Below are 57,671 nucleotides of genomic sequence, written 5' to 3'. Positions count from 1 at the left end.
AATAAAAAAGATTAAATATATCTTATTTAGTTATTTTCTTGTAAGTTAAAAATAAGTTCATTATAAGTCATTTTATAAGAACTTACAATATCCATTAAAGCTGAAACTCCAGCATTAATGCCTGATTTTTGCTCTTTTTCAAGTAAAATTTTATAAACTTCTTCAATTATAGAAAGAGATTTTCTATTGGGTGCACGACGAACAGAATAATAATTGATGATATCTCCATTAGCATCAAATGAAGCACTTACATTTGCAAAAACCCAGTAAAAATTACCATCTTTGGATTTATTTTTCACAAATGCAAAAATTTCATCTCCTTTTTGAATATAATCCCAAAGACATTTAAATACAGTGCGTGGCATATCTTCATGTCTTACTATATTATGAGATTTATATAAAAGCTCATCGACTTTATAACCTGCGTATTTTAAAAAGTCATTATTGGCATAAATGATATTCCCCTTAAGATCTGTTTTGGAAGTAATTAAAGCATTTTCAGACAAAACTATTTCTTTCATAATTTAAAACATCCCAATAAAACAAATAAATCAAAAATAGAATTATTACCAATAATAAATAACAAAAAGCAAACTGAATTACAAAATTATAAAATTTTCAAAAATATTTTAAATTTTATAATGCAAATAATGAGAAATTTTGTAACGTTTATATAAAAAATTATCATATCATATAAAAGAAAGTATTTCTAGATTTGTTTTTTTGTTAAAATTTACGATACACATTGTTAAAATTATATTTTACAAAGATCAAAAGGAGTGAATAAACTTGGAAACTTTAAGTCAAACTTTAGCTGAAAGAAAACCGCCTTTATATAAACGTATTATAAAAAGTCTTGGATTTTGGGTGATTATAGGCATTATTACAGGTATTGTACTTGGCTATACAGATAAAGAATTAGCCATTGCTAGCAAACCAGGAGTTGATTATTTTATAGGTGCTTTAAAGGTTCTTATAGGCCCTATTATTTTTGTTACTTTGGTTTTGGGCATCATTAGTCTTGAAAGTTTAAAAAAAGTAGGTAGCATTGGTGCTAAAGCGGTTATTTACTTTGAAGTTGTAAGTACTTTAGCACTTGCTATAGGTATTTTTATGGCAAATGTTATGCAACCAGGCCATGGAATGAATCTTGATCCAAGTCAACTTGATACAAAAAGCGTTCAAAAATACATTTCTCAAACCACAGAAGTAAGTGCGAGCTCTGAGATTATGCATATTTTAAAAGATGCTATGCCTACTGATATTATCACACCTTTTACAGAAGGAAAAACCATACAAGTTTTAGTTATTGCTATAATTACTGCTTTGATTATTTCTTTAATGAGAATAGAAGACAAACAGGCAATTCAAAGAGTTTTTGAAGTGGTACAAAATTTTGTTTTTAAAATTCTACAAATCATTATGTATTTTAGTCCTATTGCCGCCTTTTCAGCAATGGCTGTACTCATAGCTCAATACGGAATTGGCTCTTTGATCAACTTAGCATATTTACTTTTAGTAATGCTGATTTCATGTCTTGTTTTTATATTTGGAATCTTAGGTCTGATTTGTTATTTTGCAAAAGTAAATATCTTCAAATTTATGAGATTTATCTCAAAAGAAGTATTGATCGTTTTTGCAACCAGTTCAAGCGAGTCTGCACTTGCTCCTTTAATAAGAAAACTAGAAAAAGCAGGACTTTCTAAAGCAACAGTCGGACTTGTTTTACCAACGGGATATAGTTTTAATCTTGATTGTACAAATATTTATCTAGCTATGAGCTTAATCTTTCTAGCACAAGCTTTCAATGTAAATTTAAGTTTAGCACACGAAATCAGTATTTTAATAGTATTAATGATAGCCTCAAAAGGTGCAGTAGGTGTAACTGGATCAGGTTTTATAGTGCTTGGAAGTACGCTTGCGGCTCTAGGAAATATGGAAATTTCAGAAGCAAATGCAACCTTAGCACAAGTTCTACCAGTAGCTGCTATAGGTGTTCTTTTAGGTGTTGATAAATTTATGTCTGAAATGAGAGCGGTTGGAAATCTTTGCGGAAATTCAGTAGCAGCTTTAATCGTTGCTATCTGGGATAAACAAATTGATTGGGAAAAATTCCGCTACGCTATGGACAATCCAGAAAAATTTCATAATGCTGGAATGAACTAATGAGTTCTTTGGAGGAAATCATATCGATTAACCTCCTCTAAAGTATTATCTTTTTTTCTAAATTGCTTTAAAAAACTTTCATTGAAATTAAAACTAAATCCAACTTGAACAACAGTATCATCAACAGTCTCTCTTGCACTATAATCACGACGCAATAAATTTAAACTAAATACACTATAAGGAGAGTAAGATACTTGATAATTAGTTTTATCATTATCCTTGCTTATATCAAAAGTAAAAGCGGTATAAGTTGGAATTACAAAACTCATTCCAAGCTGTAATTTTTTTTCTGCTTCATTGGGTATATAATAATTACTATAAGCCTTTATAAATTTACTATAACCAAACTCTGTACCAAAGCTTTTAGTATCTTTTTGTTCTTTTTGTTTATCAATAAAACCATTAACTCCAAATAAAAAATCATCTTTTTCATAACGATTGATTAAACCCCCTGAGTAATTATAATTATCTTGAGCCACAAAAAGTTCTTTTTGAAAAAGCAAAGAATTATTCTCCCCCTCATAAAGAGAACTTAAATTTTTAACCTGCGCGTTTTCATTTTGAAAATCTAAATTCCCATCTGTTTTATCTATACCATTATTATTTTCTAAAGTTTTTGAAAGTAAGCTATCAAAAGTGCTTTTAAAATCCACATTCTCTTCTTGAATTTTTGGAGCTTCTTTGGTATTTTTATAATCAAAGTGCTCCCAAGAATTTTGATTATTATTTTTTGCTAAAGCCTCTGTAAGTTCATCGCCATTGAGTAAAGAAAACAATGCTATTATATAAAAAATACCCCTCATTATTCTTATATTCCTTATTATTTCTTGTTTAAGTATTTATTATAAAAAAATAATATAAATAAAAATTCCACAAAGACTAAAAAATAAAATTAGCAAATTTAAAGTAAATAAGTGTATAATTAAAATAAAAAAGGGTTATTAATGCAAAAAGACAACCTCATAGCTTTTGTTATTTTTATTATCAGTACTATCGCATTTGTTATTTGGGGATTTGGTTATATTTCGCAACATCAATTGATTCTTTTTATTCTTGCTTCTATATTTGGCATTTTTATGGCATTTAATATAGGTGGAAATGATGTAGCCAATTCTTTTGGAACAAGCGTTGGCGCAAAAACAGTAACCATTAAACAAGCTTTAATTATAGCAGCTGTTTTTGAGCTAAGCGGGGCAATCTTCGCAGGCGCAGAAGTTACTAAGACCATACGCAGCGGTATTGTTATTTTTCCAAATTCTTTAGATCCTATGCTTTTTGTTATCATTATGCTTGCTGCACTTTTAAGCTCTGGGGTTTGGATTTTTATTGCAACCAAGAAAGGCTTACCTGTATCAACCACACACAGTATAGTTGGTGGGATTGTAGGTGCTAGTATTATGATGGGGCTTTTAAAATTTGATGGAATCCAAACACTCTCTATGGTTAAATGGAGTGAAATTTTAAGAATAGCTATTTCTTGGGTAGCTTCGCCTCTTTTAGGGGGTATTGTAGCTTATATTATTTATTCATATATTGATAAGAAAATTTTAAAACCATCAGAAAAACTAAATGATGATTTGAAAAATATCAAAAAAGAAAGAAAAAAATTCAAAGAAGAATATTTTTTAAATTTAAAAACAAAATCCCAAGAAGAACAAATCAAAGAACTTTCCGCTATAGCTTTGGATGAAGAAGAACAAGAAAATAATTTCTATAGAAATAAAATGAAGGAATTTAAAGAACAAGAAAAAGATATAGATATTTACTCTATTTTAAAAACTCATATGCCAATCATTGCTTGTATTGCTGCTGCTATCATTTCGGCAATGTTTTTATTTAAAGGTTTAAATAATGTTAGCACTTTGGATATTTTACAAAACTTTTGGATTATCGGAATTATAGGAACTATAAGTTATGTTGTAACATTTGCTATAGTCAAAATCGTTAAAAAAACAGAACTTAATAAAACTACTGATAGAATTTTCTCATGGTTTCAAATATTTACAGCCTCTAGTTTTGCATTTTCACACGGAGCCAATGATATAGCCAATGCTATAGGTCCTTTTGCAGCGATTTTAGATGTCTTAAAAAACGGCACAATTAACGCGACTTCTCCTGTACCTTTTGCTGCTTTAGCTATGTTTGGAGTTGCTCTAGTTGTAGGACTTTGGTTTTTAGGTAAAGAAGTGATTACTACAGTGGGTTCAAAACTTGCAACCATACGGCCTACTACTGGATTTTCTGCAGAACTTGGTGCAAGCATAGTTATACTCTTAGCTACACAATTTGGAATTCCTGTTAGCTCCACCCATATACTCATAGGTGCTATCTTGGGTATAGGAGTGTATAATAAAAACGCAAATTGGATTATGATGAAGCCTATAGGATTGGCTTGGATTATCACTTTACCAGCCGCTGGTATTATGGCAGCACTTGTATTTTTAGGATTTAAACTATCTTTAGGAATTTAAGTAAAGCTTATTTTTCTAAAATATTTTTTCCTTTAATTATATGCATTTTAATCTTTCCAAAAAGTTTATCCTCAGAATAAAGAGAACTTTTTGGAGCAACAATTTCTTCATTCTCATCAAAAAGAACTAGATTAGCTTCTTTTCCGACTTCTATAACTCCACTATTTAAACCTAAAAATTCACTAGGATTTTTACTTGTAAATCGACAAAGCTCTTGCCAATTTAAAAATCCTTCTTTGATTAAAAAAGTATAACAAAGACTTATAAATTCGCATACGCTATGAATTCCAAAAGCCGCTTCATCAAAAGCTAAATCTTTTAAAGAAATTGATTTTGCACTATGCAGGGAAGTTAAAAAGCTAATCTTTCCTTCTTTTAAAGCCTCTCTTAAAGCCAAAACATCTTCTTTGCTTCTTAAAGGTGGCATAAGTTTCGCAGCCGTATTAAAATCTTCACAAGCACTATCATCTTTGATAAGATGATGAATGCTTACAAGTTTTAAATCCTTTTCATCTAATAATACTAAAGAATCTTTCAAACTTAAAAGATCAAAAATAACTTTATTTTTATAAAATTTAGCCAATTCTTTCATTTTAGCTATCTGGCTAGTTTCAGCGATTTTACTCATGCCTATAAGCCCTAGCTCAAAACTCATTTCACAATCATTCATCACTCCATTATCATCAAAATCCTTATCATAACAACGCACAAAAATTGGAGAGTCTTTCATAAAAGCATATTGTGAACTTACTTTTAAAGTATTTGCATCTAAAGAGCTGTCAAGTTCTAGAGCACAAGCACCTTTATTTAAAAGAGTGGCTAAATTTTTAAGCTTGCCGTTTGTATCCTTAACCCGCACACTTGAAAAAAATTGCATCTTTCTTTGAGCTAAATTTTGTAAAAATAAAGCAAAACTTTCTTCATCAAAATCCATGCAATCACGCAAAACTATACTAGAAATTCCTCCTTTTAGACACTCATTTTCTAAAAGCTCTAAATTAGCTAAAGAAAATTTATCGTTTTTTAAACTCACACACAAATCCACAAAAGATGGAAGTAAAGTCATACCTTTAGCATCTAAAATTTCTTCGCCTTGTAAATTAGAACCAATATTGGTAATTTTTCCTTCTTTAATCTCTATATCTTGTAAAGAATCTCCATAAATTTTTGCATTTTTAATTATCATGATTTTTCCTTAATCATTTTGCTTTAATAAATTCTGCGTTGCTTCTTGCACGCTTTTACCCTTAAAAATTGCCACTACTTCATTTACAATAGGTGTATAAATTCCTTTCATTTTTGCTAGTTTTTCTATAGCATAAGCAGTTTTTACACCTTCTGCTACTTCATTAAGTTCGGCTAAAATACTATCTAATTTTTGATTTTGCGCCAGTTTTAAACCCACTCTATAATTTCTTGATAAAACACTCGTTGCAGTTAAAAACAAATCCCCTGCCCCACTCAATCCTAAAAAAGTTTCTTCTTTAGTGCCAAAAAATTTACCAAAACGATGCATTTCTATAAGTCCTCTTGAAATCAGTGCTGCTCTTGCATTATTACCAAGTTTTAACCCATCACTAATCCCACTTGCAATTGCTAAAACATTCTTATAAGCACCACAAATTTCAGCACCACGAACATCATTATCAATATAAGTTTTAATAAAATCAGGGAAAAAACTTGCAAATTTTTTACAAAGCTCTTGATTTATCCCACTAATCATCAAAGCAGTAGGAAGTTTTTGCATCACTTCAGCAGCAAAAGAAGGACCGCTTAAAACACAAAAATTTTCTTTTGGTACAAAATCTAAAAAAATTTCATCTAAAAATTGACAACTTTGATCTTCTATGCCTTTTGAAGCAATTAAAATTTTTTGTCCCTTGTTGATGAAATTTTCTTTAAGCCAAGCACGCATCCCTTGAGAACTTAAAGCAAAAACAAGATATTCACATTCTAAAGCTTCTTTTATGCTAACAAAATCTTCTAAATCACGCTGATGCAAAGAACTGATAAAACAATTGTGATTTTCTTTTAAGGCTAGATGTAAAGCACTGCCCCATTTTCCCGCACCAATAACCGCTATACGCATCAACCAAGCTTTGTTTTTAAAATTTCATTTACTTTTGCAGGATTAAAAGCTCCTTTGCCTTCTTTCATGGTTTGACCTACAAAGAATCCAAAAAGCTTCTCTTTACCACTTTTATACTCTGCAACCTTATCGGCATTTGCATTTAAAATTTGTTCAATCACCGCTTCTATGGCTGAGTCATCACTTACTTGTTTAAGTCCTAGCTTTTCTATAGCTTCATCAATTTCCACGCTAGTATTTTCAAATACAAAAGCCAAAACATCTTTAGCCGCTTTTGCACTGATAGTGCCATCTTCTATGCGTTTAATTAAAACTCCAAGCTTTTGAGCATCTACGGGAGAATTTTCTATAGTCAATTCTCCTTTTAAAAGTCCCATAAGTTCAGTATTTAACCAATTTACACAAAGTTTAGGATTTAAATTTTGAGAAATAAGACTTTCAAAAAAACGACTCATTTCTAAAGAACTGATTAAAACCTCAGCATCACTTTCTTTTATACCAAGCTCGTCTATAAAGCGTGCTTTCTTCTCATCAGGAAGTTCAGGGATTTTAATATCCAAAAACTCATCTTTTAATAAAACAGGCAATAAATCAGGATCAGGAAAATAGCGATATTCTGCCGCTTCTTCTTTGCCACGCATACTTCTTGTAACTAAATTTGTCGTATCAAAAAGTCTAGTTTCTTGAACTACTTCTTGTTCGTAAGTTCCATCTTCCCAAGCCTCACTTTGTCTTTTTACCTCATATTCTATAGCTTTTTGGATAAAACGAAAAGAATTAAGATTTTTAATCTCTACTCTAGTATAAAGTTTTGTATCGCCCTTAGGTCTTATACTAACATTTGCATCGCATCTAAAACTTCCTTCTTGCATATTTGCATCTGAAATGTCTAAAAAGCGTATAATAGAATGAAGTTTTTTAAGATAAGCTACTGCCTCATCGCTACTTCTAAGCTCAGGTTCGCTGACAATCTCAAGCAAAGGAGTTCCTGCACGATTTAAGTCCACTTTAGAAAAATTATTTTCGTGGATATTTTTACCTGCATCTTCTTCTAAGTGTGCTCTTGTAATACCTATGCGTTTATTTTCACCCTTTACATTGATAAAAAGCTCACCCTTTTCTACTATAGGGATATCAAATTGTGAAATTTGATAGGCTTTAGGTAAATCTGGATAAAAATAATTCTTACGATTAAAAACACTTTTTTTATTAATTGTTGCATTGACAGCTTTTCCAAAAGCTATAGCTTTTTTTACAGCCTCTTCATTTAAAACAGGCAAAGCTCCTGGTAAGGCCAAACAAGTGGGACAAACATTGGTATTTGGAGCTTCTCCAAAAGAAGTTGCACATGAGCAAAAGATTTTTGTTTTTGTATTTAACTGAGTATGAACTTCAAGACCTATAACTACTTCAAACATAAAATTTCCTTGAATTTTTAAATGTTTTATTTTATCTTTTTTTCTTTTAGAAAGGCTTTAAATATTAACTTTAAATGCTATAATTCTTAGACAATTTATATTTAAGGAGTTAAAATGCCATTATTAGACAGCTTTAAAGTTGACCATACTAAAATGCCAGCTCCTGCTGTGCGTTTAGCTAAAGTTATGAAAACACCTAAGGGTGATGATATTAGCGTGTTTGATTTGCGTTTTTGCATACCAAATAAAGACATTATGAGCGAAAAAGGTACTCATACCTTAGAACATTTATTTGCAGGATTTATGAGAGATCATCTTAATTCAAATTCAGTTGAAATTATTGATATTTCACCTATGGGTTGTCGCACGGGTTTTTATATGAGTTTAATTGGAACACCAGATGAAAAAAGTGTTGCAAAAGCTTGGGAAGAAGCTATGAAAGATGTTTTAAGCGTAAGCGATCAAAGCAAAATTCCTGAACTTAATATCTATCAATGCGGAACTTGCGCAATGCATTCTTTAGATGAAGCCAAACAAATTGCCCAAAAGGTTTTAAATCTAGGTATTAGCATAATGAATAACAAAGAATTAAAACTCGAGAATGCTTAAAAAGAATCTTTATTTTTTAAACGATTAAGCTTTAATTAATATATTTTTATATATGATTTTGAAATTTTATTATTTTAAAAGGAGAAAAAATGAAACTGATGTGCGAGATGTGTAGTATCTAGTGCGTCCTTTGGCTTAACATTATGTTTCCAAAGGTCCAAAAAGTGGATAAGGAGATATAATGTGTAAGAAAGTCAAAAAAGTTTATTTTTTCAAAATACTCATTTAAAATCTTAACTTACAAAAATTTCTCTAATAAAATTTAATTCAAAATATCTTCTTATCCTTAATTTTAATTTAAGGAGCAAAAATGAATTTACCTATACTTGATTTACAAGCTTATGAAAAAGATAAAAGCACTTTTCTTAAAAATTTAAGAGAAATTGCTTCTAAAATAGGTTTTTTTTATCTTATCAATACCAGTATAGATAAAAATTTAAACGAGAAATTATTCAAACTTGGCAAAGAATTTTTTAATCTTTCTAGAAGTTCGAAAGAGCTTATTTCTATGGTACATTCTCCTCAATTTAGAGGTTATACTAGCGAAGGTTTTGAATACACAGCAGGAACTAAGGATTATAGAGAACAACTGGATATAGGCACAGAAAGAGATGCTTTAAACTGGAATTTAAACTCACCCTTATGGCAAAGACTAGAAGGTCCTAATCTTTGGCCTAGTGAAATTCCAGAACTTAAAAAAACTTTCTTAACTTGGCACAAACAAACCAAAAAAGCTTGTTTAAAGCTTTTAAAAACCTTTGCTCAAGCTCTTGATCTACCTAGCAATGCTTTTGATAAACTTTATGGAGAAAATTCTTACGAACATTGTAAAATCATACATTATCCAAAAAGCTCAAAAAATATCACTCAAGGCGTAGGTTCACATAAAGATGGTGGGCTTATCACTTTTGTTTTTCAAGAAAAACAAAGTGGACTTGAAGCTTTTATAGATGGTAAATGGCTTAGTATACCCCCACTTGAAAATAGCGTTGTAGTTAATATAGGAGAATTTTTAGAACTAGCTACCAATGGCTATTTAAAAGCTACTATTCACCGCGTGAATTTAAGCCCAAAAGAACGCTTTAGCATAGCTTATTTTCTTGGGGTGCAACTTGATAAGGATATACCTATTTTTAAGTTAAATCCAGAGCTTGCCAAAGAAAGCAAAGGTGTGGATACTGATCCTAAAAATCCACTTTTAAGAAATGTTGCAAGTAATTATTTTAAAAGAATGATACGCTCTCATCCTGATGTAGCAAATATTTATCATAGTGACTTGATAGAAAAATTTAGTTTTGCATAAAGGAGAAAAAATGACTTTATTTACTAAAGCTTTTTGCGTCGCTACTCTTTTTACCGGTTTTGCATGGGCAAATGAAGAACTTAAAGTTGGCTCTTCTATAACACCTCATGCAGATATTTTAAGATTTATAAAATCAGCACTTCAAAAACAAGGTTATGATTTAAAAATTTATGAATTTAATGATGGGGTAATCCCTAATGTAATGGTTGAAAATGGTGAGTTAGATGCTAATTATTTTCAGCATGAACCTTATTTAAAAGAATTCAATCAAAGGCAAGGCACCCATCTTGTAAAAGTTGCCAGTATCCATATAGAACCTATGGCAGTGTATTCAAAAAAATATAAAGAATTTAACCCAGAGGAAGGACAAAGCATTTCTATACCCAATAATCCTACAAATGAAAGCCGTGCTTTACGCATTGTAGCAAGCAAAGGACTTATAGAAGTTAAGGATAATGAGCTCATCACTCCTTTAGATATCACTAAAAATCCTAAGAAGCTTAAATTTGTAGAGTTAAAAGACGCTCAACTTACAAGGAATTTAAATGATGTAGATTATTCTCTTATTAATAGCAATTTTGCTATTTTAGCAGGTTTAAACCCTATAAAAGATGGGCTTTATACAGAAAGTAAATATAGTGAATATGGCAATATCATCGCCGTTAAAGAAGGTAATGAAAACCTTCCTAAAATCAAAGCCCTAGTAAAGGCCTTGCAAAGCGATGAAGTTAAAAAATTTATAGAAGAAAAATATCAGGGTGCTTTAATCCCTACATTTTAAGGAGAACAAATATGAAAAATTCAATCATTTCTTATCCAAGAATAGGTGCAAATAGAGAATTAAAATTTGCTATTGAAAAATACTTTAAAAACCAAAGTTCAAAAGAGGAGCTTTTAAAGAGTGCTAAGGATTTAAGGATTAGACACTGGCAAGAAATTCAAAAAGCTGGCATTGATTTTATCCCTAGTAATGATTTTTCACTTTATGATAATGTCTTAGATGCAGCTGTGCTTTTTAACATTGTTCATACAAAGTATAAAAATTTAAATTTAGATGCTTTAGATGAATACTTTGCTCAAAGTCGAGGTTATCAAGGAGAAAATGGAGATGTTACAGCCTTAGCAATGAAAAAATGGTTCAATACAAATTATCATTATTTGGTGCCTGAGTGCGATAATGCTGATATTATAGCTTTAACAGGGGATAAAATTTTTAAAGAATATCTCGAAGCTAAAGAGCTTGGCATAGAAAGCAAGCCTGTTTTAATAGGCATTTTCACACTTTTTAAGCTCATTGCCTTTAAAGATGAAAAAACTCAAAAACTCGCCAAAGAAAAGCTTTTAAACGCTTACATAGAGCTTTTTGATAAACTAAATGAACTTAAAGTGACATGGCTTGAACTTGATGAGCCTTATTTGGTTTATGATTTAAGCAAGGAAGATATCGCTTTGTTTGAAGAATTTTACCAAGAACTTTTAAATCACAAAAAAGATCTTAAAATTTTACTTCAAAGCTATTTTGGAGACTTAAGAGATATTTATCCTAAACTTTTAGAAAGCAAATTTGATGCTTTGGGTCTTGATTTTATCGAAGGTAAACAAAGCTTAGCCTTAGTTCAAAAATACGGCTTTGCTAAAGATAAAATCCTTTTTGCAGGTCTTATTAATGGCAAAAATATCTATACTAATGATTATGCTAAAAGCCTAAAGCTTATTAAAGAGCTTCAAAAATATACACAAAATATCATCTTAAACACTTCTTGCTCACTTTTACATGTGCCTTATAGCACTGAATTTGAAAGCAAATTAGATTCAAACTATCTTAAACTTTTTTCCTTTGCCAAAGAAAAACTTCAAGAACTTAAAGATTTAAAAGAAATCTTAAATTCTAGCGAAGAAAATCCGCTCTTTAGAGCCAATCAAGAGCTTTTTAAAAATATCCCAGAGCGTTTAGATGAAAAAGTCAAAGCAAGGCTTAAGGCTTTAAAAAAAGAAGATTTTACCAGAACGCCTAGTTTTAAAGAACGCGCCTTAATCCAAAAAGAATTTTTAAAACTCCCTCTTTTACCAACCACAACCATAGGTTCCTTTCCTCAAAGTGCTGATGTAAGATCTAATCGCCTTGCCTTTAAGCAAGAAAAAATTTCAGCTCAAAACTACACTGAATTTAACCAACAAAAAATCAAAGAATGCATACAAATTCAAGAAGAAATAGGACTTGATGTTTTAGTGCATGGAGAATTTGAAAGAAATGATATGGTGGAGTATTTTGGAGAGAATCTAAAGGGCTTTTTATTTACTCAAAATGGTTGGGTGCAAAGCTATGGCACAAGGTGCGTTAAACCTCCTGTGATTTGGGGTGATGTATCGCGCATAAAGCCTATTACCTTAGCTTGGTCTAAATTTGCACAAAATTTAAGTCAAAAAATCGTAAAAGGCATGCTAACTGGGCCTGTAACTATACTTAATTGGTCCTTTCCAAGAGAAGACATTAGTCTAAAAGAAAGTACTGAGCAAATTGCCTTAGCTATAAGAGATGAAGTATTAGATCTTGAAAATGCAGGTATAAAAATCATACAAATTGATGAAGCGGCTTTGCGTGAAAAACTACCTTTAAGAAAAAGTGATTGGCATAGTGAGTATTTAGATTGGGCTATTCCTGCTTTTAATCTTGTGCATAGCGGGGTAAAAGCTAAAACTCAAATTCACACTCATATGTGTTATAGTGAATTTAGTGATATCTTAAAAGAAATTGACGCTATGGATGCTGATGTGATTTCTTTTGAAGCTTCAAGATCAAACTTAAGTCTTTTAGATACCCTAAAAGCTATTCATTTTAAAACTGAAGTAGGACCAGGAGTTTATGATATACATAGCCCTAGAGTTCCAAGCATAGAAGAGCTAAGCTTAACCATAGAAAAAATTTTAAACAAATTACCTAAGGAGCAAATTTGGATCAATCCAGACTGCGGACTTAAAACAAGGGCTTATGAAGAAGTTATAGCCTCTCTTAAAAATTTAGTTATGGCTACGCAAAAAATACGAGAACAATTATAAGGAGTTTTTATGTGTAATTTTTCTTTTGAAGTTTTTCCACCAAGAAAGGATGAAAATATCAAAAATCTTCATGCTATCTTAGATGATTTAGGGCAATTAAGCCCTAATTTTATCAGCGTAACCTTTGGAGCTGGAGGCTCTATTAACTCACAAAATACTTTAGAAGTTGCAAGCTTAATCCAGGAAGAATATCAAATTCCTAGCATAGTACATTTACCTTGCATCCATTCTAGTAAAGAAAAAATCACTCAGATACTTCAAAAATGCAAAGAAAAAAATCTTAATCAAATTCTTGCTCTAAGAGGCGATATATGTGAAAATTTAGAAAAAAGCAAAGATTTTTCTTATGCTAGTGATTTAATTTCTTTCATAAAAAAACAAGAATACTTTGAAATTTATGCCGCATGCTATCCTGAAAAACATAATGAATCTAAAAATTTCATCGAGGATATACACCATCTTAAAACTAAAGTAAATGCAGGAACAGACAAGCTCATTACTCAACTTTTTTACGATAATGAAGATTTTTATACTTTTAAACAAAATTGTGCTTTAGCAGGTATTGACATACCTATTTACGCAGGTATTATGCCTATTACTAACAAAAGACAGGTTTTAAAAATTTCTCAACTTTGCGGAGCTAAAATCCCTCCTAAATTTGTTAAAATTTTAGAAAAATATGAAAATAATGCTTTGGCTTTAGAAGATGCAGGTATCGCGTATGCTTGCGATCAAATTGTCGATTTAATCACAAGTGGTGTAGATGGAATTCATCTTTATACTATGAATAAATCCAAAGCGGCTATTAAAATTTATGAAGCTGTAAAGCATTTGCTTAAAGAAGAGCTTCATGTTTAGAAAATAAACTATTTTTTGCTTTTATCTTAACTTATTTTCATTTTTTAGCTTATGGTTTTCTATAAGTAAAACAAAAATTAAAGATAAAAGCAAACCTGGTATAATACCCAAGCAAAGATAGAAAAAAGAATTATATTTAAAAAAGAAGAAAAGTGCACCAAAAAGCATTAAAGCTAAAGATGCACCTTTGAAAAATTCTAAAATATAGATCAATGACCTTCCTCAACAACAGTTGCACCCGCTAAATATACATAAGTTAAAATCATAAAAATAAAAGCTTGTAAAAATGCCATAAAAGTTAAAAGCACATAAGCAGGAAGTGGAGCTATATAAGGAACTAAAGCTAAAATTACCATTAAAAATAAATCGTCGCCTTTAATATTTCCAAACAAACGGAAGGACAAAGAAACCACGCGAGAAAGATGAGAGACTATCTCTATAGGAAACATCAAAGGAGCTAAAAGTTTAATAGGTCCCATGAAATGAGCAAAATACTTTACAAAACCTTGTGCCCTAATACCCTCAAAATGATAATATACAAAAACTATAATAGCTAAGGACAAAGTCAAATTTAAACTTGCAGTTGGAGCGTGAAAACCAGGTATTATACCTATAATATTACTAAAAAACACTATAATCCCCAAAGTTGCAACCAAAGGAAGATATTTTCTTGCACCTTTTTCACTTCCCATGGTATCTCTACCCATAGATAAAACTCCCTCTAAAAAAGCCTCACCTAAATTTTGCATACCGCGTGGAACAAGTTGCATAGAACGAGTAGCCATCATAGCCACTATAACAGCAATTAAAGCTACCAAACCTATGTGAAAAAAATAAGAAAAAGTATGACTTGTATCAAGCAAAGAGCTAAATAAAAATAAATCTTTCATGGTTTCCTCAAAAATTTTATTCTAAACTCGGAATTCTAGCAAAATCTTACTTATATTTTAATGAAAATTTACATCCATTCTAAAACTTGTGAAAGTTCTTTAGCAACAAAACACTTAAGTCCTATATCTTCCAAAGGCTTAGAAGGAACAATAGCATTTTTAAATTTTTGCATTTTAGCTTCTTTTAAACGCGTATCAAGGCTAAAAACCTCTCTAATTTCTCCATTTAAACTAAGCTCTCCTATAAAAATACTATCTTTGCTCAAAGGGCGATTTTTAAAACTTGAAATAATCGCAGCAACCACAGCCAAATCCGCAGCAGTTTCACTTACTTTTACCCCACCGCTAATATTTACAAATACATCATAATGCCCTAAAGGAATTTCAAGCTTTCTTTCAAGCAAAGCCAAAAGCATATCTAAGCGATTTTTTTCATATCCTGTAGCGCTGCGTTTTGGATAAGAACTTTCACACACTAAAGCTTGAACTTCTAAAACCAAAGCACGAGATCCTTCCATCACAACCCCTAAAGCACTTCCTGAAATAGCCTTTCCACGAGTAAAAAAACGATTTGCTAAATCTTTTGCGCTAATCAAACCCTTAGCAGTCATCTCAAAAATACCTACTTCATTCGTTCCACCAAAACGATTTTTAAAGCCTCTTAAAAGTCTGATTTCTTTAGTGGCATCTCCTTCAAAATAAAGCACCACATCTACCATATGCTCAAGAACCCTAGGCCCTGCTATAGCACCTTCTTTAGTAATATGCCCTATGATAAAAGTACTGATATTATAAGCCTTGCTAACACGCATAAGTTCGAAAGTAATCTCACGCACCTGAGTGATGCTTCCTGCTGCTGAAGTGACTTTATTTGAATATAGAGTTTGTATAGAATCAATGATAAGAATACTATAATCCTTTTTATGTAATTCTTCTAAAATATTTTCAAGGCAAAGTTCAGTAAGTAAAAATAAATTCGGAGTATTAGCCTCAAGGCGATCAGCTCTTAATTTAATCTGAGCTTTACTTTCTTCGCCACTGACATAAAGCACTTTTTTACCCTGTTTGGCTAAATTTGAAGCAATTTTTAACAAAAGCGTAGATTTTCCCACACCTGGACTTCCGCCTATAAGCACTAAAGAACCTTCAACAAGCCCTCCTCCTAAAACCAAATCAAGCTCATTATCATCTGTGCTATATCTTGTAAAATGTTCTAATTCCACATCTTCAATACAAACAGCTTCACTTGTTTTCATACTAACTTGCGCAAGCTCTTTTAAAACTTTAATTTGCTCAGCTTTTAATTCTACAAAACTATCCCAAGCTCCACAATCAGGACATTTTCCAAGCCATTTGCTTTGTTGATTTCCACAAGCTTGACATTCAAAAAGTGCTTTATTTTTTGCCATTATTCAAAAATAGGATCTAATAAAGTATCTAAATAAGCACTTGCATTAAATTCTTGCAAATCCGTCATTTGCTCACCCACGCCTACATAAAAAATAGGAAGCTCAAGCTCTCTTGCTATACTAAAAAGTGCACCCCCTTTAGCTGTCCCATCAAGCTTTGTGATAATCACACCATCAAGTTTTACAAGCTCATTAAAAGCTTTAGCTTGTAAAATTCCAGCATTTCCCTGTGTTCCATCTAAAACTAAAATTTTTCTATGGGGTGCACCTTCTAAAGCTTTGTTTGAAATTCTCACAATTTTTTCAAGCTCATGGGCTAAATTTTTTTGATTTTGCAAACGCCCTGCTGTATCGATAATAACTCTATCAAAATCCTTTGCTTTTGCTTTAGAAATGGTATCAAAAGCAACCGCTGAAGGATCATGCCCTTGTGCAGTTAAAACTATATCTACATCCACTTTTTGCGCCCAAAGTTTTAATTGTTCAATCGCACCTGCTCTAAAAGTATCACACGCTCCTAAAATCACTTTTTGATTTTGGTTTTTATATAAATAAGCAAGTTTGGCAATACTTGTTGTTTTTCCTGCTCCATTTACTCCTAAAATAAGCTCTACAAAAGGTTTTTCTTGATTGGTTTCTTTTTTTTCATAAAGAAAATAAGAACCCATAACACGCTTTAAATCTTCTTTTTTTACTTCATTTTGAGGTGGTAAATAATAAATTATCTCTTCAACTATTTCATAACTTACATCTGCTTCAAGCAAAATTTCTTCAAGCAAATCTTTGGTTATCTTTTTATTCTCTCCTTTAATCCCAACAATATTTTCAAGAGTTTTTGCAAGTCCTTTTTTAAAAAAATTAAACATTAAAGTATAGCCTTTTGTATATCGATTTCTAGCATTTCTTCAGGAATAAGCCCTAAATACTGATTAATCAATTTAGAATGCTTATTGTAAAGAAACATGGTAGGAATTCCATTTATCCCACCTAAAGCTTTAGCTAAAAGATAGTTATTTTCACCATTAGCGACTTTATAAGATATTTTATGCTGTTCTATAAATTTTTGAATCTCATCGTTAGATTTATCTTCTAACAAAACCCCAACTATATTAAAATCATTATTATACTTTTCTTGTAATTTATTAAGATGAGGGATTTCAGCAATGCAAGGGGTACACCAAGTGGTAAAAAATACAAACAAAGTTGCCTTACCTTCATCGTTGAAATTTAAAACGACATTTTCTTTTTTAACTGAAATTGATCCTCCATCAATCAAATTAAGTTTAAAATTCATATCATCACTTTGATTTATACTTGCCTCGGTGCTTAAATTTACATCATTTTGCTGTTTTTCTTTATCATTGCTACAAGCAACAAACAAACAAGATATTGCCACTAGTACAAGTATTTTTTTAATCTTCATTATTTATCAATCCTTTATTCTTCTTTATAAAAATGCTAAAATTATAACATACATAAGATAATATTTTTTTAAAGGCATATTAATGGAAAAAACAGATTTTAGAGCATTGCAAAAAATACGCCTTTTCAAACATTCAAAACTAAATTTCAAACAAGATTATAAAATATTTAAAGAATGTCTTAAAATAATAAAACTATTTAAAGCTAAAAATATTTTAATTTTTATTCCTTTGCATTATGAACCAAACTTAATAAAATTTCGCCATATTCTTAATAAAAATTACAAACTTTTTGTTCCATTTATGCAAGATAAAAGTTTAAAAATTGTAAAATTAAGATTGCCTTTTATTAAAAAAAGGTTTGGGGTTTTAGAGCCTATAGATTCTTTTTTTAAAGCAAAAATTGATTTAGCTATTGTGCCTGTAATTGGCGTCGATAAAAATTTAAAAAGAATAGGACATGGGCAAGGTTTTTATGATAGATTTTTTGAAAATTTAAATTACAAACCTCATATAATATTTGTCCAAAGTATAGATGCTTTAAGTCAAAATAATCTAACACAAAAGCATGATATTTCAGGAAAATTATACATAAACCCTTATAAAAAATATTACAAGAAAGAAAGAAAAAATGATAGAATCACTTATCGCACTTATAGCCGCTATAGTCGGACTCGGTATAGGATATTTAGTTGCAAAAAAAATCAATGATGCCAAATATGAAATTTTCGTAGAACAAGCCAAAGCTAAAGCCAAAGCTATAGAATACGAAGCGGAGCTTATTTTAAAAGATGCAAAAAATTCAATTCTTAATGCAGAATTAGAAGTTAAAAAAAAATACGAAGAAAAAACTCACAAAATTCAAAAAGATTTTAATCAAAAATTTGATGATCTTTCTAAAAAAGAACAAAAACTTCAGCAAGAAGAAGAAAAACTACAAGAAGATAAAGAATACCTTTGCAAGTCACAAAAACACATTCAAAACTTACAATCTGATGTTGATAAATTAAAAAATAAATATCAAGAAAAACTTGACGATGTTTTAAAAATTTTAGAACATTCGACAGGACTTACACAAAATGAAGCCAAAGAAATCATTCTTAAAAAAGTAGAAGAAAATTCTCGCGAGCAAATTGCACATATAGTAAGAAAATATGAAGAAGAAGCAAAAAATGAAGCTAAAAGAAAAGCTAATTTCATCATTGCTCAAGCTACTTCTCGTTTTGCAGGTGAATTTGCAGCTGAAAGACTTATCAATGTTATTAACATTAAAAACGATGAACTTAAAGGACGTATCATTGGTAAAGAAGGGCGCAATGTTAAAACCTTGGAAATGGTTTTAGGTGTTGATATTATCATCGATGATACACCAGGTGCTATTATAGTAAGTTGTTTTAATCTTTATCGCCGTGCTATTGCTACAAAAGTTATAGAACTTTTAGTTGAAGATGGCAGAATTCAACCCGCGCGCATAGAAGAAATTCACGAAAAAGTGTGTAAAGAATTTGATAGTGCCATTCTAGAAGAAGGCGAAACCATAGTTATGGATCTAGGTTTAAATAAAATACACCCTGAAATTGTAAAACTCATAGGAAAACTCAAATACCGAGCAAGCTATGGACAAAACGCTTTAGCACATTCTTTGGAAGTGGCTCACCTTGCAGGAATCATTGCTGCTGAGTGTGGTGGAGATGAGAATTTAGCACGTCGTGCGGGAATTTTACATGATATAGGAAAAGCATTAACCCATGATTTTGAAGGATCTCATGTGGATTTAGGTGCAGAACTTTGCAAACGCTACAAAGAGCATCCTGTAGTAATCAATGCTATTTACGCACATCATGGACACGAAGAAGCTACAAGCATAGAATCAGCAGCTGTTTGTGCAGCAGATACTTTAAGTGCTGCACGACCTGGAGCTAGAAGAGAAGTGTTAGAAGCTTTCTTAAAAAGAGTCAGTGAGCTAGAAGATATCGCTAAAAGTAAAGAAGGAATTAAAAATGCCTATGCAATCAATGCCGGAAGAGAAATTCGCGTCATAGCCAATGCTCAGCTTGTTAATGATGATGAAAGTGTACTTTTAGCTAAGGAAATAGCAGCTGAAATTCAAGAAAAAATGCAATATCCTGGTGAAATTAAAGTCAATGTTATACGTGAACTTAGAGCTGTAGAATACGCTAAATAAGGTTTATTATGCAAGATATGATTGATACTTTAATAAAATATGGTTATATTGTTTTATTCTTTTACTCTTTAGGGGGCGGGATGGTTGGAATTTTAGCCGCAGGAGTTTTAAGTTCTCAAGGAAAAATGGATCTTAGTTTTTGCATTGCTCTTGCTTTTATTGCTAATACCATAGGTTCAACTTTGCTTTTTATACTTGGAAAATATTATAAAAAAGACATTATGCCTTATTTTAAAAAACACCGACGCAAGATAGCCCTTGCTATGATAAAAACAAAACAACATGGAATTATTTTACTTGTAACTCAAAAATTTATTTATGGTTTAAAAACTTTCATTCCCATAGCTGCAGGTATGGCAAAATATAATTTTATTAAATTTTTTATTATCAATACTCTAGCTAGTTTGGCATGGGCTATTGTTCTAGGTTTTGCTGCTTATACTTTTGGGTATGTTATTGAAGCAATTTTTGATAAACTGAGTTTATATCCTTATGCTGCTCCTTTATTTTTATTATTTTTAGCCGGAATAATTTGGCTTTATTTAAGTAAATTTTCTAAAAAATAATGTCTCTATGGAATTCTTTTTCTTACTCTTTTAAAGAATTTCATTATTTATTTTTCTCTGTTGTTGTTATTTTTATTTTTAATATCCTTTTAGAATATAATAATTTTTTAAACTTTAAAAACCAAAAACATTACCTTATAGACAACGCTCTATTAACGCACCAATATATAAAATATAATAAAAAAAATAAAAAATACTGGGTTTTAAAGTTACAAACTGAAAACTTCACTTTTTATACTACAAGTTTTAAGGATTTAAATTTAAGCAAGAATCAATTTTTAAGCCTTAGAATTATCACCCATAATATTAACTTTAAAAACTATCTGAGTAAAAGTTTTTACGCACCTTCTTATGATTTTGAAAAATTAAAAGAAAAAGAATACAATCCCATTATATCTTACTTCTTAAATCAACATACAAATGAAAAGATTAAAGAATTTTATGGTGCTTTATTTTTTGCACTGCCCATATCTTTAGAGCTTAGAAACGATGTAAATTACTACGGTATAGCACACCTTATAGCAATTAGCGGTTATCACATAGGCTTACTTTTTAGTTTAATTTTCTTTATTTTAGCTCCAATTTATAGTTTTTTCCAAAAAAGATATTTTCCTTATAGAAATTTACGTTTAGATTTAAGTATTTTAATTTTTGCACTACTTTTAGCTTATGCTTGTTTAATAGGATTTGTCCCTTCTTTTGTGCGCTCCTTGATTATGGCTTTTTGGGTTTTTTATCTATTGTGTAAAAATATAAAAATCATTAATTTCGTTACGCTTTTTTGTAGTATTTTATTGTGCATTTCTCTTTACCCTAGACTTTTATTTAGTATTGGATTTTTATTTTCTATTTTAGGTGTTTTTTATATTTTTTTATATATGCATCATTTTGCAAATAAATTTAATAATCTTATAAATATTATTTTGCTTAATATTTGGACTTTTTTTGCTATGGTTTTACCTGTGCTTTATTTTTTTCCACTTATAAGCTACCAACAAATTTTAGGTATTATTTTGAGTGGAATTTTTGTAATATTTTATCCTTTAGTATTATTTTTGCATCTTATAAACTATGGAGATTTGCTCAATTTTATCTTAGATGAATTTTTTAAATTTAAAATTTATGGAACTAATATCCATATCCCATTTTGGATTTTTATAAGTTATCTTATTGCTTCTTTAATCTCTGTGCGATTTAAATATCTAGCTTTTCTTTGTATTTTTGCGAATTTTATTCCCTTCATTATGATTGTGATTTAGAAAATAATAGAGTTTAAGCCCAAAAAGATAAATAATCCAAGAAATATAAATCCAAATAAAAAAGAATAAAATAGTAGAAAAAGATCCATAAACGCTAGCGTATGTTTTATTATATACCACGTAATATACAAATAAATTTTTTCCTATATACCAAATAGTACCCGCTCCAAAAGATACTAAAGCTAAACTTTTAAGAGTTCCCTTATGAACAGAACTTGAATAAGATATAAAAAATAAACCCCAAATAATTACAAAGGGTAAAATTTCAAAAAAATTAAACCCTATTTTATAATCATCTAAAGTTTGTTGGATAAAACCTGAAATATAAAAACTAAGCCCAAGCCCCAAAGGAACAAGAGTTAAAAGAGTCCAATAAGAACTAATACTTTGCCAAAGTCCTTTAGGTTCATTTTTAGTAATGCGATTGATTACAAAATCATAGCCTGAAAAAAAAGCTAAAGAAGTAAATGCCATAGCAATAAGACCTACAATACCCAAATTTACACTATTTTTTAAAAAAGTATCGATGTAGGTAGCAACAACATCTTGTTGCGTTGGTATTAAAAAAGCAAAAATTACTTGCTTTGCTTTTTCATAATAAGCTTTAAAACTGGAAATTTGCGTAAAAACAGAAAAACATACAAATAAAATAGGTATTAAAGATAATACAGTATAAAAACTAAGCGCTGCTGCATAATTTAAAATTTCCTTATCACGCAAATTTAGTAAAATAGTAAAAAAATTTTTCACCTTCTAAAGTCCCATTTTAAAAGGATTTAGTATATTATTTGGATCAAAAGCTTTTTTAATATTTCTCATTAAATTCATTTCGGCTTCAGAAAAAGCTAAATTCATAAAAGGTGCCTTAGAGAGTCCGATACCATGCTCTCCGCTTAAAGTTCCTCCAAGTTTCACTGTTAATTTAAAAATCTCTTCCACAGCTTCATAGCCTTTTTTCACCTGCTCTTTATCATTTTTATCAGGAACCATAACATTAGTATGCACATTTCCATCCCCTGTATGTCCAAAACAAGGAATTTTAAAACCATATTTTTTAGAAATCTCATCTATACCTTCAAGCAAAGTAGGTAGTTTAGAACGCGGAACTGTAATATCTTCATTAAGTTTTAAAGTTCCATACATGGCAATGCTTTGAGAACAATTTCTTCTAGCAAACCAAATATCTGCGGTTTCTTGTTCATCTTTTGCTATTTTAAATTCGCTAGCGCCAGCTTCTAAAAAATAATATTCTAAATTTCTTAAATCCTCATCAATAGCCTCTTTAACATTACCATCCACATCAGCAATCAAAATAGCTCCAGCTTCTATAGGCAAACCTTTATTAAATTTGCTCTCAACCGCTCTAATGCTAAGATTGTCTAAAAATTCCATAGATACAGGACTTACACCGCTAGCAAGACTTTTGTAAACCGCATTCATAGCACTTTTTACACTTGGAAAAATAGCAAAAGCAGTTTTTTTAAATTTAGGCAAAGGTATTAATTTTAAAGTAAGCTCACTTAAAACTGCCAAAGAACCTTCACTAGCGATTAAAATTCCTGCCAAATTATAACCTGCTACATCTTTAATAGTGCGTTTCCCTGCACGAATGATTTCTCCGCTAGGCAAAACAGCCCTTAAAGCCATCACATAATCTTTTGTAATGCCATATTTTGCAGCTCTCATTCCCCCAGCATTTTCGCTTACATTACCCCCTAAGCTTGAATACTCCATGCTAGCAGGGTCAGGTGGGTAAAAAAGTCCATATTTAGCCACTTCTTTTTGTAAATGTATATTAATAACCCCAGGTTGCACAACAGCCACTAAATTTTCAAGATCAATTTCTAAAATTTTATTCATATGCTTTTCAAAAGCAAGCACCACCCCGCCATTAACAGCTAAAGCTCCTCCTGTAAAACCAGATCCTGAGCCTCGAGGTATGACTATGATATTATTTTCATTGCAAAATTTTAAAATTTGAGCAATATCTTCTTCATTTCTTGGAAAAAGAACCCCATCGGGTAAATAATGTTTTTTTGTCGCATCATAGCTATAAGCTCTTTTGTGAATTTCATCAAAATAAGCGTTTTCTTCTCCTAAAAATCGTTTAAAATATTGTTCAAATTCTTTTTTCATGTTTATTGCACCTTAGGAAGATTAATCAAAGCATCATAATATCTATAATAATTTCCTATTTCTTGAGAGTTAAAATCAAAAAAATTACTTTTATATCCACCTATACGAGAATAAAAAGGAACCTGAACGCTAATTGGTTTGCTTATAGGCACTTCATAAAGCTTATTAAAATCTTGACAATCCACAACTTCTGCTTGATTTTCCAAAGCTACAACCAAAATACCAACCGCATTATCATCACAAAATTGCCTAAGATCTGAACGCTTAGGAGAAAGAGTAGCCGTTCTAATTAATTGTGCTCCAAAAATATCAATATGGGTAAAATATATCTGCGGAAATTCTCTAACAAGTTCATTATAAGTTTGTTCATCAGGAGCAATTACCAATCCTCTATCATAAAGAAAATTTAAAACAACCTCATCACCTACTTTAGGTAAAACATTTGGTAAAGGCAAAGCATCTTGCTTAAGAGCTGAAAAAACACTAAATTCTAATTTTGCCAAACCATTTTTTTTATCTATAACACTTGCTCTAGCGATGATACTTTGCGAATTGCTAAAATGTTGCACTACTACGCCACTTGAATAAAGTTTTATATCATCACTATCTTTAATATAACCATAAATATCATCAACTTTTACAAGTTCACTTTTTATAGGTTTTAAATCAAATCCAACCGCAAAGAGGCTAAGGTTTAAAGCTAAAAAACACACTATAGTTTTAAACAAATTTGCTCCTTAAATAAAAATTTATAGAATTATAATCCTTTTTTGTTAAGCAATTGTAAGAAAAATAAAGTAAAATATAGCTTTCAAATTTCAAAATTCTTTTAAAAATTAAGGTTATCTCATGAAAAAATTATTGCTTTTATTTATTTTTGTTGTTCAAAGTTTTGCAGCTTTAAGTGTTGAAGAGCTAACTTGGGATAATGGAGATACCTTGCTTAAATTCTTACAAAGAAATTCCATACCTATGTCGCTTTATTATGGACTTGATAGAGAAGATCAAGAACTTGCTTCTGATATAGCCTATAAAATAAAATATCAAGTTTTAAAAGATGAAAACAACAACATAGAACAAGTTTTAATTCCAATTAGTGATGATTTACAAATTCATATCTATAAAGATAAAGATAGACAATACACTCTTGCTTTTACTCCTGTATCTTATCAAAAAGAAGATAGAATTTTACATTTAACCATTAAAAGCTCTGCTTATCAAGATGTCTATGAAGAAAGTGGTAGCAGTACTTTAGCTCGTGCTATGGTTCGTGCTTTTCGAGGAAGTATAAATTTTCGCAATATCCAAAAAGGTGATGAAGTAACCCTATATTATGAACAAAAAAGACGCATGGGTAAACTTTGGGGTGATATAAATATAAAAATGGCAATGGTAGAAATCAATAAAAGCGCTAGAGAAGTCTTTTCTTATAATGATATATTCTATGATCGTGATGGCAAAGAATTAGAATCTTTTTTACTTACAAAACCTGTGAATTACACTAGAATTTCTTCTCCTTTTACAACAGCAAGATATCATCCTATATTAAAACGCTATCGTGCCCATCTTGGTATAGACTATGCTGCACCTACTGGAACTCCTGTGAAAAGTGCTGGCAAAGGAGTAGTAACCTTTATAGGCACAAAAGGTGGTTATGGAAATGTAATTCAAATCAAGCATGACTCAGGTTATATGACTTTATATGCTCATCTTAGTCGTTTTGCAAAAATTAAAAACGGACAAAAGGTAAATCAAGGACAAGTAATTGCATATGTTGGTTCAACAGGTATGAGCACAGGGCCTCATTTGCATTTTGGAGTATATTTAAATAATAAAGCTATAAATCCTGCATCTGTTGTAAAAATCGCCAAATCAGAACTTAGTGGAAAAGCAAAAGAGAATTTTAAACATATCATAGCTGGATACGAGCAGATTGTTAAAGAAGCCCTAGCCTCGAATCAACCTAATCCCCCAAAAGAAGAAGATTTTGAAAACTATATAGAATTTTAATTACTCAACAACGCTTTATCTTTTGCATTGATTAAAGAATTTAGAAGAGTTGCAAGCTCTTCTTTTTCTTTTTCACTAATTTCACAAAAATCTGCATCAATTAATTGTTTCACCAAAGCTTCATTTAACAAATCCCCATCGCCAAATTCTCTAGCTTTTTGAATGATTTTTAACACTCTTAAATCTTTTCTTTCATACATTTTAATCCTTTAAATAAACCACGCTCACAAAACGCTTAGGCGTTTTATCGCGACGATAAGAAAAAAAACTCTCATCATCAAAACTACAAATTCCACAATCTTTAATATTTTCAATGCCTAAATTTTGAGCTTGAAATTTTACCAAGGCTTTTAAATCAAGTTTATTATCTTGAACAAATTCTTTAAATTCTTTTTTAGCAAATTCTAAAATTTCTCCATCTATTTCATAATTTTTAGCACAAATTCCAGGTAAAATAAAAAGATGAAATTTATTCTTATCTAAATGTGAATTTTGCATAGTAATTTGATCAACGCATTCTTTTAGGATATTTTCAAAGCTTCCTTTTCTACCTGAATGCAAAGCTGCTATAATGCCACTTTCATGATATAAGATCAAAGGCAGACAATCCGCACTTAAGACACAAAGAGCAGTATTTTTTTCTTTACTTATAAGTCCATCACAACTGAGATTTTTTAAATTTTCATCATAAATGATAACTTTATGAGAGTGAATTTGATCCATAAAAACACATTTTTCAATATCTTTAAAACCTAAATGAGAAAATAAATTCTCATTATGAATTTTAGCCCTAAAAACATTATAATCCTTATCAAAAGCACAAAAAATACCGACTTTATCATTTTCTAATAAAGATAAGAAATTCTTTCCACTTCTTCCCATGATAATCCTTTGTTTTTACCTTGCAATTGTGCATAAATATAACGAGCAAGCAAATCGCTTTCTATATTTATTTTTCTACCTACTTGATAGTCCTTAAAAAGCGTTTCTTTAAAAGTAATAGGAATAATAGTAAGCCTAATACCATTTTTTAAAATTTCATTGATAGTAAGGCTTACCCCATCAACAGCTATACTTCCTTTTTCTGCCATAAATTTCATAGCTTCTTTAGGTAAAGTTATATGAAAATCCACTCCATTTTCATCCTTTTGAATCTTTTCAAGTATACCAATAAAATCAATATGCCCTTGCATAAGATGTCCATCGATTCTATCGCCATATCTTAAAGCAGGTTCTATATGAACTTTATCTTTTAAATTCTCTATAGCTATATGAGTGCGACTTTCGCGAGAAAGTTCCACTTCAAAACCTCCCTCATAAAGTTTTGTCACACTCAAACAAGCTCCATTTACAGCTATACTATCGCCAAGATTTGGACGATGCTTAGCTGTTAAACTTAAAGTATTGTTTTGATAAGATTGAACTTTGGCAATTTCTCTTATGAGTCCATTAAACATTTTTTACCTTAGAAAATCTTATTTAATAATTTATTTACCGCTTTATCCACTTTATTGCCTGTATTTTTAGCACCATCACTCACGCCGCCACCTACTACATTTTTAATAGAATTTAAAACACTTCCTGCATTTAAATTTACTTTAGGATTTTCTGTAGTTCCTGTAATACTTCCTTTAAAATTAGCTCTATCGAGTTTAATATCAAAAGGCAAATTTAAAGCTCCACTTTTAGAATTTAAAGCTCCTGATTGTACTAAAATATAAGAACGATCTGCTTGCATATTAAGATCAAGCTTGATATTTTCTTTTTTAATCAAAGCTTTAGCATTAGCAGTACGATAAACATCATCTGTAATATCTTTTAATGTTAAAATTTTTAAAGCATTGGTAATAAGATTTGGTTTTAATTTACCCTCTTTCATATCCAAATTAACCTCGCCTTCTTCGCTTAAAAGATTGTAATTTGCCTTCATGTCCGCCTTACCTTGATAAATATCCATAAAATCCAAACCCTGAGCTAGACTACTTAAATCCACTCCGTTTAAATCAGCAAGCAAAAGGTTATCTTTAAATGTGCTTTGAAGTTTTCCTTCAAATAAATTTGGACTATTTACAACAAAATTTAAACTCTTATCAAAACCTACCTTTCCATTAAATTCTGCCTTACCTTTAAGTTTTCTATCTAACAAAAAGCCTAGTTTTGAAAAATCATTTATCTTTAAATTAAAATCCGAATTTAAAAGCATCTTACTTATATCAAAACTTCCTTGTAGTTTTGTAAGATCAGCTAAAGATGAATTTAAAACAGAATCAAATTGAGCGATATTGTTTTTAAAATTAATTTTGGTATTTAAATCATAACTTGTATTGTTTGGAAAATTTTTATTTAAAATTTTACTTAAAGTTGCAGCATTTAAAATGCCTTTAGCCTCTAAATTTGCTTTACCATTAAGGTTGTTAAAATCGATATTATCTAAATTAACTTTTGCATTAACAACCCCACTGGCATAATTTGGCATACCTGCTATAACAAAAAGTTTAGATAAATCAAGTTTATCAATGTTCAAATCAAGTTTTTTACCATTTGAATCAGCTTTGATTACGCCATCTGCCAAATTTGCATTTGCATTTAAATTTTGTATTTGAGTACCTATAATATGAGCTTTTGCATTAAGATCTGCCTTACCTTGTAATTTTTGTCCCGCTATAGCACTAAACTGAGACAAATCATCAATAAAAGCATTTAAATCTGTATTTAACTCACTATTTTTTAAATTATAAGTTCCTTGAAGTTTTTTGATATTAAGTAAATTTGAAGCAAGTAAAGCATTGTAAGAAATATTACTATTTTTTGCATTTGCTTTAGCATCAAGACTAAAAATTGTATTTGGAAGTTCTATTTTAGCAATTTTTTTAAGCTCATTGGTGTTAATCTTTGCATTGTTTATTTTTGCCTCAAGATCGAAATTAGAAAAATCCAAATCCGCATTTAAAAGTTTAGCATTTAAATTTCCAGAAACTAAGGCTCCATATCCTGCAAGAGCTAATAATTTTTCCAAACTTGCTTCATTAATATCTGCAAAAATTTTATTATGTTTCAAACTTGCCTTTACCTCTCCACCAAGTCCGATAACTTGAGCATTTAAACTTGATAAGGCATTATTTACAACACTTGTTTCGCCTATCACGCCCAAACTACCATTTAATCTAGTTTTTGTAAGTTTTTCAAGCTTTGCAAGAGAAGGAATATTTAAATTAAAATCAGTACTTAAAATATTCTTACTCATATCATAAAGAGTTTTTTGGGTTTGTAAGTTAAGATAATCATTGTAAATTTTACTTACAGCATAAATCTTATCTTCTTTAACATTGGCTAAAATTTCTGCTTTAGGATTAGAATTTAAAGGCAAGTCTAAAGAAAAATCTTTTTTTATCGCCTCGTAGTTTATATAGCTTGTATCAAGTTTTATGATAATATTTCCATCAGGTTTTAAATTCTGTGCTGAAATTTTTGCCTGAGCATTTAAAAAACCTTTAGCATAACTAGGATAAGATAAAAGATGAAGTATTTCTTCTATCTTAAGATTTTTTGCATCTAAATTTAAAGCGATAGGGCTGTAATTATACATTCTCACATTTAAAAGTACATTTGAACCTAGTAAGTAACCCCTTCCATCTAAAGTAAAATCACTTGCCTTGCCTTGAATTTTACCGCCAAAAGAAAGGTTTTGATTTAAATTTAAACCTAAATTTTTAGCATAATTTTGCTTTAAAGAAATAAGATAGTCAAGATCAAATCCAAGCTTAAAAGGACTCAAAGCTCCCTGAAGATTAAAATCTGCCATATTTGCGACATTTGCTTGCAATTCAAGGCTTGAAAAACGTAAATTAAAATGCGTGATATTTACATCTAATCCCGCACTTTCTTTGATCTTTTTTTGCGCTATATTTGCCACTATATTATTACCAAAACTTGTGAAAAGTATGGTATAAATAGCAATCAAAAGCACAACAACAAAAGCTATAACTCCATAAAAAATCTTTTTCATTTTTATCCTTTAGTTTATTTTATAAAATAACTTTAGTCTATAAAACTAAACTTTTATAAATATTTTAATTTAAAGTATTGACAAAATTCATTTTTTATAGTATGATATTATCACTCTAAATAAAAGAGTGCTAAAATCAATATTTTTAAGGATGGACAAAAATGAATTTTCAACCTTTAGGAAAGCGTGTTCTAGTCAAACGCGTAGAAGAAACTAAAACAACAGCCTCAGGCATAATTATACCAGATAATGCTAAAGAAAAGCCTTTAATGGGTGAAGTAGTAGCAGTAAGTAAAGAAATCACTGATATTGCAAATGGTGATAAAATCGTGTTTGCTAAATACGGTGGAACAGAAATTAAACTTGATAATAATGAATATTTAGTTTTAAATTTAGATGATATCTTAGGAATTTTAAAATAATTTATAAAATAAGGATAAAAAATGGCAAAAGAAATTATTTTTTCAGATGAAGCAAGAAATAAACTTTATGAGGGCGTTAAAAAACTTAATGACGCGGTAAAAGTAACTATGGGGCCAAGAGGACGCAATGTTTTAATCCAAAAAAGCTTTGGTGCTCCAAGCATTACTAAAGATGGCGTAAGTGTTGCTAAAGAAGTAGAGCTTAAAGATAGTCTTGAAAATATGGGTGCTTCACTCGTAAGAGAAGTAGCGAGTAAAACAGCTGATCAAGCAGGCGATGGAACAACTACTGCAACGGTTTTAGCTCATGCAATTTTCAAAGAAGGTTTAAGAAATATCACAGCAGGTGCAAATCCTATCGAAGTAAAACGCGGTATGGATAAAGCTTGCGAAGCTATAGTAGCAGAACTTAAAAAACTTTCTCGCGAAGTAAAAGATAAAAAAGAAATTGCACAAGTTGCTACAATTTCAGCCAACTCTGATGAAAAAATCGGAAATTTAATCGCTGATGCTATGGAAAAAGTGGGCAAAGATGGTGTTATCACTGTTGAAGAGGCAAAATCAATCAATGATGAATTAAATGTAGTTGAAGGTATGCAATTTGACAGAGGTTATTTAAGCCCTTATTTTATCACTAATGCAGAAAAAATGACAGTAGAGCTTTCAAGCCCTTATATCCTGCTTTTTGATAAAAAAATTACAAATTTAAAAGATTTATTACCGGTTTTAGAACAAATTCAAAAAACAGGCAAACCACTTTTAATTATCGCTGAAGATATTGAAGGTGAAGCGCTTGCAACTTTGGTTGTAAATAAACTTCGCGGTGTTCTTAATATTTCAGCAGTGAAAGCTCCAGGTTTTGGCGATAGAAGAAAAGCTATGCTTGAAGATATAGCGATTTTAACAGGTGGAGAAGTGATTTCTGAAGAACTTGGAAGAACTCTTGAAAGTGCGACTATACAAGATCTTGGACAAGCTTCTAGTGTAATCATCGATAAAGACAATACAACCATAGTAAATGGTGCAGGCGAAAAAGCAAATATTGATGCGAGAGTCAATCAAATCAAAGCACAAATTGCTGAAACAACTTCAGATTATGACAGAGAAAAATTACAAGAAAGACTTGCAAAATTAAGTGGTGGTGTTGCAGTTATTAAAGTAGGTGCAGCAACTGAAACTGAAATGAAAGAGAAAAAAGATCGCGTTGACGATGCTTTAAGCGCTACTAAAGCAGCAGTTGAAGAAGGTATAGTAATCGGTGGTGGTGCAGCGCTTATCAAAGCAAAAGCTAAAATCAAACTTGATTTACAGGGTGATGAAGCAATTGGCGCAGCTATCGTTGAAAGAGCTTTAAGAGCACCTTTAAGACAAATTGCTGAAAATGCAGGATTTGATGCAGGTGTGGTTGTAAATAGCGTAGAAAATGCTAAAGATGAAAACACAGGATTTGATGCTGCAAAAGGTGAATATGTTAATATGCTTGAAAGTGGAATTATCGATCCTGTTAAAGTAGAAAGAGTAGCTTTACTCAATGCAGTTTCTGTAGCTAGTATGCTTTTAACCACAGAAGCAACAATTAGTGAAATTAAAGAAGATAAACCTACTATGCCAGATATGAGCGGTATGGGAGGAATGGGTGGCATGGGCGGAATGATGTAATATCTACTCTAACCTCTTATCAGCAAGGATTTTCCTTGCTGATTACCAATTTAATTTAAAAACACTCCCTTGATTTTCTACAGATTCGCAAATAATCTTAATATCATTATCATCACAAACTTTTTTTACCAAAGAAAGCCCTATACCAAATCCTCCTTGATCGGTATTAAATCTTGTATATCTATCAAAAATATGATTTAAATTTGACTTTGAAATTCCACAACCTGTATCCGCAATACTTAAAAAATTGGCTTTTAAAATTATAGAAATTACTCCACCTTTTTTATTGTATTTAATAGCATTGCTTATAAGATTATCAATCAATTTAGAAATTTGACTTTTAGGAGCAAAAATATTTGCTTGATTTAAATCAAGCTTTAGTGTAATTTTTTTTTGCTCAAAAAATACTTTAAAATATTCCAATCTTTCTTCAAGTAGTATTCTTAAATCAAATTTTTGTTTTTCTGTTTCTAAGGTATTAGGGAAATTATAAAAAACAAGATCAGAGTACACTTGAGACAAACTTTTTGCAGCAAGCTTAATCCTTGTAAATTTAGTATTATCTCCTAAATTTTGATGCTCAAGTTGTTCTATACTCATCAAAATAACACTTAATGGGGTATTGAGTTCATGAGTTGAATCTTTAATAAAACGATTTAGTATGCTGATTTTATCCTCCAAAGGCTTTAGAGCAATTTTTACTAAAATATAAGATATTAAACCCAATATGCAAAAAGCCATAATAGCAAAACTAAAAACTTTCGTTCTAATCCAAAAAAGATCTTTGCCAACATCTTCACCCTGTATTAAAATTTGCAAACCATCGTTAGTATTTACTTCTTCATTGCTAGCATGTCTTAAAAAATAATGATCTGCACTCATAGGAGCAAGGAAAAAAACCTTATTATCACAAATACCTCTACCTTTAAGCTCTATCTTTGCCTTTCTTAAATCAAAATCTATATTACTAAAAACAATCTTTTTAGCATCAAATATAGCAAATTTTAGTGCTGTGCTTTGAGCAATATTTTTTGCACTTATATCTATAGGGGTAAAACGAGAATTTAAGATGCTTATAACAATGTTTCTATGATTTTCTCTCAAAGTGGCACCCTTTAAAACAACTAATTCTTCATATAATTTTTGATACCATAATGCAAAAAAAATAGTTAAAAAAATACCTGTAGTTGTTAGGTAGATTAATAAAATTTGCCTAATGACTTTTTTAGCCATAGCAATATCCCCTGCCTCTTTGATTTATAATTTTTTCTTTTCCTAAAATTTTACGTAAATTTTTCACATAAGCCCTTAAACTTAGCTCACTAGGCTCCTCATCATAATCCCAGAGTTCTTCAAAAATTCTCTCTGTACTTAAAAAGTTGTTTTTATTTTTAAGTAATAAAGACAAAAGCTTAATTTCTTTACTCGGTAAAGTCAAGGCTTTATTATTATGGTAAAGAATTTGTGTAGTAAATTCAAATCTAAATCCATCTCCTAAATCTTCAAAATCTTCATTTTTATGTGAAAAAGCTCTTTTAAGCAAAGCTTTAACCCTGATAGATAACTCGGCAAGTTCAAAAGGTTTTTTTATATAATCATCACAACCTGCGTCAAAGCCTTGTTTTAAATCATTTGTTGTGTTTAAAGAAGTCATGAAAATTGCTGGAGTTTGCTTTCCGCTTTTTCTTAATGCTTTAAGTAATGAAAATCCATCTCCTAAAGGAACTTTTACATCTAAAATCCAAAGATCAAAATATCTTTCATAAGCCATATCTAAAGCTTCTTGCGCATTATCACATAAAAATACTTCATATCCCTCATCGTTTAAAAACTCTTCAATGATCTCACTCAAGCTCAAATCATCTTCTAAAAGTAAAATTTTAGCAGCCATAATTTAAATCTTTCTAACTTCAAATCTCTTAAATATATATCATTGTATCAAAATTCTTATCAATTATTTAATAAAATTTCATTTTTATTTAATTTATTTTTATCTATAATCCTTTCATACAAATAAATTTTTCCTTAAGGAGTTAAAATGCTTCCAAAATGGGATAACAGCTATAGTGTGCACAATGCTAAAATTGATGAGCAGCATAAAAAGCTTTTTAAACTTGCTGCAAAAGTTGAAGTTGTATCAGATAGATCTGTAAGTAAAAATGAAGTCAAAGAACTTTTGGCTGAATTTTTTAATTATATGAAAGATCACTTTAATGATGAAGAAAAATACATGCAGCTAATAGGCTATCCAAATTTAGAAGAACATCGAAAAATACATAAAGAAATCATCCAAACCATGATTAATTTAATCAAAGATATCAAATCAACCAATGATCTTAAAGAAAAACTTTATATAGTGGCTAAAAAGTGGCTTTTAGAACACATACTATATGAAGACATGAAAGTTGAAAAATGGAGAAGTTCTTCTTTGTCTACAGATGATGGTGGCGATGTTAGCTTTGAAGCAGCAGAAGATGAAGATAATGAGCATCCACAATTTTATATTTATACCTGTAATTGTCCTGGTAAAATTCACGATGTTCCTTATAGCATTCATCAAAAAATAGAATTACAAGGTCATAAATTTACTTGTAAAACTTGTAAACAAGCTATAAAATTTTACAAAAAATATTCTTAAGGAGGATAAAATGAAACGCAATGTAAAAACTTATTCTTTTAGAATGCCTTTAGAGCTTAAGGAGCGTTTGGATAATTTAAGTAAAAATCTTTCTAAACCAAAATCAACCATAGTAAAAGAAGCCATAGAGGCTTATCTTAATGAAGTTGAAGATTTTTCTTTTGCTGTTAATGCCCTAGAAGAACTTAAAGATGGGGATTATCAAAAGGCAAGTAAAAAAATAGATAAAATTGTCAAAAATCTTAAACAAACAAAATAAAAAACTTTATCACAATTTTTTTGTGATAAAGACTTATTAATTTTTTATATTAAAATACATTTATGAATATTAAAAATGGAGTTAAAAAAGTGGCTCCGGATGTAGGATTCGAACCTACGACCAATCGGTTAACAGCCGACTACTCTACCGCTGAGCTAATCCGGAATATTTAAAAGTAAAATGTGATTATAGTGAAATTAAAAAACTTTGTCAAGGGTTTTTTCACAAAAATGCATTTTTTATGTAAAAAAATTAATTTACTCCTTAACAATAACACTTTTTAAATTTCTAAAATAAAACAAATTTACCCCATCTTCATATAAATAATCAAGCTTCATTCCATGTGTTTCTAAAATAGTATTTACAATATAAAGCCCTAATCCAAAACTTGATTTTTGTTTTGATCCTTGAGTAAAAGCTTGAGTATAGTATTCTAAAGTATTGTTAAGCTCAGGGCCACGATTTTTAAAACAAATATAATCATCTATAATATCAATTTGCACAAACCCATCTTCAGAATGTTTAATACCATTATCTATCATATTTTTAATCGCCGTAGTAAAAAGTTTAAAATCCACATTTACAAAAAAACTTTCTTCCATAAAAATACGTATATTGCTATCATCTCGCATTGCAATTTCTTTGGCTTCATCTAAAACATCTAAAATATTGTATTTTTTTCTATTTATAAAAGCAGCCCCTGAAGTAATTTGCTCAATAGCAGCAAATTCATTAATTAAAATTTCAAGTCTAGTAAAAACCCCATTTAAGCGCTCTTTATATTTATTATCTTCTATCATTTCTAAAGTTAAAAGCCCTTTAGTAATAGGAGTTTTGAGTTCATGCATAATATTTCTTAAAAAAAACTGACGAGATTGGTTTAACTTTCGAATTTGAACAATAGCTTGATAAAAAGCTTCACTTACTTGTGAAATTTCATCCACCCCAGTGCTTACATCTTCTATATCACCAAGCTTTCCTTGGGCAAATTTATCAATTTGTTTTTTAAGTCTTTTAAGTGGTTTTAATTTTTTAAATATATAAATATAAAGCAATACAAGAATACAAATCACAGCTACAGCTATAGCTTTGATAATAAAATACCTATAGGTTTGATAATCTTGATCCTTATAAAGATAAACCTTTCCATCATAAATAATATTTAAATACACCTGTCTATTATAAGAAATAATCTCGATTAAGCCATTGTTAACCTCAACCCTAGCTAAAACATCACCTCTAAAAAGAATTTTACGGATCTGCTTTGCTTCTGTTATCTCATCCATTTTATTATAATTTTTTGTCTGCTCTTCAAATTCTTTTTCACTGATAACTCCTGCAAAATTTAAGAGCCTTGCATTAGCTATCAAAGAATATTTTGTGTTTAATTCTCTAGTATAATTTTGCTGATCGTATTCTATAAGCCACAAAAAGCCAAGTATAACACTAACCCCAGCAAAAATAAAAATAAAAGTTATAGTATAAAAAATCGAAGATTTATTCATTGAGTAAGCTTATAACCTATTCCACGTATAGAGTGAATATATTTTGGAGTTTTTGGATCATCTCCCATCTTTTGACGAATTCTACTGATAATAACATCTATACTTTTATTACTAGAATCCTCACTAATAGAAGAACAATTATAAACAAGCTCTTCACGACTTACCACTCCACCCTCTTTTTTAATCAAATAGCTTAAAATATCAAATTCAGCATTAGTTAAAGTAAGCTCTTGTCCTTTCATGGTAATAATATGCTTATATTGATCATAAACAAGATCTTTTACGCTTTTTGCTATGGCGCTTTTTGTATTTGAAATACGTCTTAAATGACTTTTAATGCGTGCTTGTAATTCTTTTGGATTATAAGGTTTTGGTAGGTAATCATCTGCTCCAAGCTCTAAAGCATTAACCTTATCTGTAATATCATGTCTTGCGCTTGAAACAATAATAGGCGTATCATACTTTTTACGAATCTCTTCACACACTTCAAGCCCATCAAGCCCTGGCAAAGAAAGGTCTAAAATGATAAGCTGATATTCTTTTAATGCAAGCTTAGAAAGACCTATATAAGGTTCATGAGCTATATCAACTTTCATATCAAATTTTTCCAAATATTCAGCTGTAATTTCTGCTAATTCTAAATCATCTTCTATCATAAGAATATTTGTCATAGTTTTCCTTTATTTTAAACTTAATTTTAATTTTAAACTAAAATTTATAACGAAAGGAAAATCCTTCCGTTATTTTTATTTAAGCACAAGCAAAGTCGCAAAACCATTGCGATATACCCAAACTTTGGTAAATTCTTTTTTATTAACTTGTTTTAAAGCTTGTTCTAAATCTTTTAAATTTTTAATTTCACTTTGTCCAACACCTATGATAATATCACCCTCTTGGAAACCAGAATTTTTTCCTTTGCTCTTTTCTTTAACACTATCAACCAAAACACCATTAACATCTTTTGGAATTTGCAAACGATCCTTAAGTCTTGGATCTAAATTTCTCAAACTCAAACCATCAATCAAATCGCTTTGTACGCCTTTAGGATTTTCTTTTTCACCTTTAAGAATAAAACTTGCTTGCTTATTTTCTCCATCTCTTTCGTAACTTAATGAAATTTTTTGACCAATCTCTAAAGTTCCTATATAATTTTTAAGATCAATAGGACTTTTTATAACCTTATCATTAACTTTAGTAACTAAATCTCCACGCTTAAGCCCTGCTTCATCAGCACTTGAACCTTTTTGAACATCAGTGATTAAAGCTCCTTCTTGATTTTTGTAAGCTTTTTTAGTATCACCTTGCAAAGCTAAAATAGTCACACCTAAAAATCCTCTATCAATCTTGCCTTTTTCAATAAGTTTTTTAGCTATATCTTTAACCATATTTGAAGGTATGGCAAAACCTATGCCGTTATTTCCACCACCACGAGAAAGAATAGCTGAATTAATACCTACTAAATATCCGCGACTATCCACCAAAGCTCCACCTGAATTTCCTGGATTGATAGAAGCATCTGTTTGTATAAAATTTTCATATTGATTTAAACCTATATTGTCTTTATTTAAAGCAGATATTATCCCACTTGTAACACTAAAACCAACTCCAAAAGGATTTCCAAGTGCAAAAACAACATCTCCTTCCATTAAATCATCAGAATTTGTAAAAGTAATAGCTGAAAGATTATTAGCCTCTATTTTTATAACAGCCAAATCTGTTTTTGGATCTTTACCTATAAGTTTTGCTTTATATTCTATGTCGCTTCCTGGTAAATTCACTGTAATCGTATCAGCATCATCTACAACGTGATTATTTGTTACTATATAACCATTTTTTGAAATAATCACCCCTGATCCCAAAGAACTCACCACTTCTTTATCATTTTTTCCTTTTCTTTGAGGAAAATCAAAATCAAAAAATTGTTTAAAATAAGGATCATTAAAAAAATCATCCAAAGGGCTTGGACGATTTGCTCTTGTAATAGTTTTTGAGGTGGAAATATTAACCACTGATTTTTTTGCATCTTTAATAGAATCATGATAAGAAAGCACTGCATTTCCAGCAGCAGGATTCACACGATTAGCCGTTGCAGTCGATTCGTTAAAATTAATACTTGCAGCAAATAAAGCACTTGCTAAACTTAATGATAAAAAAATCTTTTTCATTTTATTTCCTTTTGTTCTTAAAGATAAATTATCTCGTAAAATATTTTACTGTCTTCATAGTATAAAACCGAAAATTTACAAAATTGTAAATAAAACCTTGAGTGATAAAAATTTATAAAACTTGATTGACTTAGGCTAAAGTTTATGTTATAATTTAATCCTCTATAATAATCAAGTAAAAATTTTTAAGGAAATATAACATGAATAGTTTATACGAAACTCTTGGAGTTAGCAAAAACGCTAGTGCAGATGAAATAAAAAAAGCTTACCGTCGCCTAGCTAGAAAATATCATCCTGATATCAACAAAGAAAAAGGTGCTGAAGAAAAATTTAAAGAAATTAATGCTGCTTATGAAATTTTAAGTGACGAAAAAAAACGAGCTCAGTATGACCAATACGGCGATTCTATGTTTGGTGGACAAAGTTTTCATGATTTTTCAAGAAATACTGGTGGGGTAAATTTGGACGATATTTTAAAAGATCTCTTTGGAGGAGGCTTTGGTGGACGCTCAAGAGGGGGTTTTAACGGCTTTTCTTCAAAAGGCTTTAGCAGTGGTTTTGGAGGATTTGGAGGTTTTGAAGAAGAAATTTTAGACAGCAATCTAGAGCTTCACATTCCTTTCGAAAAAGCTGTTAAAGGCGGGGAACATAGTTTTAATTTTCAAGGCGAAACCATTAAATTTAAAATTCCACACGGTATAAAAGAAGGTGAGAAACTAAGAATTCGCTCTAAAGGAAAACAAAGCAGAAATGGAGCTAGAGGCGATTTAATCATTATTGTAAAAATAGAAGAAAGTCCTATTTACACAAGAGAAGATGATGATTTATATCAAAAAGTTGATATTTCTTTAAAAACTGCACTTTTTGGTGGAAAAATAAATATAAAAACACTCAAAGAAGGCAAAGAAGAAGCGACAATTAACATAACGCCTAATTCAAAAAATAACCAAAAAATTCGTTTAAAAGGTTATGGTGTGCAAAATAGAAAAAGTGATATTTATGGGGATATGTATTTGATTTTAAATGTTGTTTTGCCAAATTTAGATACCCTTGATGAAAAATTTATAGAACTCTTAAAAGAAAAATTACCTTAAAGAAAGGAATAAAATATGGAACAGCATTATGATGAACCTGTATATTTAATCAGTGTTGTGGCTAAAGTTTTAAGCATACATCCACAAACCTTAAGGCAATACGAAAGAGAAGGATTGATAGAGCCAAGTAGAACCGATGGCAAAATAAGACTTTATTCTCAAAGAGATATTGACCGTATTAAACTTATATTGCGTTTAACAAGAGACATGGGAATCAATCTTGCTGGAGTAGATGTTATCTTAAAATTGAAAAACCAACTTCACGAATTTGAAAATTTAATTGATGAACTACGCTTAGAATTAAGCAAACAACAAGATAAAGAAGCGGCTAGTAAAGCCGTTGTTAAGCATAAAAATAGCTTTGATTTGATTTTTTATGAGAAAAAATAAAAAATAATGGATAATTTTTTAGAAATTTTTTTAATCACCGTTGCTATAGCTATAGTTTTAAATGTCATATTTAAAAAATTTGAAATTCCAACTATCATTGGATATATAGCTGCTGGAGAAATCATTTCTGAAATTTATCATTTAAGTGGCAAAGGCGAAATCACTCATATAGCCGAATTTGGTATAGTGTTTTTAATGTTTACCATAGGGCTTGAATTTTCTTTTAAGCATTTAATGGCAATGAAACAAGAAGTTTTTTTAAACGGCTCTTTACAGATGCTTACTTGTGGCTTTGTTTTTATGCTACTTGCTATAGGAATTTTAGGACTTGGAGATAAAAGCGCTACCATAGTAGGCTTTGCACTAGCGCTTTCTTCAACCGCAGTGGTGCTTAAAATTTTAAATGATAATGGCGATATAAATGAGCAATATGGCAGAAAAGCATTGGGAATTTTGCTTTTTCAAGATATAGCCGTTATTCCTTTGCTTTTGCTTGTAGATATTTTTTCATCCAACAATCAAAACATAGAAAAACTCCTTTTTACCAGTTTAATTTCAGCACTTATTTTAATCACTTTATTATTTTTCATAGGTAAATATCTAGTGGATAGAATTTTTAGACTCATTATCCACACTTCTTCTCAGGAAATTTTTATTAGTACTGTTTTATTTATGGTTATTGGAGCAAGTTTTTTAGCAAATTATTTTGGATTTTCTTATTCTTTGGGTGCTTTTATAGCAGGTGCTTTGATAGCAGAAACAAAATATAAACACAAAATAGAAGCGGACTTGATCCCATTTAGAGATTTGCTTTTAGGGCTTTTTTTCATAACTGTAGGCATGCAAATTCAACTTGATGTAGTGGCACAAAATTGGTTTTTAATCATAGTTTTAACCCTTCTTGTAATGGCTTTAAAATTTGGCATAGTTTTTGGCTTTTTATTTCTTTACACCAAAAAAAGAGTAGCGCTTAAAACAGCTTTTGCCATAGCTCAAATTGGCGAATTCGCCCTAGCAATTTTTTCTCTTTTACAAGCAAAAAATATGCTTGATATCAAAACTTCACAAATTTTAATTGTTGTTTCTATTTTAACCATGATTATCACGCCTTTTATTTTAAACAATATAAGAAAAATTACCAATGTTGTAGAAGATATAGCACTTAATACCAACGCTGTGCAAAATATTGACAGCAATATCAAGCTGAAAAATCATCTTGTTGTTTTTGGCTATGGACGCTTAGGACAAGAAGTCGTACAAAAAATCAAAAACACAGGCGTACCTTATCTTGTTTTAGAAAGTGATTTAAATTTAGTAGAACTTGGAGTTAGTCGAGGTGAAAATGTCGTTTTTGCCAATGCTGCTCAAGAAGAAACCTTAAAAATTGCCAATATAGAAGAATGTGCCGTAGCTATTATCACAGTTACAAATGAAGCTAAACTTGAAATTTTATGTCAAGTGCTAGCTAATTATCCAAAACCTATAGACACCATCATTCATGTAAATGGAACTTTAAAAAAGATGCTTTTTTCTAGCATAGATGAAAATATACGCATCATTCGCTCTGAAAAAGTAATCGCTAGAAATTTAGTTCAAGAAGCGCTAGAATGCCGCATTCACAAAAATACCTAAGGAAGAATTTTGACAAAAAATGAAGAAAAAGCCTTACGCGTAAAATACCTAAGAAATCTTGAAAAATTTTTCAATGGCGCTATATCTGCACTTAAAAAAGAAGATTTTGATAAAACTAAATTTGAAGAAAGAATGTTAAAAAATGCTAAATTTTTTGAAAAAAATCCCGCGGTAAATCTTAACTCAACCTATGCAAAAAATCTTGAATTTTTTGTCAATGCTTGTTTAGATTTTTCCAAAGAAAAAAACGAGCTTTTAAATCTTGCCAATGCTTTAGATAAGCAAAAAAAACAAGGTGAGAAAAAAGAAAAACATAAAAATTATTTAAAGGATTATGAATGATTAATGTATTTTTTGATATGGATGGAACTTTAATCGATAGTGCAAATGCCATTTCTTGTGCAGTCAATGAAATAAGACAGGATTTAAACCTAGCCCCACTTTCAAGAGAAATCATTATGCAAACCATCAATACTCCCAATATTGACTGGGCAAAAGAACTTTACAATATAGAAAATTTCCATCATTCTAGTTTTAAAGAAGGCTATGAAAAATATTTTGTCAAGCACTATGAACAAAGCGTGGTGCTTTTTGAAGGAGTAAAAGAACTTTTAGAATTTTTAAAAAGCAAAAATTGTTTTTTAGCTATTGCTACTAACGCCCCGCAAAGCTCACTTTCAAACATACTTAAAAAACACGATATCATTCCTTATTTTGATAAAATTTTAGGCGTAAGTTTAGGCATAGAACCCAAACCTCATCCTATGATGCTAGAGCTTTTAAAAAGCGAGGCTCCATATAAAACAAGCGTTTTTATAGGAGATAGTCAAAAAGATAAAGAATGTGCTAAAAATGCTAATTTGCCTTATTTTCATGCCAAATGGTATCAAAAAAATTTAAAAGAAAATGAATTTAGCAACGCTAGTGAACTTAAAGGCTTTTTGCAAAAGTATTTATAAGTTTTTTAATGAAATTTTAGTTAAAATTAGAAATAAATTTTAAAAAGAGTAAATTATGAGTGAATTATTAATAGAAATTGGTACAGAAGAATTACCTGCTATTCCTTTGCTAAAAGAATTAGCTAATATAGAAAAAAAATGGAACAATGTTTTAGAAGAATACCGCTTGGTAAGTGATTTTAAATTTTATTATACTCCGCGTCGTTTAGTTTTTTTTCATGAAAATTTTGCAGACAAACAAGAAGATAGCTTTGCTGAATTTATAGGAGCACCTAAAAATGTTGCTTATAAAGATGGAGTTTTAACTCCTGCGGGACAAAGCTTCCTGCAAAAAGCAAGGATCAGTGAAAATGAACTCTCTTTTAAAGAAATCAAAGGCAAGGAAGTTTTGTACCATCAAAAAGCTATTAAAGGTTTGCAAAGTCAAGAAATTTTAGGAGAAATGGTAGAAAAATTTCTAAAAAGTCTTAGTTTTGGCAAAAGTATGCGCTGGGGTGCAAATTCTTTTGAATTCATCCGTGCGATCCGTTCTATAGCTTGCATTTTAAATGATGAACTTGTTAATTTTCAAAGCTATGGAGTAAAAAGTACTAAAAAAACTTTCATTCACAGAAGCGTAAGTTATGATTTGCAAGATTTTAACAATGCAAAAGAATATTTTGAACTACTAGAAAAAAACTATATCATCCTTGATCCAATCAAAAGAAAGGAAAAAATACTTGAGCAATTTAAACTCATAGAAAGTCAAAAAAATATACAAATTGGAGAAGATGAAGAGCTTTTAGCTGAAGTAGTTGCTATCACAGAATATCCTAATGCACTTTTAGGAAGTTTTGAAGAAGAATTTTTAGAAATTCCTAGCGAAGTAATCATCACTTCAATGAGAGAAAATCAACGTTATTTTGCAGTTTTTAACGATAAAGGCTTAAGTAATCATTTTATAGTAGTAAGTAATGCAGTATGTAAGGATTATTCAAAAATCATACATGGAAATGAAAGAGTTTTGCGTGCAAGACTTAGCGATGCAATGTTTTTTTATCAAAATGATTTACAAAATGGCTTAAAACCCGAAAAACTTGCCAAAATGACCTATCTTGAAGGTTTAGGCACAATGCAAGATAAAAGTTTAAGAGAGATTAAAATTGCTGAAATTTTATGTCAAATGCTCCATAATGATAAAATCGAAAATATCAGCACAGCACTAAAATACGCCAAAGCAGACTTAGCCACACAAATGGTTTATGAATTTACTGATTTGCAAGGCATTATGGGAAGTTATTATGCGCAAAAAATGGGCTTAGATTATCAAATTTGCTTAGCCATCAAAGAACAATATCTTCCTAATTCCGAACAAGCTCCACTTCCAAGTACAGAATTTTCAAGCATAGTAGCCCTTGCAAACAAGCTTGATACCCTTATAGGACTTTTTAGCATAGGAAAAATTCCAAGCGGAACAAAGGATCCTTATGCCTTAAGAAGAGCTGCCAATGGGATCATTAAAATTGCTTTAAATTTAAATAAAGAATTTGATATCCAAATTTTATTAGAAAAACTTTCAAATCATTATAAAAGCTTTGATATGCAAATTTTAAAAGATTTTATTTTTGAAAGACTTTATACTTTTTATACAGTCAATGCTTCTTTTGTAAAAGCGGTTTTAAGCTCACAAAATACAGATCTTATCCATATCAATCAAAGCGTAAATGCTCTTATAAAACTTAGCAAAAAAGATAATTTTAATGAAAATTTTGCAACCTTTAAAAGACTAGCCAATATCGCCACTAAAAATCCTCATAAAGTTGATGAAAGTCTTTTTGTTCAAGAAGCAGAAAGTAAACTTTACAAAGCTTTTCAAGAAAAAACTAAAGCCAACTCTTTACAAGAAAAACTTGAAAATCTTTTTGCACTTAAGCCTTTTATTGATGAGTTTTTTAATCAAGTGATGATTAATGCTGAAGATGAAAAACTTAAAAATAATCGCCAAGCTTTGGTTTATGAAATTTATGCGGAGTTTTTAAAAATCGCCGATCTTAAAGAGTTAAGCCTATGAAAGCCCTATGGATTCTTTTAAGCCTTACTCTTTGGCTTTTTGGAGCTCAAAATTTAGAACTCATCAAAGGTCAAGCTTTATTTTTAGAACTAGATAAGAAAGATTTTTTATCTTTAAAAAATAATGATAAAAATATTCCCACCTTTGCACATCCTAAAAATCAAGAAAAAATTCTAGCTATTTTTTCCTTACCTTACAAAAATCCCCCGCAAAACACCAAACTTATCGCATTTTATAAAGATAAAAAAGAAGAAATTTTCATAAAAACTTTAGAAGGTAATTATAAAAGTGAAAAATTGCAAATTGAAAACAAAAAGATTTTTCCGCCAAAAACCCTACAAGAACGCATCGCTAAAGAATTAAAAGAAGCCAATGCGATTTACAGCTCTTATACTCCAAAAGCTTTATTTAATGGTGCTTTTAATATACCTTTAAATTCTTTTATCACAAGTGATTTTGGCAAAGCAAGAACTTTTAATGAAAAAGTAGCAAGTTATCACAGCGGAACGGACTTTAGAGCTACCACAGGAACACCTATTTATGCAGCCAATTCAGGTGTAGTAAAAATTGCAAAAGATCGTTATTTCGCAGGAAATTCAGTAGTCATTGATCATGGTTTTGGAATTTATTCACAATATTATCATCTTTCTAAAATCGATGTTAAAGTAGGACAAAAGATAAAAAAAGGCGAACTTATAGGACTTAGCGGAGCTAGTGGTAGGGTAAGTGGGCCGCATTTGCATTTTGGAATTTTAGCTGGAGGCAAACAAGTTGATCCTTTGGATTTTGTATCCAAATTTAATGCTATTTTTCAATGAAATTTAGTGACTTTTTCCATGCTTGGCTCCATGAAAGCTATTATAAAAATGCTGTAAGTATAGGAAAAAACGGAGATTTTTTTACTGCTGTAAGCGTAGGAAATCTTTTTGGCACACTTTTAGCCAAGCATTTTTTAAATTTAATAGATAAAAAAATTTTACAACTCCCTTTAGAACTTGTAGAAATAGGCGCTAATGAAGGATATTTAAGTCGTGATTTTTTATCCGCTTTGCTTGAATTAAGACCTGAAATTTTTTCTCAAATTTCTTTTTTCGTCATAGAACCGCATGAAAAATTAAGAACTTTACAAAAAAAGACTTTAGAAGGAGTGGAATTTACTCACAAAAATAGTCTTAAAGAATGCCATTTTAAGAACGCTTTTTTCTTTTGCAATGAACTTTTTGATAGTTTTGCTTGCGAACTTATAGATCATGATAAAATGGCATTTGTAGAAAATTTTAAACTTATTTTTAAAAATATGGATGAAAATTTAATCACAAAATGCAAAGCTTTAAATCTTAAAAAAGGTGAACTCAGTTTAGAGCTTGAAAATTTTTTTAAAGATTTAAACCAAACTTGTGAGAGATTTATATTTGCGGGATTTGACTATGGAACTTTAAATCCACAAAGTTTTAGCTTAAGAATCTATCAAAAGCACGAAGTTTTTAGCCCTTTTGAAGTATCTTTAAAAGATTTTTTCGGCAAAAGCGATCTAACTTATAATGTCAATTTTACTCATCTTCAAAAACTCATCAAAGAATATGATTTTAAACCTTTAGCTTTTAAAAAACAAAGTCTTGCTTTCATGGATTTTGGTTTTGAAGATTTATTAGAATACGCAAAAAATAAAAACATTAAAACTTACGAAAGTTTTTTATCTCAAGCTAAAATTTTATTTTTTAATTTTGATGAAAAATTTCATTTTTTCGAATTTCAAAAAAACTAAAATTTTATATTTTTCATACTTGCTAAACAAACCCCCTCTCTTAAACCCTCATCAATGACTAGAAGTTTATGTTTATCAAACAAAGCATAAAACAGCAAACAACCTGCACTCAAATAATTTTTTCTCATTGTGCCTACTTCTTTTATAGCTTTTTTTTCTTCCATATGAAAAAGTTTAATAGCATAATTTAAAAAATCCTTATGGTAAAGTTTTTTACCATTTACTTTAGTTGCTTCATACTTTTCATAGCTTATATTTTGTTTTAATGCGCTAAGTGTGGTAGGAACTCCGGAATTTAAAACCACCGTTTTAGCCCCTAAAGAACGAAGTTCCTTTTTAATCATAGCCACCTCATCAAAAGCCCTAAAAGCTAGATGCTTTAAATAGGGATTTGCAATTAAAAAATGAATTTTAAGTTTTTTATCTTTAATATTTATGATAAAATTAGGATATTTTTTTATTAATTTTTTATAAGAAATACAAGATTTATAATAAGAATGGTAATTTTTTTCATAAAAACTAATAATACCAAAATCAAAACTTTTAAAACTTTTTCCAAAAGAAAGCTCACAAGAAGCCCCTCCTAAATCACAATACGCAAACTCTCCCCAAATTTTAAGCCTTCTTAAACCTGATTGCATACCTAAAACACTGATCTTAGCTTCACTTTTGGCATCTATAAGCTTAAAATCAATCCCAAATTCTTTTTTTAAATGGGCAAAAATTTCATTTGTATTGCTTGCCTTTCTAAAAGCTGCAGTCGCTACAGCTCTCGCTTTGCTTAAATCTTGCTCTTTAGCTAAAATACTCAAAGTATTTTTTAATCTTTGTATGGCTTCTTTAGAAATTTCTCCACTTTGATTTAGATTTTTCGCTGCCCCAATAACAAATTCATATTCTTTTAATTTATTTAATTTTTCATCCATTTGTACTGCTCTTAAAGTATTTGAACCAAGATCTATACCTAACATGACTTTCCTTATTTGATTTTATAGTATAATAGCAAAAAAGTTCTAAAGGAAAAATATGCTTTTAGGTGTAAATATCGATCATATTGCAGTGTTAAGACAAGCTAGAATGGTAAATGATCCTGATCTTTTAGAAGCTGCTTTTATAGTAGCTAGACACGGAGATCAAATCACTTTGCATGTAAGAGAAGATCGCCGTCATGCTCAGGATTTTGACTTGGAAAATATTATAAAATTTTGCAAAAGCCCTATCAATTTAGAATGTGCTTTAAATGATGAAATTTTAAATTTAGCTCTTAAACTCAAACCTCACCGCGTTACTTTAGTGCCTGAAAAAAGAGAAGAGCTTACTACAGAAGGGGGGCTTTGTTTAAATCATGCTAAATTAAGACAAAGCATAGAAAAACTTCAAAATGCAAACATTGAAGTTTCACTTTTTATTAATCCTAGTTTAGAAGATATAGAAAAATCAAAAATTTTAAAAGCCCAATTCATAGAGCTTCATACAGGACATTATGCGAATTTGCACAACGCACTTTTTAGTAATATCTCTCATACTGCTTTTGCCTTAAAAGAACTCAATCAAGATAAAAAAACCTTGCAAGCTCAATTTGAAAAAGAATTACAAAATTTAGAACTCTGTGCCAAAAAAGGCCTAGAACTTGGCTTAAAAGTAGCCGCGGGACATGGTTTAAATTACAAAAATGTAAAACCCGTAGTAAAAATTAAAGAAATTTGCGAGCTAAATATAGGACAAAGCATTGTAGCAAGATCTGTATTTACAGGACTTCAAAACGCTATTTTGGAAATGAAAGAACTTATTAAAAGATGAAAAAACTAGCCATTAGTATAGGCGATATAAACGGCATAGGACTTGAAATTTTAGTGCGTTCTCATGAAGAACTAAGCAAAATCTGCACACCTTTTTATTTTATCCACGAAAGCTTGCTTGATAAAGCTTCAAAACTTTTAAATTTAAAACTTTTTAATGCAAAAATCGTAGCTTTTAAAGATGGAAAAGACTATGAGTTTAATTTTGTAAAAAAAGAAAATTCTCTTGAAATTTACTCTTTCTACCTTCCTTTAGGCTTTAAAGTGGATGAAAATTTTGAAATCAAAGCCGGAGAAATAGATACAAAAAGTGGACTTTATGGTTTTTTAAGTTTTAAGGCGGCAAGTTATTTTGTCTATGAAAAACACGCCCATGCCTTGCTTACTCTACCTATACACAAAAAAGCTTGGGAAGATGCAGGACTTAAATACAAAGGACACACCGATGCTTTAAGGGATTTTTTTAAAAAAAATGCCATTATGATGTTAGGTTGCAAAGAACTTTTTGTAGGGCTTTTTAGCGAACATATACCTTTAGCTAAGGTGAGTAAAAAAATCACTTTTAAAAATTTAAGTATCTTTTTAAAAGATTTTTACAAAGAAACACATTTTAAAAAAATGGGGCTTTTAGGTTTTAATCCTCACGCTGGAGATTATGGAGTTATAGGTGGAGAAGAAGAAAAGATCATGGAAAAAGCTATAGCCTTTGTTAATGCCTTTTTACACTCTAAAAAAGATGAAAAATTTTTCAAAAAAGCCTTAAAAGATGAAAATTTACAAAAAGAATTGCTTTTAAATTTTAAAGGCAAGGGCGTTTATCTACCCTATCCTTTAGTGGCTGATACAGCTTTTACTAAGACTGGTTTAAAAAACTGCAATCGTTTAGTGGCTATGTATCACGATCTTGCCCTTGCTCCTTTAAAGGCCTTGTATTTTGATAAAAGCATCAATGTAAGTTTAAATTTACCTATCATACGCGTTAGCGTTGATCATGGCACGGCCTTTGATAAGGCCTATAAAAATGCTAAAATCAACACTAAAAGTTATTTTGAAGCGGCTAAATTTGCAATCAATTTACATTCTAAAGCTTAAATTTAGCCCTAGAATCAATCAAATCTTCTTTAGCTAAGCTGTCTATAAAATCTTGCAAATCTTTATTGGTATTTAAACTTTGAGTGAGTAAATTTTCATATTTATCAACTTTATTTTTAAAAATTTGCTCTAAAACTTCTTTAGTCTTTGTATCTTTTTTTGCTCTTTGCATAAGTTCTAATAAAACCTTAATATAAGCTTCTTGCATGCAATCACTTGCATTGAGTAAAGATAAAATAGGATTTTCCCCTGCTTTTGTATTTTGCATATTTTTTATACAAATTTTTCTTTCTTTAAGCATCTTTTTTGAAATGGCTTTAAAATCTTTTTTCATCTTTTTATCTGCTTTTTTTGAAATATTTTGATATAAACTACTATAGATGTTATCTACTAAAGCAAGTTTTTTATTATCAAATTCATTACGCACACCAATTTTATTGCATATCATAAGTTCATCATCACTTTTGCCATCATATTTGATTTTAGAGCAATCAAAACTAGGTTTTACTTCATCTTTATAAATAAGCTCATCAAAACTCAAAGCCCCTAAACTCGCCAAACTTAAACCAAGCAATAAAATAATTTTTTTCATTATTTACCTTTAAAATTTTTATTTTATTTTAACAAAAATATTTTGAATTTTTTAAGGAAATTAAGCCTTTATTTTATTATAATGCGTTTTTATTTTTTATAAGGAACTTAAAATGCAAAATTACAAAAAAGCTCTTTTTGCACTAGCTCTTAGTGCTTTTTGTATGGGCGTAACTGAATTTGTTATGGCAGGAGTTTTGGTTGATGTTGAAGCGTATTTTAGCGTAGATGCAAAAACCGCGGGCTATCTTACAACCTTATATGCTATAGGTGTTGTTATAGGTGCTCCTCTTATCACCATACCTTTAAGTCGTTTTCATAGACATACACAACTTTTAATCAATCTTGGAATTTTTGCTTTAGCAAATTTCATCATCTTTTTTAGCCAAAATTTCTATCTTACTGCTTTTGCACGCTTTATAGCAGGAACACAACATGGGGTATTTTTTGTCATTGCCACCTTAGCTGTAAGTGCTATAACTCCAGATGATAAAAAATCAAGTGCTCTAGCTATAATGGTCACAGGGCTTACTGTAGCCTTAGTTACTGGAGTGCCGCTTGGAACTTTTATAGGGCATTATTTTGGCTTTAAATTTATCTTTTTACTCATTTTTATCATTACAAGTCTAGCATTTTTTGGAGTATGGCATATGATGCCCAAAAATTTACATCCTAGCCCAACCAGTCTTAAAAATCTAATCCCTGCTTTTTCTCATCAAAATTTGTTAAAAACTTATACTATAACCATTTGTAGTTGTGGGGCTCAATTTGTTCTTTATACTTATTTGCAAAAAATACTTGTAGAAATAAGCGGTTTTAAAGTCCAAGATACAGCTTATATCTTGCTTTTATATGGAATTTGTGCAATTTGTGGGAATTTATGGGGCGGAAAAATAGTAGATAAAAAAGGTGCTATTTTTTCTTTGCGTCTTATTTTAAGCATACAAGTTCTAGTATTTTTAAGTGTATTTCTCACCATGCATTCTAAAATTTTAATCATTTTTAGCGTAGCTTTGATAGGATTTTTTGCCTTTTCAACCATACCTGCACTAAAAATGCTTAGCATTACTAAAGCTAAACGCCATACTTATAAAGTCATAGACAGTACAGTAAGTGTGAATGAAGCAGCTTTTAATGTAGGCATAGCTTTAGCAAGTTTTTTAGGTGGGATTGTTTTAGCAAGATTGGGTATAGAATTTAATGCTTTATTTTCAGCACTTTTTGTAAGCCCTGCTTTGATTTTTGCCTTGCTTTTTGCCAAAGATAAATTAAATTATAAAAAATTTCAAAGAAAAAGTTTTACAAAGGTATAAATTGGAATAGAAATTGCTTGCTTATTTAATGTAAAGTTAAATAAAGGAGGAGAAAATGGTAGTAGATAATACTCAAAAAACATCAAATGCTATCTTTAGCACCACAACTAAAGTTAAAGAAAAAAATACTTCGGCAGATGAATTTCAAGCCACATTAAATGAAGTAAAAAACAAAGAAGAAAAGGAAGATAAAAAAACAAACTCAAGCAAATTTACTAACGAAGACATTGATCTTGGTGCTGTTAGAGAAGATTTTAGATCTTATGCTTGGCAAAAAATGAGAGAAGATCAATACAAAAAAAATGAGGAGACTTTGCTAAATAAGCTTTTTACTACAATTGACGCAGGAAATGCCACAAACAATACAAAGGCTTAATATACAAATCAATCAAAACTCAAACTACATAAACGAGAATTCCAATAATTCTCGTAAAATTTCTAATAACTCTGGATAAAATGAAAAAATTTATTATTTCCTCTATATGAAGAAAATATAGAAAAATTGACCAATTTAATTTATCAAATTCTGTTATAATTTTGCTAAAAACAAAGGAAAATAATGATTTTTATCGATGCTTGCTTTAAAAAACCTACACCCTACACCCCTATTTGGATGATGCGTCAAGCAGGAAGGTATTTGCCAGAATATATGGAAGTAAGAAAACAAGCGGGTGATTTTCTCTCTTTATGCAAAGACTATAAAAAAGCTTCTGAAGTTTCTTTACAGCCTATTGATATTTTAGATGTAGATGCAGCAATCATTTTTTCAGATATCTTAGTTGTTCCTCTTGAAATGGGTATGAATTTACGTTTTGAAAAAGGAGAAGGGCCTGTTTTTGATAATCCTATTTCAACCCTAGAAGATTTAGAAAAACTTGACGATCAAAATGCACATAAAAAATTAAATTATGTCTATGATGCCTTAAAGCTTACAAGAGAAAAATTATCTCAAAACAAGGCTTTAATAGGATTTTGCGGAAGCCCTTGGACTATAGCTACCTATATGATAGAAGGAAGTGGAAGTAAAAATTATGCAAAGTGTAAAAAAATGCTTTATCAAAACCCAGAACTTTTACATAAAATTCTAAACAAACTAACTCAAGTTTTAAAACTTTATTTAGAAGAGCAAATTAAAGCAGGTGCTAATGCTATACAAATTTTTGATAGCTGGGCAAGTGCTTTAGAATATGATAAGTTTTTTGAATTCTCTTTTAATTATATGCTTGAAATTTCAAATTTTATTAAAAGCAAATACCCAAATATACCTGTAATTTTATTCCCTAAAGGCATTAGCGGTTATTTGGATAGAATCGATGGTAATTTTGATGTTTTTGGAGTTGATTGGAGCACTCCGCTTGATTTAGCACGTGATAAACTATCGCACAAATACACTCTTCAAGGCAACATGGAACCTTGTAGACTTTATGATAAAAATGCCATCAAAGAAGGAGTCGGAAAAATACTAAAAACCATGCAAAATAAAGCTCATATTTTCAACTTAGGACATGGGATCTTGCCTGATATTCCTGTTGAAAATGCAAAATATTTTATCAAGCTTGTACAAGAAAGTTCAGCTAAATGAAAATACTCTTTGGTCCTGTTAGCTCAAGGCGTTTTGGAAGATCTTTGGGTATAGATTTAAGCCCTAGTAAAAAACAATGCAATTTTGATTGTGTTTATTGCGAGCTTGATCCAAAAAAAGCCCAAGAAAAACAGGATGAAATTATCAGCATAGATAAAATTATCTCCGAAGTTAAAGTTATGCTTGAAAAAAATGTTGAATTTGATTTTCTTACCCTTACTGCCAACGGAGAGCCTAGTCTTTATCCTTATTTAAATGAGCTTATTTTATCTTTACGCAGCATTGCTAAAGATAAAAAATTGCTTATTTTAAGCAATGGTACAGCTGTATTAGATGAAGACAAATTTAATGCTTTGCTAAAACTAGATGTGGTCAAATTTAGCCTGGATAGTGCAGTTGCTAAAACTTTTTATCGTATTGATAGAGCTTTAAAAAACATTGACTTAGAAAAAATGATAGAAAAAATGGCAGATTTTAGAGCTAGGTTTAATGGAGATTTGATTATGGAAATTCTAGTTGTTAAAGATCTTAATGACAACGAAGAAGAATTTGAAGCACTTAATCAAGCTTTAAAAAAAATCATGCCTTTAAGAGTTGATCTAAGCACCATAGATAGACCTCCTGCTTATGCTGTTAAAAAAGTAAGCGAAGAAAAACTTTTAGAACTTTCTAAACTTATAGATTCTACTCCCATACTCTTAGCCAAAAGACATTATGAAGGTGAAAAACTAAGCTTCAATGAAGAAGAATTATTAAAAATGCTTCATTTGCGCTCACAAAGCGAAATAGACATTGAAGTGAAATTTGATGAACAATCCAAAACTCTCTTAAATCAACTTATCAAAGAAAAAAAGGTAAAAATTCTCGATTTAGCTGGAGTTAAATTTTATAAAGTTTAGGCCTTTGGCAAATACTTTCTAAGTAAAGTTATAAGATCATTTCTACTTACATCACTTAAAACTTCGCTCACACAATCAAAATCCCTAACTTTTTCCTTTGAAAAAAAGATGATATGGCTTTGTGGATGCTGTTTTTTATAAGCACTTAGCAAATTTCTCATTTGCTCAAGATCAAATTTAATTAATTCATAATCAAGTAAAATCAAACGATAAGTCTCCTTGCTTAATTCTTGTTTTAATTGACTAAAAGAATTTATACATATATTTTTATCACATTGTTTTTCTATTATATTAAAAAACAAGGTTGCATCAAAATCATTTTGTTTAAAAAGCAATACATTATTTTGATAAGGGGTTTTAAATTTTAAAGTGCAAACCTTATCAAGCTTGTTTTGCAAAATATTTTCAAGATCTTTTTTTTCAAAAGGTAAAGTTAAAAAATACTCATAATGTGTATTTTTATGCCGACCCATCACTATAAAATCATAATTTTTCTTTACATTTTTATTGAAAATTTTATCCTTGATAAAAATCAAATGAAAGTCATTAACATCAAAACTTAAATTTTTAAAACAAGTGCTTTCTATGCCAAAATACGAAAGTAAATTTGCAAGTAAAAAATTCTCAAGCTCATCATTATTAACTATGGCCACACTTGCTTCAAATTGCAAAACCTTTCCATGAGATGTTCCTATAATGCTTTTATGATGCTCTAAAGCCTCATTTAATTCTAATCTAATTTGATCTTTTTGAGAATTTAAGGCATTTAAAATCAAAGAATTAATTTCTTTATTATACCCTTCATTTAAGCAACGCATTGCATTAGATATATTTACAAGCTGATATAAATTTTCCTCCAATAAATGCAAATATCTATCTTTTTCATGGGATATTTTAGTTAAATTTTGGCTCGTAGTTTCAAATTTTTCCTTTAACAAATCAAGCGCACTATCAACATCAATCTTTTTTTGAAAATTTAAAAAATCATTTTGCATGCAAAAAATTTTTTGATATATTTTGTTTATATTTCTATTTTGCCTAAAAGCAAAAATAAAAAGTGTTAAAGATAAAACAAAAATGCTAGAAAACATACCTATTTTCAGTTGTTCAGTAACACTATCAAGCTTTGAGATATCAATACTTAAATACGCTAAAATTAGATTAAAAATAAAAATTATCCCTGCTAATATCAAATCAATTTTCCTTTATCTTTTGCGCCGCTTTCTTGCCTACAAGCATTGCAAGATCTTTAAAATCAGCCTTATATATAGATTCAAAATTTCCATAATACGCTAAAAGTTTTTGTATAACCCCTGAACTAAGTCCTAAATTTACAAGCTTAGAACTATTCAAGTCCTGTTTTTTCTTAGTATTTTGATGAAAGCTGATAGCAAAACGGTGTGCTTCATCTCTTAATTTCTGTAAGAATTGTAGTTTTTTATCGTTAATGCTTAGACTAAATTCTCCTTTTAAGGAATGAATTTTATCCTTAGCACCCCCTTTAGCTCTATGTGCTTTTGCATCGATTTTTTCTTTTGAAATAGCTAAAATATCGACATTTGCCCCACTACTTACAATGATTTCTTTAGCCAAATCAAGCAAAGCCTTTCCCCCATCTATAAGCCATAAATCAGGAGGAGGTATTTTATCAAAGTCCAAAGCCCTACGCGTTAAAACTTCACGCATTTGATCATAGTCATTTTTATGTTTTAAATGAAATTTTCTATATTTTGACTTATCCCAAGAATTTATTCTATAAGTTACCATAGCTCCAACATTTGCCACGCCTTGCAAATGAGAATTGTCAAAAATTTCTATATCATTTGGTAAATTTTCAAGCTCAAAATAAAACTTTAATTCTTTTTGTATAGTAAAATCATGATTTTTTTGCTCTTTTTCTATATTTAAAAGGGCATTTTGAAAAGCCAAATCACAAATTCTTCTTTTTTCTCCTATTTTAGGGATTTTAATACTGATTTTTTTATCAAACCTTTGGCTTAAAATTTCTTCTAAAAGCACTCTATCTTCAAATTCTTCATAAACATAAATAACATTTGCAAGCAAAGGAATATCCATGCTAAAATTTTCTAAAATCAGTTGCTTATAAATTTCATTTTGATCCCATTGTATATCATTTTTTATAGGAGTAATCTTAGAATTTGCACTGATAATTTTTCCATTTTGCACCACAAAACGCAAGGTTGAAAGCATGGAATTTTCAAAAGCTAAAGCAAATACTTCAAAATCTTCTAATTTTGCAATATCTATTTCAACCTTAACTTCCAAATCTTTAATCATTGCAATCTGATCTCTTACTTTAGCTGCTTCTTCGTAATTTTCATTTTGTGCTAAAACAAGCATTTGTTTTTCTAAGTTTTTAAGCAAAACACTAGGATTTAAAAGTGCGTGTATAGCCTCATCTAAAATTTCAAGGTATTTTTCTTTGCTGATGAGTTTATCACAAGGCGCAAGACAACGAGAAATTTGATAAAAAATACAAGGGGATTTACAACTTGCTTTTTGCTTTAAAGGATAGTATAAATAAAGCGCATCTAAAAGCTCTCTAGCGCCTTTAAAAAAAGGGCCAAAATATTTAATTTTGCTTTTTTTTACTAATTTTCTAGTGATCTCAAAGCGTGGAAATTCTTCTTCAAAATCCACATAAATATAAGGATAAGTTTTATCATCTCTTAGCAAAATATTATATTTTGGATGCAGTTGTTTGATAAAAGAATTTTCTAAAATCAAAGCATCAGCCTCTGAATTAGTAGCAATAAATTCCAAATGCACTGTTTCTTCAATCATTTTTTGAATTCTTAAAGAATTTCTTGGATTTGCATGTAAATTTGGAGTAAAAGCAAAATAAGATCTAACACGATTTTTAAGATTTTTAGCCTTGCCTACATATAAAAGCTTTCCTTCTTGATTGAAGTATTGATAAACGCCAGTACTATTAGGAAGAGTTTTTAACTCATTTTCTAAATTCTCTTTAATCAAGATTAGAACCTTTTTTTATAAGCTCTCTTAAATCTTCAAATTTCTTAAATAATTTTTCATCTTCAAAGCAATTTTTAAATTCACCCTTAGAAAGTTCCAAATAAGAATTTTTAGAGAGTTTTTCATCATTTTTGTTTTTATTTGCCGCATAAGTGTATTTTTGAGAAAAGATTTTTATATCTTTTATATCAACAAATCCACTTAAAGGATATTTCTGTCCATATGCTTTTATGAGAAATTTAATATAAATTTTGCTATCATCATGATTTAATTCTTGATAAGCTGCTGGATGTAAGGTTATTATATTTAAAATATGATTTTTTACATAAATTTTAGCAATCAAACGTTGCTTAGCAAGCGGAAAAGAACTTAAAAAATCTTTGCAAAAAAATAAGGTTTTTAAAGGCTTATAATGAGGTTTATCCATCAATTCATTAATAACAGCACTAGCATTTTTAGTCATCTTAATATTATTTCTTTTTCCCATAAGATGATTTTAGCATTTCTTTTCTTAATTTTCTTCTGTGCTTGCGGATATAAAGGCAACCCTCAATACACAAGCTATGAACAAAATGGTTCAGTAAAAACCATTAAAAAATACGAACAATTACATAGGTGGTAAATAATGAAAAAAGCAGATATTTTAGTTTTAGACTTTGGCTCTCAATACACTCAGCTTATAGCAAGACGCTTAAGGGAACAAGGAGTTTATGCAGAAATTTTACCTTTTAATGTAAGCTTAGCTGATATTAAGGCGAAAGAACCAAAAGGTATTATTTTAAGCGGAGGTCCAGCAAGTGTATATGCAACTGATGCGTATTTTTGCGATAAAGGTATATTTGACTTAAATCTACCTGTTCTTGGAATTTGTTATGGTATGCAGCTTATGGCACATCATTACAAAGCTACAGTAGCACCTGCAGGACATAAAGAATACGGCAAAGCAAACATAGAAATTAAAAAAGATAACGCTTTATTTAAAAATCTTCCAAAAAAACAAACCGTTT

Annotated in this window: 58 protein-coding genes and 1 tRNA gene (1 of these 59 only partly in view); 31 read left to right on the top strand and 28 right to left on the bottom strand. The window is 30.0% G+C overall.

The genetic code is table 11. The features are described from left to right. Positions 1-26 precede the first annotated feature (26 nt). Positions 27-521, bottom strand: a complete 495-nt coding sequence (gene cetC, locus AJ889_RS06200) for an energy taxis response protein CetC (RefSeq protein WP_002852821.1) — start codon at positions 519-521, stop codon at positions 27-29. A 268-nt stretch (positions 522-789) separates the two neighbouring features. On the opposite strand from cetC, the gene AJ889_RS06195 reads away from it, so the two are divergent. Continuing rightward, a complete protein-coding gene (locus AJ889_RS06195; RefSeq protein ID WP_002934713.1) occupies positions 790-2,166 on the top strand; it encodes a cation:dicarboxylate symporter family transporter in 1,377 nt (458 codons plus the stop codon). Here AJ889_RS06195 and AJ889_RS06190 read toward each other — a convergent pair. Further along, complete coding sequence (locus tag AJ889_RS06190; RefSeq protein ID WP_002934714.1) at positions 2,163-2,969, bottom strand: inverse autotransporter beta domain-containing protein; 807 nt, start codon at positions 2,967-2,969, stop codon at positions 2,163-2,165. The genes AJ889_RS06195 and AJ889_RS06190 overlap by 4 nt on opposite strands. Before the next feature lie 141 nt (positions 2,970-3,110). On the opposite strand from AJ889_RS06190, the gene AJ889_RS06185 reads away from it, so the two are divergent. Continuing rightward, positions 3,111-4,637, top strand: a complete 1,527-nt coding sequence (locus AJ889_RS06185) for an inorganic phosphate transporter (RefSeq protein ID WP_002867379.1) — start codon at positions 3,111-3,113, stop codon at positions 4,635-4,637. A 7-nt stretch (positions 4,638-4,644) separates the two neighbouring features. Here AJ889_RS06185 and AJ889_RS06180 read toward each other — a convergent pair whose 3' ends face one another. From AJ889_RS06180 to gatB, 3 genes are read right to left on the bottom strand one after another with little or no spacing between them, the layout of a single operon-like run. After that, on the bottom strand, positions 4,645-5,823 hold the full coding sequence (locus AJ889_RS06180) for a metal-dependent hydrolase (protein ID WP_032585038.1): 1,179 nt from the start codon (positions 5,821-5,823) through the stop codon (positions 4,645-4,647). A 9-nt stretch (positions 5,824-5,832) separates the two neighbouring features. Further along, positions 5,833-6,729 carry an NAD(P)H-dependent glycerol-3-phosphate dehydrogenase gene (locus tag AJ889_RS06175; RefSeq protein ID WP_002859277.1) on the bottom strand — a complete coding sequence of 299 codons (897 nt, stop codon included), beginning with the start codon at positions 6,727-6,729 and terminating at the stop codon, positions 5,833-5,835. Further along, complete coding sequence (gene gatB / locus AJ889_RS06170) at positions 6,726-8,144, bottom strand: Asp-tRNA(Asn)/Glu-tRNA(Gln) amidotransferase subunit GatB (RefSeq protein WP_002867377.1); 1,419 nt, start codon at positions 8,142-8,144, stop codon at positions 6,726-6,728. Before gatB ends, AJ889_RS06175 begins: the two co-directional genes overlap by 4 nt. 114 nt (positions 8,145-8,258) lie before the next feature. Between gatB and luxS the strand changes: the two genes are divergently transcribed. The 5 genes from luxS to metF all read left to right on the top strand — a co-directional run bounded on the left by luxS (position 8,259) and on the right by metF (position 13,971). Further along, on the top strand, positions 8,259-8,753 hold the full coding sequence (gene luxS, locus AJ889_RS06165) for an S-ribosylhomocysteine lyase (RefSeq protein WP_002860433.1): 495 nt from the start codon (positions 8,259-8,261) through the stop codon (positions 8,751-8,753). A gap of 310 nt (positions 8,754-9,063) precedes the next feature. Then, a complete protein-coding gene (locus AJ889_RS06160; RefSeq protein WP_032585035.1) occupies positions 9,064-10,056 on the top strand; it encodes an isopenicillin N synthase family oxygenase in 993 nt (330 codons plus the stop codon). A 10-nt stretch (positions 10,057-10,066) separates the two neighbouring features. Continuing rightward, positions 10,067-10,837: a MetQ/NlpA family ABC transporter substrate-binding protein gene (locus AJ889_RS06155; RefSeq protein ID WP_070293308.1), complete on the top strand. Its 771-nt coding sequence runs from the start codon at positions 10,067-10,069 to the stop codon at positions 10,835-10,837. Between the two features lie 11 nt (positions 10,838-10,848). Continuing rightward, positions 10,849-13,113 (top strand): 5-methyltetrahydropteroyltriglutamate--homocysteine S-methyltransferase, encoded by a 2,265-nt coding sequence (gene metE, locus AJ889_RS06150; protein WP_002934719.1) that lies wholly within the window; start codon positions 10,849-10,851, stop codon positions 13,111-13,113. A gap of 9 nt (positions 13,114-13,122) precedes the next feature. Continuing rightward, entirely contained in the window at positions 13,123-13,971 is an 849-nt protein-coding gene (metF, locus tag AJ889_RS06145) for a methylenetetrahydrofolate reductase [NAD(P)H] (protein ID WP_002856017.1), read from the top strand. Positions 13,972-13,992: 21 nt separating this feature from the next. On the opposite strand, the gene AJ889_RS06140 is transcribed toward metF, so the two are convergent. From AJ889_RS06140 to AJ889_RS06120, 5 genes are all read right to left on the bottom strand, one after another. Next, complete coding sequence (locus tag AJ889_RS06140; RefSeq protein ID WP_002852856.1) at positions 13,993-14,184, bottom strand: membrane protein; 192 nt, start codon at positions 14,182-14,184, stop codon at positions 13,993-13,995. After that, on the bottom strand, positions 14,181-14,861 hold the full coding sequence (locus AJ889_RS06135) for a F0F1 ATP synthase subunit A (RefSeq protein ID WP_002908551.1): 681 nt from the start codon (positions 14,859-14,861) through the stop codon (positions 14,181-14,183). The genes AJ889_RS06140 and AJ889_RS06135 overlap by 4 nt, the downstream gene beginning before the upstream one ends. 68 nt (positions 14,862-14,929) lie before the next feature. Next, a complete protein-coding gene (gene radA / locus AJ889_RS06130) occupies positions 14,930-16,270 on the bottom strand; it encodes a DNA repair protein RadA (RefSeq protein ID WP_002859284.1) in 1,341 nt (446 codons plus the stop codon). Further along, a complete protein-coding gene (gene ftsY, locus AJ889_RS06125) occupies positions 16,270-17,136 on the bottom strand; it encodes a signal recognition particle-docking protein FtsY (protein ID WP_002852840.1) in 867 nt (288 codons plus the stop codon). The genes radA and ftsY overlap by 1 nt, the downstream gene beginning before the upstream one ends. Then, positions 17,136-17,693 (bottom strand): TlpA disulfide reductase family protein, encoded by a 558-nt coding sequence (locus AJ889_RS06120; RefSeq protein ID WP_002934721.1) that lies wholly within the window; start codon positions 17,691-17,693, stop codon positions 17,136-17,138. Before AJ889_RS06120 ends, ftsY begins: the two co-directional genes overlap by 1 nt. 82 nt (positions 17,694-17,775) lie before the next feature. Here AJ889_RS06120 and AJ889_RS06115 point away from each other — a divergent pair, with 82 nt between their 5' ends. From AJ889_RS06115 to AJ889_RS06100, 4 genes are read left to right on the top strand one after another with little or no spacing between them, the layout of a single operon-like run. Further along, positions 17,776-18,402: a 5-formyltetrahydrofolate cyclo-ligase gene (locus AJ889_RS06115; RefSeq protein ID WP_002860439.1), complete on the top strand. Its 627-nt coding sequence runs from the start codon at positions 17,776-17,778 to the stop codon at positions 18,400-18,402. Next, complete coding sequence (gene rny / locus AJ889_RS06110) at positions 18,323-19,876, top strand: ribonuclease Y (RefSeq protein ID WP_002860440.1); 1,554 nt, start codon at positions 18,323-18,325, stop codon at positions 19,874-19,876. The genes AJ889_RS06115 and rny overlap by 80 nt, the downstream gene beginning before the upstream one ends. An 8-nt stretch (positions 19,877-19,884) precedes the next feature. Then, positions 19,885-20,442: a DedA family protein gene (locus tag AJ889_RS06105; protein ID WP_002852823.1), complete on the top strand. Its 558-nt coding sequence runs from the start codon at positions 19,885-19,887 to the stop codon at positions 20,440-20,442. Continuing rightward, positions 20,442-21,701 carry a ComEC/Rec2 family competence protein gene (locus AJ889_RS06100; protein ID WP_002934723.1) on the top strand — a complete coding sequence of 420 codons (1,260 nt, stop codon included), beginning with the start codon at positions 20,442-20,444 and terminating at the stop codon, positions 21,699-21,701. The genes AJ889_RS06105 and AJ889_RS06100 overlap by 1 nt, the downstream gene beginning before the upstream one ends. Here the strand turns inward: AJ889_RS06100 and AJ889_RS06095 are convergent. From AJ889_RS06095 to AJ889_RS06085, 3 genes are read right to left on the bottom strand one after another with little or no spacing between them, the layout of a single operon-like run. Further along, complete coding sequence (locus AJ889_RS06095) at positions 21,645-22,451, bottom strand: YihY/virulence factor BrkB family protein (protein ID WP_002852725.1); 807 nt, start codon at positions 22,449-22,451, stop codon at positions 21,645-21,647. The genes AJ889_RS06100 and AJ889_RS06095 overlap by 57 nt on opposite strands. 3 nt (positions 22,452-22,454) lie before the next feature. Next, a complete protein-coding gene (locus AJ889_RS06090) occupies positions 22,455-23,837 on the bottom strand; it encodes an FAD-linked oxidase C-terminal domain-containing protein (protein WP_002855885.1) in 1,383 nt (460 codons plus the stop codon). A gap of 2 nt (positions 23,838-23,839) precedes the next feature. Continuing rightward, positions 23,840-24,565, bottom strand: a complete 726-nt coding sequence (locus AJ889_RS06085) for a plasminogen-binding N-terminal domain-containing protein (protein WP_002860442.1) — start codon at positions 24,563-24,565, stop codon at positions 23,840-23,842. Between the two features lie 121 nt (positions 24,566-24,686). Here AJ889_RS06085 and AJ889_RS06080 point away from each other — a divergent pair, with 121 nt between their 5' ends. Further along, entirely contained in the window at positions 24,687-25,847 is a 1,161-nt protein-coding gene (locus tag AJ889_RS06080; RefSeq protein WP_002860443.1) for a M23 family metallopeptidase, read from the top strand. Here AJ889_RS06080 and AJ889_RS06075 read toward each other — a convergent pair. The 4 genes from AJ889_RS06075 to AJ889_RS06060 are packed head-to-tail and all read right to left on the bottom strand — an operon-like array spanning position 25,844 to position 29,853. Next, entirely contained in the window at positions 25,844-26,047 is a 204-nt protein-coding gene (locus tag AJ889_RS06075; RefSeq protein ID WP_002859287.1) for a hypothetical protein, read from the bottom strand. The genes AJ889_RS06080 and AJ889_RS06075 overlap by 4 nt on opposite strands. A 1-nt stretch (position 26,048) precedes the next feature. Then, the gene (locus AJ889_RS06070) at positions 26,049-26,729 is read right to left on the bottom strand and encodes a polyphenol oxidase family protein (protein ID WP_002859288.1); all 681 of its coding nucleotides are present in this window, start codon (positions 26,727-26,729) and stop codon (positions 26,049-26,051) included. After that, on the bottom strand, positions 26,693-27,304 hold the full coding sequence (locus AJ889_RS06065; RefSeq protein ID WP_002859289.1) for a riboflavin synthase: 612 nt from the start codon (positions 27,302-27,304) through the stop codon (positions 26,693-26,695). The genes AJ889_RS06070 and AJ889_RS06065 overlap by 37 nt, the downstream gene beginning before the upstream one ends. 8 nt (positions 27,305-27,312) lie before the next feature. Then, positions 27,313-29,853 (bottom strand): hypothetical protein, encoded by a 2,541-nt coding sequence (locus tag AJ889_RS06060; protein WP_070293306.1) that lies wholly within the window; start codon positions 29,851-29,853, stop codon positions 27,313-27,315. A gap of 161 nt (positions 29,854-30,014) precedes the next feature. On the opposite strand from AJ889_RS06060, the gene groES reads away from it, so the two are divergent. Continuing rightward, the gene (gene groES / locus AJ889_RS06055; protein ID WP_002825273.1) at positions 30,015-30,275 is read left to right on the top strand and encodes a co-chaperone GroES; all 261 of its coding nucleotides are present in this window, start codon (positions 30,015-30,017) and stop codon (positions 30,273-30,275) included. A 21-nt stretch (positions 30,276-30,296) separates the two neighbouring features. Further along, positions 30,297-31,934: a chaperonin GroEL gene (gene groL, locus AJ889_RS06050; protein ID WP_002858047.1), complete on the top strand. Its 1,638-nt coding sequence runs from the start codon at positions 30,297-30,299 to the stop codon at positions 31,932-31,934. Positions 31,935-31,976: 42 nt separating this feature from the next. On the opposite strand, the gene dccS is transcribed toward groL, so the two are convergent. Next, positions 31,977-33,167, bottom strand: coding sequence for a two-component system sensor histidine kinase DccS (dccS, locus tag AJ889_RS06045; protein WP_032585032.1), 1,191 nt, complete (start codon positions 33,165-33,167; stop codon positions 31,977-31,979). Continuing rightward, positions 33,160-33,825 carry a two-component system response regulator DccR gene (gene dccR / locus AJ889_RS06040; RefSeq protein ID WP_032585030.1) on the bottom strand — a complete coding sequence of 222 codons (666 nt, stop codon included), beginning with the start codon at positions 33,823-33,825 and terminating at the stop codon, positions 33,160-33,162. Before dccR ends, dccS begins: the two co-directional genes overlap by 8 nt. Before the next feature lie 147 nt (positions 33,826-33,972). Here dccR and AJ889_RS06035 point away from each other — a divergent pair, with 147 nt between their 5' ends. Together AJ889_RS06035 and AJ889_RS06030 are read left to right on the top strand one after the other, a co-directional pair. Beyond that, positions 33,973-34,572, top strand: a complete 600-nt coding sequence (locus tag AJ889_RS06035) for a bacteriohemerythrin (protein WP_002860447.1) — start codon at positions 33,973-33,975, stop codon at positions 34,570-34,572. Positions 34,573-34,582: 10 nt separating this feature from the next. Beyond that, entirely contained in the window at positions 34,583-34,831 is a 249-nt protein-coding gene (locus AJ889_RS06030; RefSeq protein ID WP_002853192.1) for a ribbon-helix-helix domain-containing protein, read from the top strand. 90 nt (positions 34,832-34,921) lie between these two features. On the opposite strand, the gene AJ889_RS06025 is transcribed toward AJ889_RS06030, so the two are convergent. The 4 genes from AJ889_RS06025 to htrA form a co-directional block, all read right to left on the bottom strand. After that, positions 34,922-34,996, bottom strand: a tRNA-Asn gene (locus AJ889_RS06025). Positions 34,997-35,088: 92 nt separating this feature from the next. Then, the gene (locus AJ889_RS06020) at positions 35,089-36,336 is read right to left on the bottom strand and encodes an ArsS family sensor histidine kinase (RefSeq protein ID WP_002853241.1); all 1,248 of its coding nucleotides are present in this window, start codon (positions 36,334-36,336) and stop codon (positions 35,089-35,091) included. After that, positions 36,333-37,007 carry a response regulator transcription factor gene (locus tag AJ889_RS06015; RefSeq protein WP_002853196.1) on the bottom strand — a complete coding sequence of 225 codons (675 nt, stop codon included), beginning with the start codon at positions 37,005-37,007 and terminating at the stop codon, positions 36,333-36,335. The genes AJ889_RS06020 and AJ889_RS06015 overlap by 4 nt, the downstream gene beginning before the upstream one ends. 75 nt (positions 37,008-37,082) lie before the next feature. After that, positions 37,083-38,501, bottom strand: coding sequence for a serine protease HtrA (htrA, locus tag AJ889_RS06010; protein WP_002869642.1), 1,419 nt, complete (start codon positions 38,499-38,501; stop codon positions 37,083-37,085). A 200-nt stretch (positions 38,502-38,701) separates the two neighbouring features. Here htrA and AJ889_RS06005 point away from each other — a divergent pair, with 200 nt between their 5' ends. Genes AJ889_RS06005 through AJ889_RS05970 form a run of 8 tightly spaced genes read left to right on the top strand, consistent with a single transcriptional unit; the run spans position 38,702 to position 46,391 of the window. Then, complete coding sequence (locus AJ889_RS06005; protein ID WP_002860449.1) at positions 38,702-39,595, top strand: DnaJ family protein; 894 nt, start codon at positions 38,702-38,704, stop codon at positions 39,593-39,595. Positions 39,596-39,610: 15 nt separating this feature from the next. Continuing rightward, on the top strand, positions 39,611-39,985 hold the full coding sequence (gene hspR / locus AJ889_RS06000) for a heat shock transcriptional regulator HspR (protein ID WP_002853230.1): 375 nt from the start codon (positions 39,611-39,613) through the stop codon (positions 39,983-39,985). A 6-nt stretch (positions 39,986-39,991) separates the two neighbouring features. Then, the gene (locus tag AJ889_RS05995; protein WP_002853239.1) at positions 39,992-41,617 is read left to right on the top strand and encodes a cation:proton antiporter; all 1,626 of its coding nucleotides are present in this window, start codon (positions 39,992-39,994) and stop codon (positions 41,615-41,617) included. A gap of 9 nt (positions 41,618-41,626) precedes the next feature. After that, positions 41,627-41,959, top strand: a complete 333-nt coding sequence (locus AJ889_RS05990; protein WP_002867367.1) for a hypothetical protein — start codon at positions 41,627-41,629, stop codon at positions 41,957-41,959. Next, on the top strand, positions 41,956-42,576 hold the full coding sequence (locus AJ889_RS05985; RefSeq protein ID WP_002853160.1) for an HAD family hydrolase: 621 nt from the start codon (positions 41,956-41,958) through the stop codon (positions 42,574-42,576). The genes AJ889_RS05990 and AJ889_RS05985 overlap by 4 nt, the downstream gene beginning before the upstream one ends. Positions 42,577-42,631: 55 nt before the next feature. Further along, entirely contained in the window at positions 42,632-44,626 is a 1,995-nt protein-coding gene (glyS, locus tag AJ889_RS05980; protein WP_002858294.1) for a glycine--tRNA ligase subunit beta, read from the top strand. Continuing rightward, the gene (locus tag AJ889_RS05975; protein ID WP_002854038.1) at positions 44,623-45,444 is read left to right on the top strand and encodes a M23 family metallopeptidase; all 822 of its coding nucleotides are present in this window, start codon (positions 44,623-44,625) and stop codon (positions 45,442-45,444) included. The genes glyS and AJ889_RS05975 overlap by 4 nt, the downstream gene beginning before the upstream one ends. Then, positions 45,441-46,391: an SAM-dependent methyltransferase gene (locus AJ889_RS05970; protein WP_002868557.1), complete on the top strand. Its 951-nt coding sequence runs from the start codon at positions 45,441-45,443 to the stop codon at positions 46,389-46,391. The genes AJ889_RS05975 and AJ889_RS05970 overlap by 4 nt, the downstream gene beginning before the upstream one ends. Here AJ889_RS05970 and AJ889_RS05965 read toward each other — a convergent pair. Further along, entirely contained in the window at positions 46,388-47,362 is a 975-nt protein-coding gene (locus AJ889_RS05965; RefSeq protein ID WP_070293304.1) for an exopolyphosphatase, read from the bottom strand. The genes AJ889_RS05970 and AJ889_RS05965 overlap by 4 nt on opposite strands. Positions 47,363-47,417: 55 nt before the next feature. Between AJ889_RS05965 and AJ889_RS05960 the strand changes: the two genes are divergently transcribed. Together AJ889_RS05960 and pdxA are read left to right on the top strand one after the other, a co-directional pair. Continuing rightward, entirely contained in the window at positions 47,418-48,191 is a 774-nt protein-coding gene (locus AJ889_RS05960; protein WP_002868556.1) for a pyridoxine 5'-phosphate synthase, read from the top strand. Further along, the gene (pdxA, locus tag AJ889_RS05955; protein WP_002867362.1) at positions 48,188-49,282 is read left to right on the top strand and encodes a 4-hydroxythreonine-4-phosphate dehydrogenase; all 1,095 of its coding nucleotides are present in this window, start codon (positions 48,188-48,190) and stop codon (positions 49,280-49,282) included. The genes AJ889_RS05960 and pdxA overlap by 4 nt, the downstream gene beginning before the upstream one ends. On the opposite strand, the gene AJ889_RS05950 is transcribed toward pdxA, so the two are convergent. After that, positions 49,272-49,874, bottom strand: a complete 603-nt coding sequence (locus AJ889_RS05950; protein ID WP_002853942.1) for a hypothetical protein — start codon at positions 49,872-49,874, stop codon at positions 49,272-49,274. The two genes, pdxA and AJ889_RS05950, sit on opposite strands and share 11 nt — an antisense overlap. A 112-nt stretch (positions 49,875-49,986) precedes the next feature. Between AJ889_RS05950 and AJ889_RS05945 the strand changes: the two genes are divergently transcribed. The 4 genes from AJ889_RS05945 (at position 49,987) to AJ889_RS05930 (ending at position 53,667) form a co-directional block, all read left to right on the top strand. Beyond that, a complete protein-coding gene (locus tag AJ889_RS05945; protein ID WP_002853994.1) occupies positions 49,987-51,186 on the top strand; it encodes an MFS transporter in 1,200 nt (399 codons plus the stop codon). A gap of 55 nt (positions 51,187-51,241) precedes the next feature. Beyond that, complete coding sequence (ciaC, locus tag AJ889_RS05940; protein WP_002853224.1) at positions 51,242-51,562, top strand: invasion antigen CiaC; 321 nt, start codon at positions 51,242-51,244, stop codon at positions 51,560-51,562. 183 nt (positions 51,563-51,745) lie between these two features. Further along, a complete protein-coding gene (gene hemE, locus AJ889_RS05935; RefSeq protein WP_002859305.1) occupies positions 51,746-52,768 on the top strand; it encodes a uroporphyrinogen decarboxylase in 1,023 nt (340 codons plus the stop codon). After that, complete coding sequence (locus AJ889_RS05930) at positions 52,765-53,667, top strand: radical SAM protein (protein WP_002934729.1); 903 nt, start codon at positions 52,765-52,767, stop codon at positions 53,665-53,667. Before hemE ends, AJ889_RS05930 begins: the two co-directional genes overlap by 4 nt. Here the strand turns inward: AJ889_RS05930 and AJ889_RS05925 are convergent. From AJ889_RS05925 to AJ889_RS05915, 3 genes are read right to left on the bottom strand one after another with little or no spacing between them, the layout of a single operon-like run. After that, positions 53,664-54,860, bottom strand: a complete 1,197-nt coding sequence (locus AJ889_RS05925; RefSeq protein WP_002854153.1) for a hypothetical protein — start codon at positions 54,858-54,860, stop codon at positions 53,664-53,666. The genes AJ889_RS05930 and AJ889_RS05925 overlap by 4 nt on opposite strands. 1 nt (position 54,861) lies before the next feature. Continuing rightward, on the bottom strand, positions 54,862-56,664 hold the full coding sequence (gene uvrC / locus AJ889_RS05920) for an excinuclease ABC subunit UvrC (RefSeq protein ID WP_002901270.1): 1,803 nt from the start codon (positions 56,662-56,664) through the stop codon (positions 54,862-54,864). After that, on the bottom strand, positions 56,657-57,151 hold the full coding sequence (locus AJ889_RS05915) for a hypothetical protein (RefSeq protein WP_002868551.1): 495 nt from the start codon (positions 57,149-57,151) through the stop codon (positions 56,657-56,659). Before AJ889_RS05915 ends, uvrC begins: the two co-directional genes overlap by 8 nt. Positions 57,152-57,289: 138 nt before the next feature. Between AJ889_RS05915 and guaA the strand changes: the two genes are divergently transcribed. Beyond that, on the top strand, positions 57,290-57,671 hold the 5' end (the start) of the coding sequence (gene guaA / locus AJ889_RS05910; protein ID WP_002859310.1) for a glutamine-hydrolyzing GMP synthase. The gene runs 1,154 nt beyond the window's last position; 382 of the gene's 1,536 nt are visible here — the first part of the coding sequence; the start codon lies at positions 57,290-57,292; its stop codon lies beyond the right edge, outside the window.

The sequence above is a fragment of the Campylobacter sp. BCW_6468 genome (assembly GCF_001762865.1).
In the GTDB taxonomy this organism is placed as follows: Bacteria; Campylobacterota; Campylobacteria; order Campylobacterales; family Campylobacteraceae; genus Campylobacter_D; species Campylobacter_D jejuni.
The sequence above is the reverse complement of the archived record's forward strand: the minus strand, read 5'-3'. Positions and strand labels throughout refer to the sequence as shown.

Excerpts from the sequence above, each read along its gene's own strand:
- htrA (WP_002869642.1), bottom strand. The coding sequence starts at position 38,501 with ATGAAAAAGATTTTTTTATCATTAAGTTTAGCAAGTGCTTTATTTGCT.
- luxS (WP_002860433.1), top strand. The coding sequence starts at position 8,259 with ATGCCATTATTAGACAGCTTTAAAGTTGACCATACTAAAATGCCAGCT.
- AJ889_RS06185 (WP_002867379.1), top strand. The coding sequence starts at position 3,111 with ATGCAAAAAGACAACCTCATAGCTTTTGTTATTTTTATTATCAGTACT.
- AJ889_RS05975 (WP_002854038.1), top strand. The coding sequence starts at position 44,623 with ATGAAAGCCCTATGGATTCTTTTAAGCCTTACTCTTTGGCTTTTTGGA.
- AJ889_RS06135 (WP_002908551.1), bottom strand. The coding sequence starts at position 14,861 with ATGAAAGATTTATTTTTATTTAGCTCTTTGCTTGATACAAGTCATACT.
- AJ889_RS06190 (WP_002934714.1), bottom strand. The coding sequence starts at position 2,969 with ATGAGGGGTATTTTTTATATAATAGCATTGTTTTCTTTACTCAATGGC.
- hemE (WP_002859305.1), top strand. The coding sequence starts at position 51,746 with ATGATTTTTATCGATGCTTGCTTTAAAAAACCTACACCCTACACCCCT.
- radA (WP_002859284.1), bottom strand. The coding sequence starts at position 16,270 with ATGGCAAAAAATAAAGCACTTTTTGAATGTCAAGCTTGTGGAAATCAA.
- AJ889_RS06075 (WP_002859287.1), bottom strand. The coding sequence starts at position 26,047 with ATGTATGAAAGAAAAGATTTAAGAGTGTTAAAAATCATTCAAAAAGCT.
- AJ889_RS06155 (WP_070293308.1), top strand. The coding sequence starts at position 10,067 with ATGACTTTATTTACTAAAGCTTTTTGCGTCGCTACTCTTTTTACCGGT.
- rny (WP_002860440.1), top strand. The coding sequence starts at position 18,323 with ATGATAGAATCACTTATCGCACTTATAGCCGCTATAGTCGGACTCGGT.
- AJ889_RS05985 (WP_002853160.1), top strand. The coding sequence starts at position 41,956 with ATGATTAATGTATTTTTTGATATGGATGGAACTTTAATCGATAGTGCA.
- pdxA (WP_002867362.1), top strand. The coding sequence starts at position 48,188 with ATGAAAAAACTAGCCATTAGTATAGGCGATATAAACGGCATAGGACTT.
- AJ889_RS06115 (WP_002860439.1), top strand. The coding sequence starts at position 17,776 with ATGGAAAAAACAGATTTTAGAGCATTGCAAAAAATACGCCTTTTCAAA.
- AJ889_RS05950 (WP_002853942.1), bottom strand. The coding sequence starts at position 49,874 with ATGAAAAAAATTATTTTATTGCTTGGTTTAAGTTTGGCGAGTTTAGGG.
- AJ889_RS06060 (WP_070293306.1), bottom strand. The coding sequence starts at position 29,853 with ATGAAAAAGATTTTTTATGGAGTTATAGCTTTTGTTGTTGTGCTTTTG.
- dccS (WP_032585032.1), bottom strand. The coding sequence starts at position 33,167 with ATGGCTAAAAAAGTCATTAGGCAAATTTTATTAATCTACCTAACAACT.
- metF (WP_002856017.1), top strand. The coding sequence starts at position 13,123 with ATGTGTAATTTTTCTTTTGAAGTTTTTCCACCAAGAAAGGATGAAAAT.
- AJ889_RS05960 (WP_002868556.1), top strand. The coding sequence starts at position 47,418 with ATGCTTTTAGGTGTAAATATCGATCATATTGCAGTGTTAAGACAAGCT.
- AJ889_RS05930 (WP_002934729.1), top strand. The coding sequence starts at position 52,765 with ATGAAAATACTCTTTGGTCCTGTTAGCTCAAGGCGTTTTGGAAGATCT.
- AJ889_RS06100 (WP_002934723.1), top strand. The coding sequence starts at position 20,442 with ATGTCTCTATGGAATTCTTTTTCTTACTCTTTTAAAGAATTTCATTAT.
- AJ889_RS05965 (WP_070293304.1), bottom strand. The coding sequence starts at position 47,362 with ATGTTAGGTATAGATCTTGGTTCAAATACTTTAAGAGCAGTACAAATG.
- groES (WP_002825273.1), top strand. The coding sequence starts at position 30,015 with ATGAATTTTCAACCTTTAGGAAAGCGTGTTCTAGTCAAACGCGTAGAA.
- AJ889_RS06070 (WP_002859288.1), bottom strand. The coding sequence starts at position 26,729 with ATGGGAAGAAGTGGAAAGAATTTCTTATCTTTATTAGAAAATGATAAA.
- AJ889_RS06030 (WP_002853192.1), top strand. The coding sequence starts at position 34,583 with ATGAAACGCAATGTAAAAACTTATTCTTTTAGAATGCCTTTAGAGCTT.
- AJ889_RS06160 (WP_032585035.1), top strand. The coding sequence starts at position 9,064 with ATGAATTTACCTATACTTGATTTACAAGCTTATGAAAAAGATAAAAGC.
- AJ889_RS06035 (WP_002860447.1), top strand. The coding sequence starts at position 33,973 with ATGCTTCCAAAATGGGATAACAGCTATAGTGTGCACAATGCTAAAATT.
- hspR (WP_002853230.1), top strand. The coding sequence starts at position 39,611 with ATGGAACAGCATTATGATGAACCTGTATATTTAATCAGTGTTGTGGCT.
- ciaC (WP_002853224.1), top strand. The coding sequence starts at position 51,242 with ATGGTAGTAGATAATACTCAAAAAACATCAAATGCTATCTTTAGCACC.
- AJ889_RS05970 (WP_002868557.1), top strand. The coding sequence starts at position 45,441 with ATGAAATTTAGTGACTTTTTCCATGCTTGGCTCCATGAAAGCTATTAT.
- metE (WP_002934719.1), top strand. The coding sequence starts at position 10,849 with ATGAAAAATTCAATCATTTCTTATCCAAGAATAGGTGCAAATAGAGAA.
- AJ889_RS05915 (WP_002868551.1), bottom strand. The coding sequence starts at position 57,151 with ATGGGAAAAAGAAATAATATTAAGATGACTAAAAATGCTAGTGCTGTT.
- AJ889_RS06180 (WP_032585038.1), bottom strand. The coding sequence starts at position 5,823 with ATGATAATTAAAAATGCAAAAATTTATGGAGATTCTTTACAAGATATA.
- AJ889_RS06015 (WP_002853196.1), bottom strand. The coding sequence starts at position 37,007 with ATGACAAATATTCTTATGATAGAAGATGATTTAGAATTAGCAGAAATT.
- AJ889_RS06005 (WP_002860449.1), top strand. The coding sequence starts at position 38,702 with ATGAATAGTTTATACGAAACTCTTGGAGTTAGCAAAAACGCTAGTGCA.
- AJ889_RS06090 (WP_002855885.1), bottom strand. The coding sequence starts at position 23,837 with ATGAAAAAAGAATTTGAACAATATTTTAAACGATTTTTAGGAGAAGAA.
- AJ889_RS06105 (WP_002852823.1), top strand. The coding sequence starts at position 19,885 with ATGCAAGATATGATTGATACTTTAATAAAATATGGTTATATTGTTTTA.
- AJ889_RS05945 (WP_002853994.1), top strand. The coding sequence starts at position 49,987 with ATGCAAAATTACAAAAAAGCTCTTTTTGCACTAGCTCTTAGTGCTTTT.
- gatB (WP_002867377.1), bottom strand. The coding sequence starts at position 8,144 with ATGTTTGAAGTAGTTATAGGTCTTGAAGTTCATACTCAGTTAAATACA.
- dccR (WP_032585030.1), bottom strand. The coding sequence starts at position 33,825 with ATGGCTGCTAAAATTTTACTTTTAGAAGATGATTTGAGCTTGAGTGAG.
- glyS (WP_002858294.1), top strand. The coding sequence starts at position 42,632 with ATGAGTGAATTATTAATAGAAATTGGTACAGAAGAATTACCTGCTATT.
- cetC (WP_002852821.1), bottom strand. The coding sequence starts at position 521 with ATGAAAGAAATAGTTTTGTCTGAAAATGCTTTAATTACTTCCAAAACA.
- AJ889_RS06065 (WP_002859289.1), bottom strand. The coding sequence starts at position 27,304 with ATGTTTAATGGACTCATAAGAGAAATTGCCAAAGTTCAATCTTATCAA.
- groL (WP_002858047.1), top strand. The coding sequence starts at position 30,297 with ATGGCAAAAGAAATTATTTTTTCAGATGAAGCAAGAAATAAACTTTAT.
- ftsY (WP_002852840.1), bottom strand. The coding sequence starts at position 17,136 with ATGTTTAATTTTTTTAAAAAAGGACTTGCAAAAACTCTTGAAAATATT.
- AJ889_RS06080 (WP_002860443.1), top strand. The coding sequence starts at position 24,687 with ATGAAAAAATTATTGCTTTTATTTATTTTTGTTGTTCAAAGTTTTGCA.
- AJ889_RS06120 (WP_002934721.1), bottom strand. The coding sequence starts at position 17,693 with ATGAAGATTAAAAAAATACTTGTACTAGTGGCAATATCTTGTTTGTTT.
- AJ889_RS06020 (WP_002853241.1), bottom strand. The coding sequence starts at position 36,336 with ATGAATAAATCTTCGATTTTTTATACTATAACTTTTATTTTTATTTTT.
- AJ889_RS05995 (WP_002853239.1), top strand. The coding sequence starts at position 39,992 with ATGGATAATTTTTTAGAAATTTTTTTAATCACCGTTGCTATAGCTATA.